Here is a 57,671-nt window from a genome sequence, read left to right as displayed (position 1 = left end):
GGCCATCGCCGCCACCATGCTGGCGCTGCTGGAGCCGGACGACGAGGTCATCGCCTTCGAGCCCTTCTACGACTCCTACGCGGCCTGCATCGCGATGGCCGGCGCGAAGCGCGTACCGCTCACCCTGCGTGCCCCGTCCTTCCGCCCGGATCTGGACGAGCTGCGCGCCAAGATCACCCCGCGCACCCGTCTGCTGCTCCTCAATACCCCGCACAACCCGACCGGGATGGTTCTCACGGCCGACGAACAGAGCGCCATCGCCGCACTCGCCATCGAGCACGACCTGCTCGTCGTCACCGACGAGGTGTACGAGCACCTGGTCTTCGAGGGCACCCACCGCCCTATCGCGGCCCTGCCCGGCATGCGCGAGCGCACGGTCACTATCGGCTCGGCCGGCAAGACGTTCTCCTTCACCGGATGGAAGGTTGGCTGGGTCACGGCGAACGGACCGCTCGTCTCCGCCGTTCGGACGGCAAAGCAGTACCTGACGTACGTCAGCGCGGGCCCGTTCCAGTACGCGATCGCCGAAGCTCTGCGGCTACCAGACTCGTACTTCGACGGCTTCCGTGCCGACCTCCGCCGCAAGCGCGACCTGCTCGGCGACGGCCTGCGGGCGGCCGGGTTCGAGGTCTACCAGCCCCAGGGCACGTACTTCATCACCACCGACATCACTCCGTTCGGCGAGAAGGATGCCTATGCCTTCTGCCGTGCGCTCCCCGAACGGTGCGGAGTCGTCGCCATCCCCAACTCCGTCTTCTACGACGACCCCGACGCCGGACGCAGCCAGGTCCGCTTCACGTTCTGCAAGAGGGACGACGTTCTCGACGAAGCTGCCAGTCGGCTGCAGCACTTGGCGTCCTGAACTAACGCCCCTTTAGGCCCAATGCCGTTGCAATAGCTCGTGGGCGTACGCTGCTGTGGAGTGCTCCCGGGGGTGGTGCGGGTGTCTGCGGACGTCGGTGAGTTATCGGGGCTGGGGCTGTTGACCTGGGTATACCGGCCTGGGTTGGTGGATCGTGTCGTGGCCGCGTGCGGTCGTGGCGAGCAGCGCAGACGCCTGCTGCCGGCCCGGCTGGTGGTGTATTTCGTGCTCGCTCTTGCCCTGTTCTCGCCGGCGCCGTATCTGGAGGTGATGCGGCATCTGGTCGAGGGTTTGCGCGGCCAGGGGCTGCTGGGTGAGTGGCACATCCCGGCGAAGTCGTCACTGTTCCGGGCCCGCCAGCGCCTGGGCTCGGAGCCGCTGCGGGTGCTGTTCGCCACGACCGCGAAACCGATGGGCACCGAGGCCATGCCGGGGTGTTTCTGGCGCGGGCTGCGGCTGCTGGCAGTGGACGGCACCTGCTGGGACGTGGCCGACAGCCCGGCGAACGAGGCCGCCTTCGGGCGTCCCGGAAACGGCCGCGGCCACGACAGGTCCTCCTTCCCCCAGGTACGGATGGCCTGTCTGATCGAGGTGGGCACCCACCTCGTCCTGGATGCCGAACTGGCCGGCTGCCGCACCGGCGAGGTCACCCTGGTGGGCCGCCTGCCCCGCTCCTGCCAGCGCGGCGAACTGGTCCTGGCGGACCGGGAGTTCCTCGGCGTGCCCTTGTGGCGGGCCTTCACCGCCAGCGGTGCCGATCTGCTGTGGCGGGTGCCCGCCAACCGCATCCTGCCCGTCGAGCGGCAGTTGCGGGACGGGTCCTGGATCTCCCGCATCCACGCCCACACCGATTCCGCGCACCGTGATCCGGTCACGGTGCGGGTGGTGGCTTACCAGCTGCACGGCACCAGCCGCGAAGACGAGAACTACCGGCTGGTGACCAGCCTGCTCGATGCCCGCCGTTACCCCGCCCGCCAGCTGGCCGCGCTCTACCAGGAACGCTGGGAGGCGGAGGCTGTTTTCGCCGAGCTCAAGACCCATCAGCGCGGCGCCCGCATCGTGCTCACCAGCAAGACCCCTGATGGAATCCTGCAGCAGATCTGGTCCCACCTGCTGGTCCACCATGCACTGCGTGAGCTGATGGTCAGAACCGCCGCCACCCGCGGCCTGGATCCCGACCGGGTCTCCTTCACCGAAACCCTGCGCTCCGCCCGGCGCAGCGTGACCGTCACGCCAGGCGGCTTTTCCCCCTGAGCTGCTGGTCAGAGCCCTCGTCGTGCTCCAGCACGACCTGCTCGAACGCCTCCTGCCACGCAGACGCCTGCGCAGCCAGCCTCGCGTCGTCAAACGCAAAATGTCCAACTACCGACTCAAACGGGCCGAACACCACACATGGCCCCAACCCACCCACACCGGCACCCAAGCCGTCCGCATCCAACGACCCCAACCCGCACACCCGTAAAGCAACAGCATTGCCTTTAGGCCGCGCCGCGCAGGGCGTGTTCTCCGGCCTGGGCGAGCCATCGGGGGCGGCACCGTCCGCTGCACGTCAGGGAGAGGCTGGATCTCGCCAACGGTGAGGACAGCCGCGATCAACGGCACTACTCTCCGTGTGGTGACAGGTGCACAGGGGATGACAGAAGACGAGACGTGCCGGGCATTGGTTATACCTGCCCTCGCTGATTCCGGGTGGGCCAGTGATCAGATTCGCCCGCAGTTCCGCATTAACGACGGGCGACTCACACCGACGCCGAAGCGGCACGTCTACGGCGACCCTCTGGTTGCCGACTATGTGCTGGAGTACGCGCCGGACGTCCCCATCGGCGTTATCGAGGCCAAGCGCTACCGCGTCGATGCCAACGACGGTGTGGAGCAGGCTCGTCGGTACGCCGCGAAGCTCGGGCTGTCCTTCGCCTACGCCACCAACGGCAGGCAGATCGTGGAGATCGACTACAGCGGTGCTGCTCCCACAATCCGGGAAATCGACCGTTTCCCCACGCCCGAGGAGCTGTGGAGCCGCTATCTGGCCGATCAGCAGGCGGACTCTAGCGTCGGGCGCGAACTCCTAGCCGCCCCCTACGATCACACGCTGCGAAATTCGGACAACACCGCCAAGCGGCCCCGCTACTACCAGCGCGTCGCGGTAGCTCGCACCCTGGCGGCCATCGCCGCAGGACAGAAGCGGATCCTTCTTGTGCTGGCCACCGGTACAGGAAAGACCATGGTGGCCCTTCAGACGGTCGCCAAGCTCTACAGGTCCCAGTGGACCTCGGGCCGCAAGCCTAGGGTTCTGTACCTGTCGGACCGCTCGATGCTTGTCGACGACCCCAAGGACAAGTACTTCCTCCCTGTCTTCGGCCAGGACGACGTCCACAAGATCAGCGGCGAGCCCGTCCGGGGCCGGAAGATCTACTTCGCCCTCTACCAGGCGCTGGAGAAGGGCGATGAGGAAGAACTTTTCCGTCGCTACGAACCCGACTACTTCGACCTGATCATCGTGGACGAGTGCCATCGGGGCAGCGCCCGGGATAATTCGCAGTGGCGCCGCGTGCTAGAGCACTTCTCTCCTGCGACCCAGCTCGGGCTGACCGCCACCCCGATCAGCAAGAAGGAGGCCGACACCTTCGACTACTTCGGCGAGCCCGTCTACACCTACTCGCTGGCCGACGGCATCGAGGACGGCTTTCTGGCCCCGTACCGGGTGCGCCGGGTCCGACTAAACGTGGACATGGAGGGTTACCAGACGGAGCCCGGGCAGCGGGACAAGTACGGCAACGAGATCCCGGAGGGCGTCTACGGTCCGAAGGACTTCGAGCGAGTCATGGTGATCCTGGAGCGCACCGAGGCAGCGGCGCAGTACGTCATCGACTACTTGCGCTCCACTGCCGAGGACGGCAAGCACGGGAAAACCATCGTGTTCTGCGAGGACAACAACCACGCTGCCCGCATGCGCACGGCCCTCTTCAACGCGGCCTCGGCGGAGGTGCAGGCTCACCACGACTACGTTGTTCGGATCACCGACGCTGACGGCCCCCACGGCCGGGCTCTGCTGGATGACTTCCGCAAGGACGACTCCGACGAACCAGTGATCGCCGTGACGTCCAAGCTGCTCAACACCGGCATCGACCTGCCAGCCGTACGCAACATCGTCCTGTTCCGGCGCATCGGCTCCATGCCCGAGTTCAAGCAGACCATCGGTCGGGGCACTCGTCTGTGCCCGGAGATCGGCAAGGGGTCCTTCGACATCATCGACTTCGTCGAGGCCACCCGGCTCTTCAACGACCCCGGGTTCGACGGACCTCCGCTCCGCGTCGTGCGCGATACAGCCGACGAGCAAGGGCATGTGGTCGGGAGCGCGCCGGAGACCCCCGAGGGCGACGGGATCGACCCGGAGAGTGTGGCCGAGCCCGAGGCCGCGTACGACCAGACGGACGGCGGCAGTTTCGACGAGCCCCATGCCGATGACAGGGTGGATGACCCCGAAGAGGTGGATCGCATCCGGTCCCGCGGCAGGCGTTACGTCGTCAACGGAGTACATGTCTACAAGTGGGGCGAGCGCCGGTACCAGCTCGACACGGACGGCCGGACGATGAGGCTGGTGACCATCCAGCAGTGGGTACACGACCGCGTACTCGAACTCGACCTCGCACCGGACAAGCTGCGCTCCCAGTGGGCCGTAGCCAAGAGCAGGCGCGAGCTCATGACCATCCTGCACACCGCCGACGTCGAGGCAGAGGAACTGCCTGCGGAGTTCGGCAGCCCTGATGTCGATCCGGTTGACCTGCTCCTCAACGTCGCCTGGGGACTGCCGCTGGTCAGTCGGGAGGAACGGCTGTACCGGTTCCTGCACGAGCACCGGGACTTCCTGGAGTCCTTCCAGCCTCAAGCCCGACAGGTGCTCGAGGAGATGCTGCTGAAGTTCGCCGAGCACGGCTCGCCCCAGCTCAAGCCGGAAACCCTCGGGGTACGCCCCTTTACCGAGATGGGCTCGGTCGTCGAGCTGGCGAACCGCTTCGGCGGCGCGAAGCCTCTGCACGAGGCCATTGACGAGCTGAGCAAGCGACTACTGGAAGCTTCGTAAGTAAAATAAAACTGTAGTTTTATGTAGATGAGTCTCGTCAAACTAAAGGCGACTGTTAGGTATTCGCCCCTGATAGGCTGGAAAGGTGCTCAGGGACCGTACGGACACCAGGGCTGCCCTCTGGCGCATCGCCGGCGGGCAGCGTGGTTACTTCACAGCAGCTCAGGCGCTTGAGGTTGGGTACACCTATCAAGCCCAGCGGTACCACGCTCAGCGTGGCAACTGGACGGCCGTCGACCGTGGCATCTACCGCTTCCGCGAGTTCGACGTCTTGCCCGGTGGTGCGGACGACCATCTGGTCCGCTGGTCCCTGTGGAGCAAGGGGCGCGCGATCGTCTCCCACACCACCGCCCTGTCTGTTCACGACCTGGGTACGGCCAACCCCTCACAGATCCATCTCACAGTCCCTCCCGGCTTTCGACAGAAAGACGATGCCGTGATCCTTCACCGGGCCGAACTCGCCCAGGACGAGATCGAGGAGCGTGACGGCTACCGCGTGACGACACCGGTACGGGCGATCATCGAGTGCGCGGCCGCGCAGGTGGACCAGGACGTAGTGGACTCCGCCGTCGCCGAGGCTCTGGAACGGGGGCTGGCCACCCGGCGACGCCTCCTGCACACGGCCCAGCGGCTGGGCGCGCGAGCTGAACTCGGTATCGAGCGGGCGCTTCAGGAGACGCAGTGACCGATCGCTATCGTGACGCCACCGCGCTCCGGCGGGCCCTTGAGGTCCGGCTCAAGCAGCAGGCAGCCGATACCGCTACAGATCTAGCTAGGCGGCGCCGTCTCGTCGTCTTCGACCGAGTCGCAGCCCGCCTCTCCGCTGACCCGGCAGCGGGCTGGGTCCTCAAGGGCGGGGCAGTGATGGAGTTCCGTCTGAGTGGCAGAGCGCGCACAACCAAGGACATGGACTTCGCTGCCCGCCCGGACTGCGAATCAGGACTTGACGGCCCAGCAGTGCGTGAACTCCTCATCGACGTAATCGCAGTGGACGAGGACAAGGATGGCTTCCTGTTCCAGGTGTCCCCTCCCATCGAGCTCAGGGCGGACACGGCAGGGCGGGGCGGCTGGCGTTTCTCCGTCGAGTCCCGACTGGCAGGCAGGATCTTCGCGACCGTACGCGCCGATGTCGTCGCACGGGGAGAGGAGATCGCCCTGACCGAGAGGCTTCCGCTGCCCAACACCCTGGGCTTCGCCGGAACTCCGCCCCGGGACATCGAGGCTGTGGATCGCCGCCAGCACTTTGCCGAGAAGCTGCACGCCTTCACCCGCGACTCCGGCGACCGACCCAACACCCGAGTCAAGGACCTGGTGGACCTGGTACTACTCATCGAGAGTGGCCTGGTCCCGGACACATCCGTAGTCGATGCCGTACGCCATGTATTCGCCGTACGGGCGACACATGAGGTGCCGGCGGTGCTTCCGGAACCACCGCCGAGCTGGGCGCAGATCTACCCCGAACTGGCCGAGAGCCTCACCGACACTCCCCCTCGACTCGACGCCGCACTCGACCTGGTGCGCGGATTCTGGTGCGAGGCATCTGACAACGGCGAAGCCGAACCGAAGCAGAAAGACTGAGATGGCGTCCACCAAAAAGAAGGCGGCTGTGGCCACCACGTCAAGGGCGCGACTCGCGTCCGTCATCAAGTCGGCACGCGACACCATGCGCAAGGACGCCGGACTTAATGGTGACCTCGACCGCCTCCCCCAGCTCTCCTGGCTGCTGTTCCTCAAGGCGTTCGACCAGCGTGTCGAGCAGGTAGGGCCGCTGCTCGACCCCGACTACCGTCCGGCGATCGAGAAACCGTACCGGTGGGAGGACTGGGCGACGAAGCCCGACTTCAGCAGCAACGAACTGAAGACCTTCGTCAACGACAAACTCATCCCGCATCTTGCCGGACTGAAGGGAGCCGACGGCGACGCCGAGGACCCGCGGAACGTTCTGTCGACCATCTTCAAGGACGTCAACAACCGCATGCAGTCCGGGACCCTCCTACGGGACCTGGTGAACTTGGTGGACGAGATCCACTTCGACTCCTCGGACGACATCCACACGATGGCGTTCCTCTACGAGTCGATCCTCAAGGAGATGCGAGACGCAGCCGGCGACTCCGGCGAGTTCTACACCCCTCGCCCCGTCAATCGCTTCATGGTGCAGCAGTCCTTCCTCAAACTCGGGGAGTCGATCCTCGACCCTGCCTGCGGTACCGGTGGCTTCCTTGTCCAGGCGTACGAGGACCTGGTGCAGCGGGTGGAGACCGACACCCAGCGCAGGCAGCTGCACGACGACATCCGCGGCATCGAGAAGAAGTCTCTCCCGTACCTCCTGGCCAGCATGAACCTGCTGCTGCACGGTATCGGCGCGCCGCGGTTGGTCCGAGAGAACGCCCTGCTTCAGATGCGGGACGCTACGGCAGCGGACCGGGTAGACGCGGTACTGACGAACCCGCCGTTCGGGGGTGAGGAAGAACGGTCGGTGGTCGAGAAGTTCCCGAAGGGCTACCAGACCCAGGAGACGTCCTGGCTCTTCCTGCACGCCATCCTTGACCAGCTGAAGAAGGGTGGACGCTGCGCGATTGTCCTGCCGAACGGCAGCCTCTTCGCCAGCGGCGAGAACAGCATCGGTGCGCGCATCAAGCAGAAGCTGATGAAGGAGTGCAACCTGCACACCATCGTCCGCCTGCCCCAGGGCGTCTTCGCGCCGTACACACAGATTCCGTCGAACCTGCTGTTCTTCGAGAAGGGCAAGCCCACGGAGGAGGTCTGGTTCTACGAGCTCCCCCTTCCGGACGGCCGCCGGAGCTATACCAAGACCAAGCCGATGCGGTTCGAGGAGTTCGAGCCGTGCGTCGAGTGGTGGGGGGGTGCGAAACGAGAGGGCCGCGAAGAGGGCGGCAACGCGTGGAAAGTAACGGCTACTGAGATCGAAAAGGCGGGCTTCAACCTCGACATCCCGAATCCCCATGGTGGGGAGGGCCTGGCGCATCGATCTCCGGAGGATCTTGTGAATGAGCTCATTAAGACGGAGAACGAGATTCTGGGGCTTCTGAAGGAGCTGCGCGACGAGGTGGGGGTCAGCTGTGGAGGTGAATGAAGTTCAGCTTGGTGACGTCCTGACGTTGGAACGCGTCCCCGTCGACGTCGATCCCGATGCGGAGTACAGGCAGATCGGCATCAAGTCTTTCGGCAACGGGATCTTCCATCGTGATCCCTGCTTGGGTTGTGATCTGAGTAAGCTCAAATATTTTGAGGTCCACCCTGGTCGGCTTATCGTCAGCAACATCATGGCCTGGGAGGGCGCCATCGGAATCTCGACGGAGAGTGAGGAGGGTTTCGTCGGGTCGGCTAGGTTTCTAAGCTACCGTCCTACTAGTGACGTCGATATTCGATACCTTAACTACTATTTCCAGAGCTCGGACGGACTCTCGTTGATCCGTTCAGCTTCGACGGGGACTGTAGCCCGTAACCAGACTCTCTCACCGAAGAACTTCGAGAAGGCTACGGTATCTCTTCCTGACCCGGACGAGCAGCGCCGGGTCTCCGACAAGCTCGATAAGCTCATGTCGAAACTTGGCACGACGTTCGCAGTCGCTCCTGGCACGGAAGATGCCCGCCAGCTTGCAGTATCTGGGCTCGATCAGGTACTCGCCCGCTGGGCAACCGGCACCGTTAGGGTGGACGATGTCTGCACACTGGTGAGCGACACTGTCCATCCTGGTGACGACCCAAGCCCGGCCAGAGAGTTCGTGGGCCTGGAACACATTGCACCACACCTCGGTACGCGAATCGGATCACGCCCGCTCGGCGATGAGAAGGGACGTAAGTTCAGGTTCGCAGCTGGGGATGTTCTCTATGGTTACCTGCGCCCGTATCTAAACAAGGTGTGGCTCTCCGACCGGGCTGGACTGTGCAGCGTGGAGCAGTATGTGCTGCGTCCTAACGGCATCATGCCTGGCGAGCTTCTTGCGGCTGGCCTGCGGAGCAAATCCACTCTGGACAAGGTACTAAACGCCACTCATAATCTCCAGCTTCCGCGCCTTCGCTCTGGTCTTCTCATGGCCATGGAGATTCCCAGCATTCCGCGCGACCGCCACAAGCAGGCGACAGCCGATGTTAATGCATTCATGCAGAAGGTTCGGGCCCTTGATAACCGCCAGCGCCACCGCGATGAACTTCTGACCGCTGTCCGCCCCTCCCTCCTCAACGCCGCGTTCTCCGGACAGCTGTAGTCGGCCCGGGGCCGACTCTCAGCCGGAGATAGCCTCCACCCGACGCCATTCCCGGTCCGTGACCACCACATGGTCTAGGAACCGGAGCCCGACAGCCTCTGCTCCCGCCACCAGGCGGGCTGTCGCGCGGCGGTCGGGCTCGCTGGGCTCCACGCGGCCTGTGGGGTGGTTGTGGGCTACGCCGAAGGCCGTGCCGCTCGTGGCCAGGACCAGGGCCAGCACATCACGGACAGGAAGAAGAGAGCGGTCAACAGCGCCCTCGGTCAGCGTCGCCTTCCGCAGTACCGCGCCAGCCGCGTCGCACACCACGACCACGACCCGCTCGTGCCTCAGGCCCCTCAGCAGCGGTGCTGCGATCCTGGCCAGGTCGGCGGATTCGCGAACGTATTGCCGACTCTGGACCTCGGTTGGTGCTGCCCGGCGCCCCAGCTGAAAGGCTGCCGCGATGCGCGCCGCCTTCGCCGGCCCCATCCCTGGTAGCCCCGCCATCAGCTCGTGTGCCGGTGTCCGGGAGAGTTCGTACAGCCCGCCGTGCCGGGCGATGAGCTGCCCTGCCAATTCCACCGCATCGCAGCCACCTGTGCCTGAGCCAATCAGTAGGGCCAGGAGTTCGCGGTCGGAGAGCGCTTCCGCTCCTCGGTCCAGCAGCCGCTCCCGGGGCCGGTCAGCAACCGGTACATCCGCCATCCGCATCCCGGCCCCACCTCATCCCTCAGTCCGCAGAATCGCGGTCGATCGGTTCGTCCAGGAGAGAGTCGGAGTCCGCTTCCTCCTCCAGCTCCTCGTCATCGGGCAACGGCCGCGCCTCACCCCTCGCGGCAGGACTCACCGGTCCCGCCGCTCCACCGATCAACTGCATCAACCGCCGGTGCAACGTCTCCGACCTCACGCGGAGAAAAGTGTCGTAGTCGTCCCTCAGCGCTGCCTGGTATGCGTCTTCCTCTACCAGGCAGGTTCTCAACCGCTCACGTAGCGGTCCCTCGCCCTCGATATCGGCCAGGTCCCGCAGATACTGCGAGGGTGGCCGGTCGGTCACCCAGATGTTGCTGTGCGAGGTCAGCATGACCAGATTGCCGCAGACATTCGCCCCGGCGCTGGTCACCCCACGCGATCGCAGAAACGCCTTGGGAAAGAAGTGATGGAACTCCTTGTCGTTCTGCCACGACAAGGCCCTGCCTACGTCGATCCGCTGCCCGGTGAGTAGGTCCAGCGGGTCCTCGTACGAAAGGAGGAGAGCGAGGAGCTTGCTCGGTGCGTTCCGTTTGGAGAAAGCACTCCGCCGCCACAAGGCGCTCCGCGGGAGTGCCGCTCCCGTCTCGATCTCTTGGGCCTCACCCTTGGCGAAGGCAGTGATCGCCTGCAGGTCGGGACCCATCTGAGCCTCGCTCCAGCCCTTGAAGTACTCACCGCTCGCGGTCAGCCAGAACCAGCGGCGCAACACGTCGTACTGCGCGGACGAAGGCTTCGGCAGCTGCCGAAACACTTCGACGAGCACCGCGAACTGGTTGTAGTAGGGAAGAGCGTCGGCCTTCGGCGTGCGAATCTGGGTGCTGAGGAAGTCCACTGCCCGCTCGGCCGCCTTCGCCGCCTCGACGACGGCCTCCCGCAACCGCTCCTTGTCGAGTTCTCTCAGACGGTTGATGTCCTTGGTGGAGAACCCGAATCCGGCGGCGACCGCGATCGTGCGGAGCATGGTCTTGGTGTCGACTCGGCCGTAGCGTTTCGCGTCGAGGACCTGGAGCAGTGATTCGATCTCCTCCTTGAGGTCGAAGTCGGGGCTCCAGGTGCCGGCCCGCGCTACGTCGACGATGTTCATCGTCGTGCCCGTGCTGTTGATCCGTACGAAGACCTCCGCGGACTCCTCAGCCGACATGTGGTCCAAGGTCACCACTGGCACGAGGTAATTGGCGAACTGCTCGTACAACTCGGTCGCGCGCTCGCGCAACTCGGGGGACAACTCGGCTACCTGCCCGAAGAGGGATCCTGCCGAGCTCACCTTCCGCATGGGGATGATGTGCGGTCCGGTCGCGCTCTCCGGGGTGCGCTGGAAGAAGCGCTCCTCTTCCAGGTCGTAGGCGATGTCCCAGGAGCCGGTGCCGCCGTGCAGCGCGCCGATGATGCTGGCGAGCCTCTGCTGGCCGTCGAGGATGTACTTGACCGGGCGGCCGGGACGCGGCGGATCCACCTCCAAGCCCGCGACGGTCTCCTCGCTGGCGAGTTGCTCTGTGGTGTCCCACAGCAGCAGGCTGCCGATGGGGTAGTTGCGCAGCACCGAATCGAGGAGGTGGAGGATCTGGTGGGGTCCCCACACGAACGCCCGCTGGTACTTCGGCAGCACGATCTCGCCGGTCAGTACACGGTCGGCGAGCCGGGAGACCGGCACGATCGTCGGTTCCGGGCTAGCGGACTGGCGCCTGCGGCCTGTTGCGCTCACTGAGCATGCCCCCCATAGGCCGTGATCTTTGGAAGATTGTTCGCTGGGGATTCTACGGAGCAGCACTGACAGACAGACGTGCTCGAGACCGGATCGGCACAGATGCGTCGACACTGTCCTGCCCATTAGAGCTCACCCTCTCGGCGACCGGGCACTGGCGGCCTTCAGGAGGACGGGAGACCTTTACGCACGGTTCTGCGGGAGCCCGGGGTGAGATCCCCCGAACACCCGACAAGGGCTGCCCCCAACACGCTTTCCAAATGTTCGTCTGGGGGTTCGGGGCGGGACGGGGGCGTTCTGAACTGCGGTGGAGCGGATGGTGGTGGAGGTGCCGGACGACACCGGACGGGGGTGAATGAGACCAAAACTGAGACCAGAGAGAGCCACGTGCCCTGATCAGCGGCGGATCCCTCCGCGTACGCACACTGCCTTTGCGTAAGCGGAGACCTCAACCGGCATGAACAGCCTCCTCTGTAGGGCTGCCGGAGGCCAGAGCAGCTACAAGATTGGCGGTGGGCGTGGCGACCTCGGTCAGTTCCGATGGGGCTACTTCGTGGTAGGCCACGAATCGGACACCTTCAGGGCGTAGGCGGTTGAAGTAGTAGCAGCCGCTGCTTGATCCGAACGCTACCGGGTGCATCAGGACTAGAGGAGCGAGTGGGAGTGCACTGCCGGCTTCGCGGGAGAGGAGGTACAGGCCGTCTTCTTCCATGGCCACGTTGGTCGGGATCTGCTCTTGTCTGAATGGTGCATTGGGGCCCATGGCCAAATCCACATCATGGTGGAACACCCTGTTTCTGATCCGAGCGGTGCCGGCGCGCACGAGGGGAAAGTCCTGCCAGCCGACGCCGATCAGGTTGCGCAGGGTGTGGACGTGACCGGTCAGGGTGTCGAGCTGTTCCTTGAGCGTGTCGGCGTTTATCGCACCTGAGTGGCCTTTCCAGGCGTTGCGTCGTTGGATCACCTCTGCGAACAGGTTCGTGATGTCGGTGCTGAGGAGGGTGTCCAGGAAGTCCGGTGGTGCGTCGGCAAAGGCTGCTCGTGCTCGCGCCTGCTCGTCCGTGTCGGTTCCGGTCAGTGCGGTGCGGTATCTCTTGTTGAGCCGCTGCAAGACGATGTGCCAGACACCAAGGGTAGCCCGCTCGGGGGTGAGTCCTGCGGAGCGGAGCTGCTCGGCAAGTGCGGGAAGTTCCTGCTCAAGCCGTGAATGATCCTGGAGTAGCGCTGATACGGCGACGATGGCGTGGAACTGAATCGTGGCTTCCCAGAAGTGGAACATCTGGTCGCGGCGGGCGTGCAGGTTGCTGTCGCCCTTGGATTCGTACGCCCACAGGGCGCTGGCCATGGGGAAGGGCAGGCTGGCCGCCCATTGCGCGAGATCTGCCGATGGAATGAGACTCCTGGCTTCGCGGTAGATGTCGGAACGCTTCTTGGGGTCGTTCCAGAGCTCGCGGTGCGAATCGACCAGGTGACGGCGAGCTGCGGCCAGTGCTCGTTCCGTGCGGGCCATGTCCCGCTGGACGGACAAGTCCGGCAGGGCGACGAGAAGATCGTCCGCCATGCGCCAGGCATGGTTGAGGTCGACGGCGCGGGGGCTGACGTAGCTGTCGCTACCGGAGCCGACCGCCGTCGAGCGCAGGCGCCGACCGGGGGGAGAATTGAGCCAACCCGCCAAATATTCGGCGTCCGCGTACGTAGTCCTGGGCCGGAGCACGAGCACGCGGTTGTCGGGAGCGACTTCGCCCGGGTCCCCGGTCACTGCGTCCAGATGCGGTTCGATGGGGACGATCAGAGCCTGCTCCCCGGTAACGGACGACAGCATGGCGGCACGTTCGGCAGCTTTGGTCGAGGGGATGTAGCAGACGTGCTCGGTGAGCTCGGTGAGGCGGGCGGTCTTCCAGCCGAGTTGCGTGAGGGGCCGCAGTGCGCGCGGAGTTCGGTCGGTTTTGAAGACGCGGTCCACGTCGAACATCGTGAGTTGTGGTTTGGCAATGTCTGTCACGGTCGGTGGCACCATGGCGTATCGAGTCTCGCGCCATGTTTCGGTGACGGAGGTTGCCGGCAGGAGCATGGTCAGCCGTGGTACGTCACCCGGCTCGCGCTTGCTGGTGACTGCGGTGGAGTGATGGGTGACGCTGACCTGACGAAAGGACAGGTCCTTCGCAGTGGCTGTTCGGCTGTAAGCGGTCGGCTTTGAATGCTTCAGGCTGCGAGACAGTTCTTCGAGAGCTGCTTCGCTGATCGTGCGGCGCTCGAGTCGATGGGGGTCCCCATCCTGAAAGGAGCCGCGGAGATCGATGAACTGCACCTTGCGTCGACGTGCTGCGGGCTTGCGGTTGGAGAAGATCAGGGCAAACAGGCGGATTCCGGTGCTGGTGCTGAGCCCTTCGGGCAGAGCGATGACGGCGTCCAAGAGGTCCTGATCGAGCAGCCAGGCACGGATCGTGCTGCCGCCCGTGTCGTGTAGCGGTGCGGTAGCGGTGAACATAACGCCCCGGCCGCCGCCGTCCGCCGGATCCCGAAGCTTACTGACCAGGATCTGGGCGAACAGGAGGGAAGCGTTGTTGGGCTGCGGAAGCCCGGCGGGGAAGCGTCCTTCCGGTCGGTCGGCTTCGGCTGCGCATGCCTTGTAGCTTCCCTGCCAGGACAGGTTGTACGGAATCTCGGCCACTGCGTAGTCGAATCGGCGATCAGGAAAGGCATCCTGTTCGAGGGAGTTTGAGTGGCTGAACGCGGAAGCGGCCCCGAGGAGAAAGGCGTGCGCCCGGGCACGCTGGACAACGGACGCGTTGATGTCCTGGCCGGCGACAGACACAGACGTTCCGGTCTGCTCAGCCAGCGCCCGCGCCGCGTCCAGCGCCAGGGTGGCGGAACCGCACGCCGGATCATAGAGATGCGTTGCCTCCGTGCGGCTGTCGCGCTCGTACGCGGTCAAGGCGGTTCTGGCAACCTCTACGAGAGAGGTGGACGTAGTGAACTCGTCACGGTGGAACGAGGGGAAGTAGGGACGGAGCAGCACCCGGACGTAGTGATGCATCTGCGTTGGTGTGTAGCTGCTCAGCACCTCCTGCTCGCCTTCCAGCGCGGAGTCCAATTCAGGGTTTCCCTGGCATGCGTTCCGTGCAACACGCTGCAGGTCGTCGAGCTCCGGTGAAGCCAGGCCCGTAGTCCGGCTTCTCCAGTCGACGGCGTTCCACAGCAGCACGTCGGCCATCTCGCTGGCATCCATGCGCCCCCGGATGGAGTCAATGAGATTCCACAGGCATTGCTCGACCGTCCGCTGCTCATTCGTCATGTGGAGCCCCCAGGGTTGTAGACGCGCGACCCCGGCCGATAGGGGTCTGCCCGTCAACTGCGATCGTTGGCACTCAGCGAGAGGGAGATCAACTTACTAGCCATTGTCTTTGCGACCAGTTCATGCGTCACGGGCGGCCTTTCCTACCTAGTCCCCTATGCCAGGCACTACGTCATGCCCATGCCCGATGGTCGGCGGTCGCACAGTTAGCCCCGTCGCCGTCACCGCCCCGAGGGATCCACTAGAGCCTCGTGAGCTCGGCCAGACCGGCTATATCTCAGGCAGCTCTACTCTGCGCACCCACATCTGCCAACTATGGTCCGCTTCCACCCGCTGCCAGCCGTCCGGATCGGGTCCGTGCTCGAAGAACCGGTCGATCCGCGACTCCGCCCACTCCGCGAAGGCTCTGCGCTCGTACGGGTCGATCCCGGGCCGCACCAAGAGCCATACGAGGAGGCTGCCGTCTCCCGAGTCTTTGATCTTCGCATAGCCGTCATGCTCCGGGCGCGCGAGGTCTGGCCACTCATCTCCGCGGATGGTGACGCCTCGCGCCGCCAGTCTTCTCTCGGCTTCGGAACGCTCATCCATAGTTCCATCTTGCGCCCTGTTGGTGCTGCCGTGGCTGCTGTGGCCGCTTGCTGATGGAGACCTGGGCTCGGCACCCGGTGGGGTGGCCTCTCGACCGAGAGCGCACCGAAGCCCGCCTGCCCGCGTGTGTGGGCGTTCGCGCCGTGCAACAACTTCGGCATCCTTATGCGCCTATCTCGACGGCCTTGTTTAGCAAGGGAATCGCCAGGCAAATCACACGATCGAGTGACCGCTGTCGAAGTGAACGAGTACAGGTGGGCACTTCGGTGGCAGAGTCCACCACGCACGTCGGTGGTCTATCACTGGCGTCCGCCTCATGCCGCCGCCGGCGGAGCAGGAAACCAGTCGAGAGATCCCCAGGCCCACGGTGTCGTTCGGGTTGATCCTTCTGCGGGCGTCGGCAGCTGGACCGTACGAAGCGGAACACGCCGAGCAACCAAGGTCGTTGGCTTGTGTCCCGCTGCCGCGAGGCTTCGCCTCGGGTGCGTGTCACGCGCCCGGCGGACGGGTGCGTGCTGTCACCCAGCTGCGGCTGGGAGAAGGATGACTCCCATGGCAACCAAGCGGCCTGACGGCATCTACCCCTACATCGGCACCGATACATGGGGAGAGCGACTCGCGGACGCCGTCGAGAACACCTGTGAGCAGGCGGGCGTGATCCCACCCCCACGTTCCGCGATCACCGAGGGCATCGCCACCGCCCTCGGCGACACCGAGATCAAGAAGATCGTCGTCACCTCTCGTGGCAAGAAGGTCCTCACCCCCTCCGCTTGGCGCGAGGTCAACTCGGGCGACGACAAGGTCCTCCTGCTCATCTGCGACGTCCACGGTGCTGCCGTGGTCCCCTGGGACCTCAATGACCGCACTGTCAGCTCCTGGGCTCCGCCCAGCCCGGAAGCCACCCAGCGCGTCGTTGAACTCGTGGCTGCTGAAGCCGACTTGGAGAACGCGGAAAAGGCCAAGAAGCTCGCCGAGAAGGAGTGTGATGCGCGGCGACGCGCACCCGGCGATGATCCGCACGCGGCTGCGGCCCTCGCCGCGGCGCAGGAGAAGTACGTGCAGGCCACCAAGCGGGTGCGGGAGGCTGAGCGCACGAAAGCCGCCTTGCTTGCCGCACTTGGCCAGCGCCGGCCACGCCCAGTGGTTCACGCGGCGGAGGAGGACGGCGAGCCCAAAACCGCCCTCGTCCTGGCCGAGCAGCCGTACGAGGTGGCCGTTCACGTTCACCGCTATGCCGTGGAGAACCTGCGGCGCTCCGGCAAGACGCGCGGCTACGACCTCGCCGAGTCCCTGGTCACCGCCGGTCAGCTGACGCGCGGCATGAGCGTTCTCCAGCAGTGGCAAGTCGCCAACGCCGATGGCAGTACCTCCCGGCTGTGGCGGATGGCCGCGGTTACTGCCAACAACCGTGCCCTGGCCCGACTCGATGTCTTCGGTCTGCGCTCGGAGTACCTGGTGACCGGGATGCCTCAATCCGCTGTGCCGCTTTCGAAAGGACCGAACGACCCCACCGTGCTGTTGCTCAGCCAGCGGGAGATCCTCAACCGCGTCTCGCATGGCTTCAACGAGGACAGTGCCGCAGAGGCTACGGAGCCGGACCACAAGGCACTGCGCGCAATGAAGATCGCTACCGTGCCGGCGGAGATTGTCATCGGCTGCAGCAACCCTGCCGCGCTGGAGCACGTGCTGCGGGCATTGAACGTCAACGATCATCTGCGCGGAATCCAGCCGTACGACGAGGACGCGCGCCTGATCGCCTTGTTCGCCACACTCGTGGACACCTACGCCAAGGAGGGCAAGCTCGGGCCGATCCTTGCCGACGCCTTCCCCACCGCCCAGGGGGCTGATCTGCTGGACCTGGGCGGCGTGCGCGACGCCCTCACCGCAAACGGTTCCCTTGACCCGCTGGCTCCCCTTTTGCCTGCCGACGAGAAGGTCTCGCCGGTCACCCTGCGGGACATCGCCATCCGGGCTATCACCACCCTCGTCTTCCCCGACGTACCCCCCGCCGGTCCTGAGACGGGGAAGCGCCAGATTCGGGACACCGGACCTTACTGGCCCATCGTGAAGGCCGCTCTCCAGGAAGCTCCGTGGAGCCAGATCCGGGCCAAGACCGCAGAGGCCCGTACCAGGCTCTGGTCCGCCGCCATTGCGCAGATGTTCCTGCACCGCGCCAACATTCTCTCCGCGCTCGGCTTGTTCGGCGTGCCCGAAGTCAAGGACGGCTCCGGACAGGACCCGAGGCCGCTCAAGGAACTGCTTCTCGGGGCCGAGGCTGGAGACGCCACCGCGTGGGCGGCACTGGTGCGGCGGATGGCACCCGCGCTGATCCACGCACCGGAACCGCTGATCACCCCCGGCCAGGGCAGTGAGGCGGGAGCGGGGCGCAAGGGCGTTCGCCGTACCCCGACGAATGCCCTGGCGGCCTTGACGTTGGCTTACACCGAGAACGCGCCGGGCGTCAGCAGGGAGCTTCTGCTCGCGTTCGCCCGGTCCGTGCTGGAGCACCCTGACGCGACCCAGGTGCCTGCGGCGCCCGGCGGCGGACGGCTTGTCTGCTACGGCGAGAGCCTCTGGAGTGAGGAGGAGCAGACCCCGATCGTGCCCGGGATGGTGCTCGCTCCTGACCTCAATGGCGAAGCAACCTCTTTCGTGGCCGACAAGGCGTGGTTCGATCACCTCTTCCCGGCGGAACTGGGCCGTGCCACACGGACCGGTGCCTCTGGCAGCGACGCCGGCGACGGGGGGAGCAACTCCGAGAGCACCAACCAGTCGGACGGCGCCACGACCGTCCATGGGCAGGTGCCACCGTCCGACCCGCGTGACCGGCTGGCTGAACTCCGACGGGAGCTGCCGGCCCGGATCGAGCTGGCTGAAGGCATTTACCAGCGTGCCGTCGAGGCGGCCAACGCCCTCCTGGTCGACTTCGATGAAGCGAGCCGCCTGCGCTCCCAGTTGGGCGAGGATCCTCTGCCTGCCGACCAGAGGATTCAGTGGATGGAACGCCTGGCGTCTGCCCGTAAGACGGCTCAGGACAGTGCGACGGTGCTGGGCCAGGTGGAGGCCCTCATCCTGCAGGTGTAGCGCCTGCTCGATCCTGGAGATCGAACTTTCGTGGTGAGGGTGTCGCCGGTCAACAGGTCGGCTTGATGTGGTGCTCAACTGACGACCGAGCACCAGCTGGCTCGTGCACGTAGCCCAAGGCGTCACCGTCCATCGTGGTCCGCCCAGGTTCAGCCAGGACAACTGAGACCATGGCACGACGAAGGCTCCGACCGAAATCCGGTCGGAGCCTTCATCTGAGTGGCCATGCGGGTTTCGCCTACTGCTACCAGAGCTCCGTGATGCCCCCCCAGTCGTCCTGGTCGAGCGACGACGCCCACTTGGTAGCCACACGCGTGCCATCAGCGAAGTGGCCTGCAGGGCTTTCCCACTCCGTGAATGGCCCGAGCAGCTCGATCACGTCGTCACGAAGGCCCCGAAGCCGACCTCGTTGGGCTTCGCGGACGCGCGCAGCAACCGACCGCAGCAGGGACATTTGCAGTCCATAGGGGCCGAAGGACGCGGTGAGGTAGTTACCCTCGGCGTCTTCCACTGGCTCACCTGCTTCGAGTGCTGCGAGGAACGGGGCGTAGTAGGCGACGATAAGGGAGTCAGGGTTGTCCACGCGCAGGTCAACGGCCTCGGGTTCGTCCTCCTGCGGATCTACTGCGTACAGACACAAACGTTCCACGCCGGCCTCTGTCTCCTCGAAGTAGGCGGCGCAACCGTACGTGATCTCGGGAATCTCTCCGCCGATGGAGCGTACGGTCCTCTTCTGGGCCCGCATGCTGCGCTTGAGGCTGCTGTCGATGCGGTTCGAGCGGCCCTTGGCCTCCGCGACTACCCATCCACCGCTGTGCCGTTGTCCGAAGAAGTCGGCGCGGCGTTTGGTCCGGGGGTCAACCACGATTCCGTGCGATCCGCCGTAACGGTCGATGTGCATCAGGAAGCGCACGGAGAGAACGTGTGTGGAGAAGATGCCTGTCAGGCCCTGGCCCAGGGTGTAGGAGAGCGCGACTTTTTCCGATCGGTCGAGTTCGCGGGCGAGGTCGGACCGCATCACCCAGCCGTTCGGGTGGCGTCGTAAATACGCTGGGATCAGGGAGACGCGGTGTAGCCACTCGAAGGAAGAGGTCAGACCGTGTCGTGCGGTGTCGCCGGGTGCGCGGCCAGTGATGAAGAGAGCATGGGCGAGTGCGTCGATGCTGAAGACGAGGCGTTTTGTGACCTTGCCTCCCAACACGGGGAAATCGACTGCCCTGTACCAGACTTCGAGCTCATTATCTCGCACACTGTGCCCCCGATTCCGACCGTGAACAGTTGCTGTTGGGCGCGCGGGCCCCGCTTCGGGTTCGCCCCTCAGGGACCCGGGCCCTTGCCTCGGTTCTCTGCGGTCGTCCGCAGCGAGCGGACGAGAGGGGACTGTCAGTGCCGCCTGGTATCTGCTGTCGTATCAGATAGGCCGCGCCATACGCCGGATCGCGAGGAGAAGCGATTCATGCCCTTCACCGCATTACACCCCGATGCCGGACGACTCGACGCCACCCAGCTCGACCTTGGGTGCGCGATGGACTGGACTCAGATCCACAAGTCGCGTCCCCGCGCCCCGCTCACCTGCCCGGAATGCTCCTGGGGCGTCCATGCCAAGGTCTCCCGATACGGTGTGCGGTTCTTCTGCCATGACCCGGGACGGCCGCCATCATGCGAGCTGTCGAACGAGTCGTGGGAACACCACATGCTCAAGCTGGAGTTGGCAGGCGCGATCCGTGCGGCCGGATGGTATGCCGAGTTGGAGGTCCCGGCCGAGGACGGCTCATGGCGGGCGGATGTCATGGCGTCCTCGCCGGACGGCGCGCAGCGCATGGCCTGGGAGGCGCAGCTGTCCCCGATAACGGTGGAGGACATACGGGCCCGCACCGCCCGCTATCGGGCAGAGAAGATCGCGGTGTGCTGGGTCAGCCCGCATAAGAAGCCGCCGCAGTGGATGGGTGCGGTGCCGGGCGTGCGGGTGCGGGCCCCAGAGACTGAGGGTGTCTGGGTGGTGGACGACGGGGTCGCAGGGTTCGACTACACCGCCGGCGGTTGGACGTTCCGAGAGGAGGAACTGCAGACATTCGTCCGGTGGGTATTGCATGGGCAGCTCTCACCCTGCCGAAGTCTGCCGCGCTACCGACGGGTGACCCGTGTGGTCGACGATAGGCGCTGGGTGTACCTGCGGGATTTGTGGTGGACCTCCCGGCAGTCGGCGCGCGCCCAGACCGAACATGAGGAGATGCGCCAGGGCCAGGGGAAGGCGAAGGAAGCGCGCGAAGCCCGGAAGAAGCAGCAGGAGGCGGAGGCCGAGCAACGCCGCAGAGAGCTGGAGGAAGCGGATCGGATCCGCCGCGCCGAAGAGGCCGCACTCCGACGGAAGGAACAGGAGGGGCCGGACCGCGTTCTCCTGGAACTGATGCGTGACCGGTGGGCCGAGAGGGACGCACTCCGCGCCCGCGAACAGGCCGAGCAGGAGGAGAAGGAGAGACAGGCCCTGGAAACAGCGAGGGCATGGTGGGGTCGGCTGTCTCGACAGCAGGCCGAGGAGTTGTTCGCAGCCGTAGCCGAACTGGCCTGGCGAGAAGAGAAGTTGCGCGTGGAGATCCCAGAGAACCCGAATATGGCGGCGCACTTCGCCTACGGAGTGCCGGTGTACTCCCGGGGGCGGCACCACGCCCTGTACGGCATCGTGCGCCCGTGCCCCGCCCTCGTCTCGCTCTCACCCCAACTGTCGTACCACCGAGCCTTCGTCCGCAACGCCCAGGAGGTACAGGAGTTTGGTGAGACGCTGGCCGGCCGCATCACACACTTAGACCTGCCTGGTCACGAGCAGCTGACCATGTACTGAAGGTCGGTGGTGCTTCATCGCGGTCCGACGTGTCGGTGGCCAGGGGTAGCTGTCGCCTATGACAAGGGCCGCAAGATCATGTCGACCGATGAATCAACAGTGTGCCGTGGAGCGCAGCCACTCACGTATTTCATCGGGAGCCGATGCGCGGCCGCAGCTGGAATGGGACACGGGTCACGCCGTCCTGTTCGCTCCACAGCCGCATACCTGATCGCATGAGCGCCCAGCCGGTCTTCTCGTAGGGCATGAGTTCACCGACGCCGAGTTGTCCTATGAGGTGTGTCAGTTCGTCGGCCATTCGCAGATCATGTTCCCGCTGGCGCTCGTCCGCGTTGACGAACCCGTCGGCGCGAGCGGTGAACTCCTCGTAGGTCAATTCCCCGAGGGCGCGCCGATGGGCTAGCAGTGCTTCATTGTCGACGTAGGCATCGGAGTACTCCTTGCCGAACAGTCGCCCATACTCGCGAACCCTTACGCGCTCCTGTTCCAGCGCTTCGGGATCGATCCTCTTCTGGCGGGCAGTGGCGACTTCATCAGCGCGGGACAGAAGCCAGGACAGAGGTGATGGGCACAAGAAGATCCCGAGTCTCCCGTATCCCTGCCAGTCGCAATGGGCATAACCAACCGCCTGGGTTACCCATCCGTAGCGGTGTCCGGTGCTGGTGTTCGGTGTGGGATTCTTGAACTCAACACCGAACGCAGGGGCGTCGTCGTGCCACCCTTTCGGATCTCTGGGCCTGAGTACTGCGTCTATGCGCGTCTCTTCGCCGGTCCAGTAGCGCCCTGGTACCTGCTCCTCGATGTGGAACCACCGGTCGAGCTTGCCTAGGACAACAGCAGAGAGCGCCTTCTCATCAGGGAACGCTCCAGGACGCGGCATCAATGGCCTTTGGTCGTAGCGCACTTGGGGACTGTACGTTGTCGGCGCGCCGGGCGAGAAGTAGCAGCGGTCGTCTCCAGCCGTACACCGAACCGCAGCTACGAGAGCGGGTGCACGGGTGACGAGCCTGACTCCGGCTGGGCCAACACCCCTCTCCAAGAGGTAACTTGCGATGGGGCTCGCCCCCACGCAGTTTCGGAGGGGGAGAACGTGTCGAAAGCCGAGCTTGGTGCGGTCATCTTCACCGCCTGGACCATGTCGATATGGGCCCTGACCATGACGGCAACGTCGCAGCGCCGAGGTACCAGAACACTCTTGGAACGGATCTGCTGGGCTCACGCGCGGGCACATGCGAGACGGCGCCGCGCTCACCTGGTGCGACAGGTCCGCGACAGCTCCTTGGCGACCCGTCCAGACCGTCCAACTCTGGACTACTTGCAGCGCGAGGACGTCCTCTATCAGGTGTCCAGAAGGGCACTCGCCATCAAGATGATCGTCCCCGTCGCGACATCCGTCTCCGCGGGCTACGCCCTTGCAACAGCCATCGAGCGCACAACCTGGCACGTTTGGCGCGACGCGCTCGCCATAGGGGCCCTGATGGCACCCATGTTGATCACTGCCGCGATCGCCTCACTGGTCACGAACCAAGGCATGCAACGGTGGACAACCGAGGCTGTGACGGTTACGGCACGGAGGGCTTACGAGGCACTTCTCCACCCTCTGGAGGCCACGGGGAAGGAGCCTCCGACGACAACACCCTTCAACTCCACACATGTTGCAGCTGTCCGGGCCTTGGAGGACTTCGCCGTCGCACTGGAGCGGTATGCCGTGCAACGCGCGCTTCCCGACGGCCGCAACCCCATGCCGCGGGTCATCGCCCGATTCTCGGCAGCTGCTGCCCTTGTGCGTGAGCTTCGAGACGGGGTCGAACTCGATCGGATCGACGGTGCTAAGCGGGCTCTGCTCGAAGTAGAGCGAATCCTGAAAGTCCTCTCCAGCGGCCGGCTCCAAGATCTTGCCCCCGGGGGCGAATCCGGCGACGAGCTGTTGCACAGTTACCGGGAGCGCAGAGCGTGGCGGCAGCAGGTGCTGCGAGGCGGCGCGTTCACCCTCTGTCTCGCTGGCATTGTGTTTGCCCTGGCTTCATCTGCCGTGGGCGTCGCCCTTGCCACGGTCGTCGCTGCGGGGCTAGTGGCTACTTGGGACAAGATCCTTCGTCTATCCACCAGCTCGGAGGCGAACAGAGCAGCGAGCAGCTGACGGGCGAGAAGGAGGGGGTCTGGTGCCGCGTCCCAGCCGATGACCAGTTCGCCCTGATGCTCCCGGCTCCTGGTTCCTGCTGGTTCAGTTCGCCAGCCACCGCCGATGCCGTCGAGAGCCTGGAACGACCCGGAGGGGAGGGAACGGTTCGCCGAGAAGGTAGCCGCCGCCCGGCAAGGGCACGGTCTACCGGAAGACTTCCGGCCTTCGAAAGTCGTCTTCGCAATCCTGCTGAAGGACGGAACCGACCTCACCGCCGACACCCTGTTCCCGTTCTCGCAGGTCACTTTGGTGCAGACGGCCAGGACGCTCGAAGCATGGGGTGTCCAAGTCGAGGTCGTCGGCATCGCCTCCACTCCGTCGGCCGCCACCTCGACTGGGACTCGGCGGTTCGCGGCGTAGCCGCCGCGCACCGTAACGACGTACGCCGACGTGGCTGGCGAGCCGTTCCGGATCTCGGGGCCACAGCGATGCCAGCTGTTACGCCAGCGACTTTCGCACCGCGTCGACCAGTGACGTCGCGCGCAGGTCGTCGAGACCCCCGACGATGTTGTTCATTGCATAGCCGAAGGCGATGCCCTGCACCGGGTCGGCGAAACCAAGTGAGCCGCCTCTGCCTGTGTGACCGAAGGAGTTTGACCCGATCATGGGGTTGGTCTCGGTAGGCAGCATGTACCCGGAGCTGAACCGGCTCGGGATCAGCATCACCTGGTCTTTCCCGCTGGCCTGTTCCTTGGTCGCCGAGGCCAGGGTCTCCGAGGTCAGCAGGCGCACGCCGTCCACCTCGCCGATCAGCGCGGCGTACATGCGCGCCAGCCCGTGTGCGGTACCGATGCCGTTGGAGGCCGGGAGTTCCGCGGCCTGCACCTCGGGCGAGTCAAAGTCGATCGCGGCGGGGTCTGTGACCGCGTACGCCCTGTTGCTGAATGACTCCGGATCCCGCCACGCGGCAACCTGCTCGCGGAGTTCCTCGGGAACCAACTCGGCGGGCACGGTGGTGAGGTCGACGGCCGGTCGCTGGTACACCATGCGGCTGACCCGGTCGCGTTGTTCCACCGGCAATCCGATGAAGAAGTCCAGTCCGAGGGGGGTGGCGATCTCGTCGGCGAAGAAGCGGCCCGGTGTCCGGCCGGACACCCGGCGGATCACTTCGCCGACGAGCCAGCCCCAGGTCCGACCGTGGTATCCGTGCGCCGTGCCCGGAGTCCACTGGGGACGCTGAGCGGCCAGTGCGGCCGCCATCGGGTGCCAGCCCAACGCCTCGGTCAGCGGGACGGGTTGGTCAAGTGTGATCAGACCGGCCAGGTGGGACAGCAGCCAGCGCACCGGGATGTCCGCCTTGCCGTTCGCGGCGAACTCCGGCCAGTACTTCGCCACCGGCGCGTCCAGGTCCAGCGCACCGCGCTCGGCCAGCATGTGTGCCGCGGTTGCGGTCGCCCCCTTGGTCGCTGAGTAGACGAGCTGCAGCGTGTCCCGTGTCCACGGACGACCGGTCTTGGGGTCGGCGACGCCGCCCCACAGGTCCACCACCGGTCGGCCGTACTGGTAGACGCACACCGCAGCGCCGATGTCCCCGTGCTGGGCGAAGTTCGCTGCGAACGCCTCACGTACCGGTTCGAACCCAGCCGCGACCTCACCATGGATCGTCGTCATGCTGTCCATCCTGGCATTGCGGCAGCCTGCTCTGAGGGGGCCCGGCCTAGCAATCCGAGAGGGGGCGGTCACGCCGCGACCGGCACGGCCTGAAGGCGCTCGCGGAACTCGCGGACAGCGGGGACGGACTTGCGCGGTTCGAGGTGTGCGGAGAACTCCTTCAAGCGGTCCAGGGCCCGTACGGAACTGACACTGCTCTCCAGGAGTTCGGTGCCGTAGTTCGCGGCGTCGAGCGCCCCGTCCAGGTCGCCGCCGGCGAGCCGGGCCTCGGCCAAGCGGCTGGAGCGCACGGCCTTGTCCCGAGGAGCCGCGCTCTTCACGGAGGTCTCCAGGGAGCCTGTGGCGCGCTCCACTTGCCCGGACCGCAGCAGGACCTTGCCCTCGGTCGACTTCAACTGCGCCTCGCCGAACCAGTTGAGCCAGTCCGGGTTTTCCTCCGTCGTGTGGCGCTCCCAGTGGGACACGGCGCGGTTGAGCGCTGTTCCGGCGTTCCGGTGGTCGCCGTCGCGGGACAGTGCCTCGGCCTTGTGCAGGTAGAGGAAGGACTGGGTGTACGGAGACAGCGTGCGAGGGGCGTTGTCGATTGCGGTTGAGATGAGGTCGACGCGTTCGGCGGTTCGTCCGGCTTCGGAGACGTGGACGCCCATCTCCGCGAGGATGAAGGCGCCGAACGCGTCGTCGCCGGCGGTACGGGCGCTGCGCAGGGCGCCGACGTAGTAGCGCTGGCCGACGGATCGCAGTCCCGCGTCGTATGCCATCCAGCCGGTCAGGTGCGATACCCGGGCTGCCAGGGCGTAGAGGCGGAGTCGGATGTTCTCCGTGTACCTGCCCGTGCTCAGGAGGCCGGTGACGAGGGCGAGATCGCCGCGTGCCTGCTCCAGGAGTGTGGCGCCGCCGAGTTGGTCGTCGAGGGTGCGGAGCGTGCTGATGCGCTGCTCGATCGTCGAGACCATCGTGTCCGTGACCTGATCCCCGCCCAGGGCCGAAGCGAAGGCGGACGGTGCGTCCACCCAGCTTGTCGCGAGGCCCGTCAGAGCGGCGCCGGTGATGGTGAGAAAGCCCCGGCGGTCCATGCGGCCACTCCCCACGAGTTCGGACAACGCCTCAACGGTACCGGCCTCGGTCCACGGGGCGGTGAGTCCCGTGACCTCCCAGACCGGCAGCCATCGGGGCCAACCTTCCTTCCGTGCCTGCTCGTACGGGACACGTAGGAGGTCGGCGAGTACGCGCTGGGCGTCCGCGTCTGGCTCTTGGCCCTGCTCCCACTTCCACACGGTGGTCCGGTTGGTCGCGAGCGGGATTCCGAGCAACCGCCCATGGGCCTGCATGAGTCGGGCGAACTCGGCCTTCCCCCATCCGCGCGTCTGGCGAAGGAAGCTCAGCGGGTGGACCGCCAACGGCTCACCAGGCATGTCATCACTCCCGTCATCCCCCTCGCGGCGTAGTGGGGAGGCTACTTCGCGTGGCCGCGTACGGGGAGGGCGTCCCCAGGAGGAACCCCCTAGAAACGTTCCGCCTTGCTGGCTGGGGCCGTTGACTGAATATCAGCCGTCCACGGAGCCCGCGCATCGCGACCACTCCCGGAACGGTTCTCAGATCGGCGGGTCCGCCCCTGTTTCCCCGTCGGGTACGGAGCCGCTCTCCAACTCCTCGGAGGCGTCCGCCATGCCCACGCTCGTCCATCGGTTCGTCCTCGCGGGTGAGGAAAGGGAAGTCTCCCTCGCCCGGTGCACGGTCGTCGACAAGGTGCGTGCGTGGGGTGTGCCGTTGGACGACGAGACGGCTGACGCCATCCGCCTCGTCGCCTCCGAGCTCATCAGCAACGCCGTGGTCCATGGGGAAGGGCCCGTCACCGTCACACTGCACCACCGGCCCGGCCGTGTGGTGATCGACGTCCTCGATGCCAATCCCGGTGCCCCACAGACGAGTTGTGCCCAGGCCGACGACGAGAGCGGGCGCGGCCTGGCACTGGTCGAGTCTCTCGCTTCTCGGTGCGCCTGGGAGCCGGCCGGCCAAGGGAAGCGCGTATGGGCGGAGATCGCGCTTCCCAAGGCGGCGCCCGCAATCCGATCAGCCGTTCTGCGCAGGTTATTCGCGCTACGGCCGAAGCACGGGGTGGAAGCCGAGCCTGAGTCGCTCACTCTGGTGGTCGTGTGATGGGGCGGCACGCTTTACGAGCGAATCCGCTTCCCGATCCCGACGTGGTCTTCCGGCCCACCCGCCGGGACATCGACCCCGTCACCAGGGAGCCCACTGATTACGCGCTATGGGACCGCCACGAGTGGCAGGCGCGAGGCGAGTGCTGGCTGTGGTGCGGACGTGACGACGTCGAGGTGACGTGGATCGGGCCCGTCCGGTCGAGCGGGATGCACGCGGCCCTCTACGCCTGCCGTGCCTGTCTGTACGAACTGGACCAGCGCGTTCTGGAGATCAATATGCGCGAGGACGTCGGCGGCCTGCCGATTCACCGCTGACCCGCCCTGCCCCTGGCGCCGGACTGCAGCTCATCGCGCGCCCAATGACCGCCGCCCCACGGCACCCCCTCCTCGCACGGCCGTGGGGCGGCCATCGACCTCCCGTCGGATTCCCAGCGGGAGAACCGAAAAGGAAGGAGCACGAGGTGACAGAGCCCACGACACCGCCTCCGGCCCGGAGCGGCCTCCTGGTGGCGGTGACAGAGCTGACCGCCGTCCACGACCGCTACGACAGCCTCCGGTCGGACAACCAGGGCAGTTCTGGCGACGCGCCGTGGCCGGGTGGCGACGGCAACCTGCACGACAGCGAGTAGGCACCAAGCGGTGGGGGCCGGCGCGGTCGGCCGCGCCAGCCCCCGCTGTGTCCGCATCAGTGGCCGAACCCATGGAGGACACACGATGGAACACCGGTTGATCAGCGCTATCGAGGCAGCACTCGGCTGGAGCGGGGCCGAGCAGCTGGGCAAGGACTTCGTCCGCGGGAGCATGGACGACCCCACCCTCGTCTCCCGGATCATGACCCCGAACCGCCTGCTCGACATCGCGATGCGCAGGAGCCTGAACCGCCCGCAGTTCCGGTGCTTCCAGAAGGGCGAGGAGGTCCACCCGGCCATTTACTACACCGACAGCGTCAGCCCCCGCGGCCAGAGCATCTCCATGGTCAACATGCGCAGCCTGGGCAGGCTCCTGGGCGAAGGAGCGACGGTGATCATGGATCAGGCCAACGTCTTCGATCCGACGATGGAGGTCGCCTGCCGGGCCCTGCAGTGGTGGTCCCGTGAGCGAGTCCAGGTCAACGCGTATCTGACCACGAACGACGCCTCCGGCTTCCCCCTGCACTGGGACGACCACGATGTCGTCATCGTCCAGCTCGCGGGTGAGAAGGAGTGGGAGGTCCGCGCGACCTCCCGCGCGGTCCCGATGTACCGAGACGCCGACCCCAACAGCACGCCGAGCGACGAGATCATCTGGTCCGGTCTGATGCGGACCGGCGACGTCATGCACATTCCGCGGGGCCACTGGCACCAGGCGACACGGACCGGCAGCGGCTCCGGCAAGAGCCTTCACGTCACGTTCGGCATCACCAAGCGCACCGGGGCGAGTTGGCTCGCATGGCTGGCCGACTGGTGCCGCGAACACGAGATCTTCCGCCACGACCTCGACCGCCGGCACGGAACCGGCACCGACGCCCTGACCGAGGCCGCCGCCCAGCTGGTCAGCGAGCGCCCGCCGGCCGACTTCCTGGACGCGTACGAGCAGGCGACGACTCTGCCTCGGCACGTGCCGTTCCTCGACATACTCGGGCCGCTCGACGCCGTGGTGTGCACCACCCATTTCCCGCCCCAGATTCAGGAGCACGGAGAAACCGTCGACATCGTGGCCTCGGGGAAGAGGCTCACCCTCGCGGCCAAGGCTCTGCCAGCTCTGCGTCTGCTGCTGAGCGGCAGGCCGGTCGAGCTGGAACAGGCCGCGGCCGTCGCCGGAGCCGAAGTAGCGGAGGTCGCCGAGATCCTGGTGAAGGAGGAGCTGTGCGCGGTGCTAACCCCCGAGTTGTCCTCGGGCTACACCGGTCTCGTCACGAACGCCGGCTCCTGACCGGGGCGCTCGACCTCGGCGTCACAGCACTCGACACCAGCACCAACTACCTCGGCTTCCGCTCGCATCAGGTCCTGGCGCAGTCGGCCGGAGACCTGCTGCCGAAGTTCACCGTCTCCACGAAGGTGGGCTACTTCCAGGGACCGCGCGGGGCGCAGCACTCCCTGGACCCCGTACGGCTGCACGCGGCCGTGGAACAGGCGGCTGGTGACCTGGGGCAGGAGCCGGATCTGGTGTTCCTGCACAACCCGGAACGCTCGCTCCGCGAGGCCGGCGGACATGGCCAGGAGGTGCTGGCAGGAGCGTGCGCTGCCCTTGATGACGCTACGAGCAAGGGTCTGTGTGCCGCCTGGGGCATCGCGTCCTGGGAACCGTCATCCCTGGTGGGACTGATCGGCCCGACCGTACCGAGACCGGCGACCCTCATGGTCCGCGCCGGCCTACTCGTCGGAGTCAGAACGCTGGACGCCGCGGACGCCCTCATCAAGGCGTGGGACCTGGACGCCAGCGAGGCATGGGGCATGAGCCCCTTCGGCGGCAGCACCAGCGACTCGGTGTGGGCCAAGGTCGACCCCCGTGTCTTCCTCGGTGACAGCCGCCAACTCTCGCGTGTGCAGGCGGCGTTCATAGCCGCCTATCACCTGCCGAGGGTCGGCACTGTGGCTGTGGGCACTGATGAGCCCGCCCATCTGGGCGAACTCGTCGGTGCCCTTGTCGGCGAGGTCAAGGAACGAACAGTCCAGGAGTACCGGAGTCTCCTGCGAGACCGTTCACACGATCAGCCAGCCTGAAGCTCCTTGATGACCTGCTCGGCGATGCGCCGGGCGGGTTCCAGCCGAGGGTCTTCCGGGTGCGCGTACGGCCCGAGGATCTTCGAGCAGGCGAACAGTGTCATCAGCTTGCCGTCCCGGCTCTCAAAGTCCGACCGGCGTTCGTGCCATACGCGATCAGCCAGAGCCGGGACAGCAAGGGAACTCGCCCACAGCGAGGCCGAGTCCAGCCCCAGCGGCGCGTTACCCCAGTCCTCCCAGTCGAAAAGACTGAACGCCGGAGCCGTCATGTTGGCCCAGTTCAAGTCCGCGTGGGCCGGCACCCACTGCTCGATGGTCGTATCGAAATCGCCGGAGAAAACACCGCGGACGGACTCGGTGACGAGGGCCTGGGTGACGGTCACGGTGTCCGGCGTGGCGACCCGCCTCGTGCTCTGGGCCGCCAGCGCGTCCAACGACGCGTTCAGTGCCCCCCACCAGTCGTCCGGCAGCTCCGGGGCTTCACTCAGGATGGCGTTTCCGACAGGAGCCCCTGGCAGAAGCTCGGTTTCGTCGGCTCGCCACATCACCGGCCCGTCCGGGGCCGCCCAGACCACACATCCGTGCCATTCGGGCTGGGCAATGCCCTTCAGACGAGCGGCACTCTCAGTCCCGTTCCACCCCTGGTCGGAGATCTTGTCGAGCAGGCGCCGCTCGATCCGAACCCAGGTGTCGCGGTCTGTTCTGGCCCCCACGGATCGGCGCTTACGCACCATCGTCTCTGGGAGCAGCCCCACTTGGAGAGACCGCTCAACGCGGTCAAGAACCTCGTCAACCGGCTGTACACGTAGGTCGACAGCCTGACCCGTGGAGACCGAGAGCGTCATGGACGCGACCGTAGCAGTGGCGCGGTGAGAGGCGCCTGTTTGCCGAAGTACGGGCGGTAGCCACCAGCCACTTCATAGTCCGACTGCAGGGTCCCCACCGCCGTCCTGCCGTTTCTGAACTCTGCGCAGGCTGCCCACCCCGTTACGGCCTGAGTTTGGAGCGGCTGCACGAGATGGGCGTCCTGATCGGTTCGTCCGAGCCCCACCGCCCGAAGGCCGGGGCGGGGCGGACCGGCCAGCTGAGAGGAGGCGCTGGAAACTGCTCAAGCCCAGATTGTCCGTGCGGCTGGCTACGGAGTGAGCCGGTTCGGCCCGCGGAAGAGGAAGCTGGCTTGGCGGATGGAGTCCAGCCCGAGCATCACCATCAGCACTCGCCCCAGACCCATACCGAGGCCGCCGTGGGGCGGGCATCCGTACCGGAACGCGTTCAAATAGTCCTGCATCGGCTCGGGGCTCATGCCCTTCTCGGCGGCCTGCTTCAGCAGCACGTCGTACCGGTGTTCGCGCTGCGCGCCGGTGGTGACCTCCAGGCCCTTCCACAGCAGGTCGAAGCTCAAGGTCACGCTCGAGTCATCGGCAGCCCGCATGTGGTAGAAGGGCCGGATGCCGACCGGGTAGTGCGTAATGAACACGAACTCGTGCCCGGTGGCCTCCTTGATGTGGGCCGAGATGCTCCGCTCGCCTTCCGGGTCCAAGTCTTCCTTCTCCCCTGCCGGGTCCCAGCCACCCTTACGCAGGATCTCCTGTGCGTCGGCCATGGCGATGCGGGGGAAGGGCGTCGTGGGCACAGTGACCTCGACCCCGAAGTGCTCGGCGATCGCCTCGCCGTGCGCGTCGGCGACCTTGGCAATCGCATGGGCGAGCATCTGCTCCTCGAACGCCATCACGTCCTCGACGCCGTCGATCCACGCCAACTCCACGTCGACGCCGGTGAACTCGGTGGCGTGCCTGGAGGTGAACGACGGCTCCGCGCGGAAGACCGGCCCGATCTCGAAGACCTTGTCGATGCCGGCCGCGATCGCCATCTGCTTGTAGAACTGCGGCGACTGCGCCAGGTAGGCGCTACGGCCGAAGTAGCCCACCTCGAAGACCTCAGCGCCGGACTCCGAGGCGGTGCCCATGAGCTTGGGGGTGTGCATCTCGGTGGCGCCCTGGGCGTAGGCGTACTCGCGCATGCCCTGTTCCAGTGTGGTCTGCACGGCGAACAGGAGCTGAGTGGCAGGACGGCGGCGCACGTCCAGGAAGCGCCAGTCCATCCTCTGCTCCAGCCCTGTGTGCTCGTCGATGGGCAGCGGCGTCGCGGCCGGGTTCAGAACCTCGACAGCCTCGGGGACGATTTCGAGGCCACCGAGCTTGACCTGGGCTGCGTCGACGACGCGTCCTGTGATCTTGACTGCGGACTCGGGGGTGAGAGCTTCGAGTTGGGCCTCCAGCGGCCCGTTGTCGCGCTTGTGGGTCACCTGCACCATGCCGGTGTGGTCGCGCACGATGACGAACTGCATGTGGCGCTGCAGGCGGAGTGTGTTCACCCATCCGCAGACGGAAACGGTACGGCCAACGTGTTCTCGCAGGTCGGAGACGGGTACGCGGCTGTGGATCATTCGGTCCTCCGAAGGACGTCGTCATGATCCCTTGGGAGTGCGGGCGAGAAGGGCAACTCGCGGTACCACCGCACTTTCGCCGCCACCAGGTGGCGGCCTCGTTCAGGCCCAGTGACGGGGGCCAGCCGGCGGGGCATTGAACCGCCAAACGGGGTCGTTCCTCCCCGCGCTCAGGAGGGTCTTCACCACAGGACGCGAGACCGCCTTCCCAGCTTCCGGCGGCTCTCTCTGCTCGCGTGATCTGTGGGTACTTGTCTCCGTCAACGCGTTGCCCAGCAGGATACGGAGCGGGCAGTGACAGCAGCAATCAAAAAGACGGGCGTGCAGCCAGAGACGCATGAAGGAATGCGGTTTACTCGCTCGTCGTCATGCCGTCTGCCCCTTCTGTACTCAGGCAGGACGAGGGGGCTGGCCCCTACATGCGACGGCAAATTTGTCCGCCTTCTTTCCAGTTCGCCACTGGCAGACAGGAAATCCCCGGAAATGACTGGTGCCCGGCCGCAAGCCATGTCAACGTACACACCCCGCCAGAGCACCCACCCCCGAACCCACGGAGGCGCCCCTGTACCCGCACCACCCCAGTGACCCCCTCCGCCCTGACTCGCAGGAGCCGTTGTACTGGGTCACCCCTCGGCACCTGGCTGGTGACGACGGCGTATTCGCCGAGCAGGTCGGGTCCGCCCTGACCGGTCTCGGCTGGCGCATGTGGCCCACCTCCCGTGACACCCTGTTGTACGTGAGCCCGGACGGGCTGTGCGGTGCCGAGTGGGTCCTCGCGGCCTACCCGTTCGAACTGGGCGGGCTGCCCGTGGCCTGGCAACTGAGTGCCCGCCCGGACGCCGACTCCGTGATGACATCGTGGAACGCGTACTTCACCGCCGGTATCCCGTATGAGGCACTCGCCGACCTCCTCGTTGCGGTCGACACCCGCGAGGCGCCCGACATCGGCTACGAGGGGCCCGAGACGGTCCTGAACGCGCTTGGCGCCCAAGGCTGGGTCCGTGACCTGGACAGCCCCCACACCACCGCCATGGACCCCGGGTTCTCCGCCACCTTCTCCCTGGTGCTGCAGCCGCCGCTCGTCCAGGACGCCGATCCGCGCCCTGGCTTGCTGGGCTGGCAGGCGTGGACGGAACCCGTTCTCGGCGCCCCGTATCTATGGTGCGCCACTTTCAGCGCCGGTGTCCCCCATGATCTGGTCGCCGCCTTCGCCTCCTCGCTGGCCTCGCCGGCCGTGGTGTCCCGCCGCACGTTGCCCAAGGACGCCGAGGGCCGGCTCATGGTCGTCCGCCGCAGCTGACGGCCCGCGCCCTGCGGGTGGCTGGCGTGCGGCTCCTCGCCGAGCGCCGATGTCCTTGAGAGGGCTGTTCCCCGGATTGGCCGGATGACAATGAAGGAAACCTGTATGTTCCGAATATTCCGGCGCCGTGCTCGCGCCGACCGTGCGTTCCGTGACGCTCAGCGTGCGGGCCAGGCGCTGCTGCAGATGCACACCGACATGCCCTGGCCCGATGCGCCCGGCTCGGTCGCCGCGACCGCCCAGGACGCCGCAGACACGGCGCTGGACCCAGACTTCCTGCCGCCGGAGTTTCGGGCGCCGTCCCGCCAGGACGTCGCCGGGTTCATGATGCGCTGGGACCAGCCGCTCGTCATCGACGGCGAGGTACGCGAGTGTCCCGCGTGCGGCGCGTACCGGAACTGGGTTGTCCTCTGCCTGCGCGACGACTCGGTGTGGCTGCGCTGCCGTGCCGGTCATACGGCGAGGGAGCCGGAGCTGGACGCGGCCTGGTACAACCGCCACTCCGGTCCGGCCGACCACTGGCACCCCACCCTTGAGGACGGGCTGCGCCATCTCGGCCACTGACTCCTCCGAAACCCCCTCTCCCCCTCCCCTCCACATCGCCGGCCCCGGAGAGCCGGGTTGGTCAGACCGTTCGCTCCGCACCAACATGGGGGTTCCACATGCGTTTTCCCACCACGACCGCGCTCTGCCTGGGCACTGTGTCCGTCCTGGTCCTGACGGCCTGCTCCGATGACAGCGCCCGCGCCACGGACCCGATGTCTTCCGCCTCCGCCTCCGTTTCGGGACGCCAGGAGGGCGGGAACGCCCCGGCTGCGGGGCCGTTGTCCTCGGCCGCGCTGACAAAGAGGCTTCTGGACGAGGGTGACCTGGGCGAGGGCTACGCCCGCAAGGCGGAGCAGCCCGGTCGGCACGATGACGTCACGTTGACCGGCTGCCCCGCGGTGAGCGAACTCGGCGGTGACGCTGCGGCTGGCGGCAGCCTCGGCTTCCCGCGCAGGGCGAAGGTCTCCTTCACCTACGCAAGCAGTACCGGCTCGGAGGTCTCTGAGGAGTTGTACAGCGGGACCGCGGCCGAGCTCTCCAGTGGCGTGGGCCGGATCTTCGAGGCGATGACCTCCTGCTCCAGCTACCGGGTCCTCGCCGGCAGCACGGCCGTCACGGTCACCGCCCACGAGGTGCCCGCCCCGAGGTTGGGTGAGGAGCAGTGGGGCCAGCTGCTTACCTTCACGGCAGGAGGACGTAGCCAGGTCGTTAAGCAGACGGCTGTTCGTGTGGGGATGGTGGTTGCGGTGGTCTCGGGTTCGCCCGCGCTGGTCGATGCCCATGTGGAGGAGGCGGTGGCGAAAGCCCGAGTGACCACGTGAGTTCGTGTGCATGCCGAAGGCCCGGCCGGTGTTTCTGGTCGGGCCTTCGACATGTGTGGGGCCAGGGGCCACGTTGATGGGTGCGTGGCGCTGAGGGCGCTGACTGGTGGGCGTGGTCCTGAATCGCCGCCCGCTGGTGTGTCGTCGGTCAGTCTTCTTCGAGTTCGGCGTGTTCTTCGCGTGCGTACAGGGCCATTTGGAGGTCAGTCAGACGCTCGAACTCGGCGTAGTCCTCGTCGGTCATGAGGTCGTAGACGCTGTCCAGGGAGTCGTCGGGCAGCTGGTACGCGTACTTCATGTACAGGTTGACGAGGGCCTTCGCGACCAGGTCGGCTTCGCTCATCCAGTCGGCCTCATCAGGCAGCCCGTGCGCGACGGCCATGGCTATCTCGTCCGAGGTGCTGGTGGCGAACAGGTCGTGCTCGGCACCGGTGAGGGGGCGGCCGTCGCGGCGGTACAGGCGACCGGGTTCGTCGCGGCGGGAGGGGTCTACGTCGGCGAGGAGGATGACAACGCGGGGGCGGATGTCGGTCTGGGCCATGCAGGGGGTTCCTTCCGGGAAGTGGGAGTCGGGGGTGGGGCACAAATGCTCCGGACGATCCCCGGTTTCGGTAACCGGGGATCGTCGGCTACAGTCCGCGCGCCGTGGGTCAGCGCCGCCGTGCGGGAGGCTGCTGCTGGAGCTGAACACCTGCCGTGGGGTGGGCTGCGGGGATACCGGGGCGTTGTGCGGTGTTGCCGGCCATGGCCGCTTGGGCGCGGGGGCCGGGGGCATGACGCTCGCCGAGGCGCCGTATGCGCCAGGTCAGCGCGCGGGCCGGGCTGTGGGCGTCGTCGAGCGTGCGCTGTCCGAGTGCTTGGTCCAGGACGGTGACCGCGTTGTGCCCGGCGGCTTCCGCCTCGGCGAGCACGGTGGCGAGCGCGTCCCAGGAGGCGTCGTTGAGGATGCGTTCGGCGTGCTCCGGGACCGCCTCCTGGAGGTGATGGGCGAAGCGGCGCTTGGTCTGGTCACTGGAGGTGCGTTGGGCGAGGCCCGTCAGGACCGGCTCGGCGACCTGCCCGTACGCGATCTGCAGGTGGACGAGTGCCTGTGCGGCGGCGGCTTCCTGTTGGGCGTGCTGGTGGGTGCGGTGCCAGTGCACGGCGAACGCCACGGCGGTGAGGACGGCGTCGAGGAGCATCGCCAGCCCCGTGCCGTCACGCTCCTGTGGGCGGTCGCGCCAGATCACCTGGACGCTGCGGTGTAGGGCGCGGGTGCTGGCGAGATCGGCGGTGATGCGGGAGCGGGTGGCGCGCTCGAAGGCGGCTGCGGCCCGTTCGAGTTCGGCCCTCAGCGCGGCCGGAGCGGTGACCGGCAGCAGGTCCAGCGTCGCGCCCAGGGCAACGAGCTGGCCCTGGGCGGCGGGGTCGTCGTCGTGGGCGAGGTGGTGGGGGATGCGTTCGGCGGCGGCGGTGGCCTGGTGCCACGGGTTGCCCGGCCGGGCGGTGGCCGGTTCGGAGGCGGTGGTGGCGAGGCTCTTGCGGATCTTGGGCAGGGACAGGTCGGGAGCAAGGGTGGAGCCCGCGTAGAACACCGGCTCGCCCTTGTCGTTGGTGTCTGCGGGCAGGGCGAAGTTGCAGCCGAGCGCGTCGCCGGAGGGGCCGAGCTTGAGGCGCACGATCACGTCCGTCGCTTCCAGCAGGGCGAAGAACTCGGTCTCGTCGGCCGCGGCGGCGACCGCGCGGCGGACCCGCAGACGCAGCACGTCACGGGTGGCGGCGTCCTGGCCCAGACGCCTGGCCTTGAAGTGTTCCTTGCTGGTGGGCCGCTTCGCGCCGGTGCCGTCTCCCTGCTTCAACTGCCTGAGCCCGTAGTCGATTTCGATCTTGCGGGCCTCGCGCTGGACGGCACGCTGGTCGTAGCCGCGCTCAGGGCGGCGGCCGTCCTGGCGTACGAGGGTGGCGGCGATGTGGATGTGGTCGTCGGCGTGGCGGACGGTCACCCAGCGGCAGGCGTGTTCGTCCCCGTCGGGGGCGATGCCGGCGGCGGCCACGATCCGGCGGGCGATGTCGGCCCACTGGGCGTCGGTGAGGATCGGGTCCTCGGGGGCGGCGCGGACGGGGCAGTGCCACACGGTGTCCTTGGGTGCCTTGTCCCCCAGCATCTTCACGGGCTGGTCGAGTTGGGCGACGAGCTGGGCCATCGCGTCCTTCGGATCGCGGTGGGGGCTGCGGCCGGGGTCGGGGGCGAAGCCGTTCCAGGAGGCCACCAGGTGGGGGTCGACGTGTTCGTTGGCCCGGCCCTTGCCGAAGAGGTAGCCGATCGTGCGGCGCGTGGCATACGGGCCCGCGCTCAGGATGATCTTGGGTATCACCCGCTCACCGCCCTTCAGTGACCTGGGCGATGGCGGTGTCCAGTTCGGCGATGGATGCCTCGACGCGCTCCAGGAGCCGCTGGACGGCGTCGGGGTGGGGCCAGGCACCGTCCTTGTTGAGGTGCCAGGTGAGCTGGTTGAGGTTGTTGCCGATCATGCCGAGCTGCCCGTTGGCGGCCATCATCGCTTTGACCATGGCGCGGTAGTCGGCGACCGCTGCGGTGGGGTCGTCGGTGCGGGCGGCGGCGAGCGAGCACTCGGCCACGTAGCCGCCAAGGGCCATGCCGCTCAGGGCAGCGGCATTCACGATCAGGGCGAACTCGTCGTCGTTGTAGCGAGGGTGGACGCGGCGCTCGCGCAGCTGCTTGTCACGCAGACGGCGACGCGGCGCAGACTGCTGCTGCGGCACGCTCGACGACGACTCGGCTCCCCCTGTCCCGGTTGGCCCCCCTGGGCCGGCCGACTCCGGTGCCGCCTCGGCACCGGACGCCTCCGCCCCCTCCAGGGCGAGGGCCGGATAAGGACTCCTTATCCGACAACTTGCTGCGCGTGTAACGGGAGTGGTGACCATCTCCCCCTGGAGAGTGGGGAGTTCGTGGTGCGGGTCGTGCATTGAGCGGTTCTCCTCCGGTGCTGGGTGGAGCAGGTCAGTGGGACTGGCTGGCACGAGCAGGCTTCAGCTCGGCCTTGACTGTGCGGACGACTTCTCCGGCGGTGTCGCTGGCGACCCTGTAGCCGTCCTCGCGCACGGCTTCCTCCAGCAGGTCGCGGGAGAGGCGTCCGGTTTCACGGAAGATGCGATGGGCGTACTCGGTGAGGAGACCGGGTGTCGCCCGCGGCTTGCGGCCCGGGTGATTCGGCTTCGCCCGCGCGGCTTCGCCCGGATTGGCGTCCGGCGGTTCCTCGCTCGGTTTCGGGTCCGGGCTCGTGGATGTGAGGGCGGGCCGGTACGGCCGGGCTACGGGCTCCGGGTGGGCAGCCCGGTGGGCGGCGTCATCGCCCGCATCGGTCTCGGGCGGGCAGCCCGGATACTCTGCCCGCTTTGTCGCTGCGGCCCGCGGGCGGGTGGTCGTGGAGGTGCCCGTCGTGTCCGTGGTGAGGGCGGGCCATCGCCGGGGCAGCGGAACGGAGGCCAGGGCGAGCGCCTGTTGGCGGGTGGCGAGCTTGCGCAGCAGCAGCTGGTCCTGGCGCTCGTCGTGGTCGACGTCGGCCTGTTCCAGGGCCTGGTGCAGGCGGCGGGTGAGGCGTCGGCCGCGCCGATTGGCGCGTTTCGCCGGCGTCATGGCCTCGGCCCGGAGGATCAGGGTGACGGCCCGGTCGAGGGCGCGCTCGCGGATGATCCGGGCGGCGTCCGCGTCTCGGTCGGCGACTCCCAGGCGGGCCAGCAGCCGTTCGCGTGCCTGCCGGGTGAGGACGGCGGTCAGGCTGCGGGAGTCGGCGTGCGGGCTGCGGTTGCGTAGTTCGATGCCCATGGCCAGGTGCCACAGCACCGCCGCCAGGACCGGGCCGACGAAGGCCCGCACGGTTCCGCCGACCAGCCCGGACTCGGCGTAGGCGGGCACGATCTGCACGCCGGTGATCACCCAGGTGAGCGTGCCGGGCACCCCTGGCGCCTGCTTCGGGCCGTTGAGGTTCATCCGGGCCATCAGCGCGGCGGCGAACAGGGCAAGCTCAGCGACGGCGAACATCGCGGCGCGCTCGACGGTGCCGCCCATGTCGAGGTAGTCGGAGGCGAAGCGCCAGCTGGTGTCCGCGCTGTAGGCGGTACAGCCGATCGCCGCGACAGCCGCGACTGGGATGGCGGCGCTGCCACGTCGCTGCCCGGCACCGGGCTTTTGGGGGCGTCGGCGCAGCAGCTGTCCAACGAGCAGGACGGCGACGAGAACCAGGACGGCGCCAACCGCCGACAGGGTGGCCCAGTGAGGCAGGGGCGGAGTGATGCCGCCGTCGGCGCTTGTGTGTGCGGTGTTGCCGAGGGTCATGCAGACGGTCTCCACGGGGAGGAAGGCGAGGGGAGTGAGGTCCTACACGAAGGGGGCGTACACGCGGACCCCTTCTGTGAGGGGCCCCACGCGTGATAGCTGCCGCGTGTGATCAGCGTGTCCACGGCGGGGAGCCAGTGCGGGTCACGCCGCTTCTTGCCGAGCGCGCTCCGCCACGGCGAAGTCCACGCGGGTCGGGTGGGGCGTCGCCCGGGGCACGTTGCTCCGGGCGCGACCGTCGAGACCGACGCGCCGGTTACGGCAGGGCTCGCCTTGGGCGGCGCGGCACCACTGGCACGGAACGCTGAGGGCGTCGGGCTGTCCCGCAGCGACGGCTGCCTCGCGTGCGGCGCGGGCCGGCCGGTAGGGGGCCAGCTCGGCACGGACTGCCGACGGGATGCACGTTCCGATGGCGGCGAGACGGGACTCGATGTCCGGGTGCGGGGCACCGCTAGTGATCTGCCGGTGCGTCGAGGGCGCGGCCGTTCCGGCGGCGACAGCGTGCCGCGTGCGGAGCAACTCGGCACGCCAGGACGCCGAGTCGTCCGGATCGGCGGACGGGGTGGGGTCGGTGTGCCGGTCGAGGCGGTCGCGCCGGTACGCGCGCCACTTGCGGGCGACGTCCACGGGCAGGATCGGGTACGGGGAGTCCAGGACGTATGCCCGTACCGCCTCCCGGACGTCCCAGCCGTGTTCCGTCGCGAGGGGCACATCGCCGAGCAGCTCGTGCCATTGGACGAGTTGGTCACGAACCTCGTTCGTGCCGGTGCGGATGGCGCGGGGGTCGAGGCGGCCGATGTAGGCGAGGACGGCGGCAACTTCGCGTCGTTGCAGGGTGGTCACTCCGTTTCGTTCGGTTCGTCGAGGGCGGCGAGCAGAGCGGCCATGTGCGCCTCGGAGCGGCTCATGCCGGTGGCTGGGGCAGGGGCGTTACCACCGGGCAGGGCGCGCAGATGCGGGCGTCCGGGGGTCGGGGTGTGCTCGCGGGTGATCCATGCGCGCCAGTCGGCGGCCCATGCGGAGGCGGTGCGGGGCGCGCATGCAGTCCGGTAGGCGCGCCACTTCTCGTCGGCGGCGTGGAGGGCGTGCTCGCCGAGTCGGTCGAGGTGGCCGTGGTGTTGCAGCCAGGCCCCGGCGTCGTCGTCGATCTGCCAGTCGGCGGCGGAGATGAGCGGGGCAGAGCTGCTGCTGTTACTACCGTTCACCTTCGGTTCTCTTCTGTTCTGGGGGTCGGAATCCGCACCCGCAGAGGGTCTGAATCCGAACCCCCCAGGGGTCGGAATCCGCACCGGGGGATCAGATTCCGAACCCCCTTCGAAGGCGTCGACAGGGTCGAATTCCGGTCCCCCCGGGGTCGGAACCCGATCCCCCAGGAGGGTCAGATCCTGATCCCCCTCGGCGGCCTGTTCGGCGAGGAACCGGGCCGCGTCCGGCAGGTGGTAGTACGTCTCTCCGCGCGGCCCTTTGCGGCCAGCGAGCGGGACCAGCTCACCGTCGGCGATCAGCTTGGCCAGGGCGTCACGCACTGCCGTACGGGAGGCGTTGGCGCGTTTCATGAGGGTGGGCACGGACGCGTACGCGATGCAGCGCCGGTCGGGGCACCGGTCGGCGATCAAGGCGAGGACCATGCGGGCGGTGCCTTTGCTGCGGCTGTGGTCCCACACCCATTCGCGGGCGTCAAGGCTCATCTGGAGGCGGCTCCTACGTCGAGGCTGAAGGCTGCGCGCGGGTCCGCTTCAGGCGGCGTGCAGGAAGGGGGCGCGGCTTGGAGTTTCCTGGCGCGTCTGCGGCGGTCGGCACCGCTGCGCGCAGGCGTACGCAAGGGGCACCTTGGCCCCCGCGATGGCGTGTCGGGGATTCGCAACTCCGGAACCAGCGTCCGGCGCGCACGACCAACACAGCCACACCCACCAGGCACAAGTCCAGCACTACGCCGAGAAATCGAACAGCTCAGGGCGAACGCGTCCTGTACCGCATTTCCTGAACGGGAGAGCCGAATTCCTGGTTGCCGAAGCGGGCGTGATCAGGCCGCCTGGACATAGCTCGTGGCAGAGAGCAGGTCCGCGAGCCGAGCCGCGCTCCGCGGGCTGATCGTCGCAGTGAACCCGTCGCACACGCGCCGGAGAGCGGCCTCCCTGGCCTCATCCGGTTTCTGGCGGCGGTCGGAATCGTACTCGGGGGCGATGTCGCGGTCAGGCTGGGTCTCGGTGAGCTGTGGCTGTCGTCGGGGCATAGACGTCCTTGGGGCATATCGGTCGGCGATCCACCTGCCACGACGCGGAGCGAGCGGGCAGGCGGTGGCGACGTCAATGATCCGGAGAATCCCCGGTTTTGCTAACCGGCGATCATCGGCTATGTTGCCTGGCCGCGCGCCAGCTCAGCACCCGGAACCGGCCTCGATCCCGGGCACCAACTACAGCTCCCCCACTCATACTTGGGCAGGACAGAGAAGCGGGCGAACGCTGCACCAAGCCGACGGCGCTGCGCCTGAGGACGTCGTACGACCCACGCCCCCACCTCCCCGCCCCCCGGCGGGACTTCGCGAGGACCGGGCCGCCGACGCGCTACAACGGGTTCTGCTCGATGCCGATCCGGTCCCAGTCCATGTACCGCCCGAACTTCTTCGGCTCATCGATGACCACCCCGGAGAACAGGAACCGCAGCACCGCGTTGCGTCGCTCGTCCGTCATGTCCTCGGCGTTCCAGGCAGCCCGCGCGCCCGCGCCCGTGAGGCCGTCGAGGAGCACCATCGGCCGGACGACGACCTTGCGCTGCGCCTTGGCGATCCGGTCGGTGATCTCCTTGCGCATCTTGCGGTACTCCGCCGTGGAGATCTCCTTCGCGGTCCACATCTGGTTCAACTCCCCGAGCTGCCGCTGGTCGTCTTCCAGCTCCTCGGTCACGCTCTCGGAGAGGTTGCTGCTGGCGAGCCGACCATCCACCCGCAGCTTGCCGAGCAGTTCGACCGCGGCGTCGACGACAAAGTCCTCCAGCGTCAGGGCCGTGATCGACCGGGTGCACTTCTTCTCGTCGTTCCGGCCCCGACGGTTGCACTGGTAGACCGGCCCCGTGCCCTTGGCCGTACCAGACATCAGCGTCCCGCACCGCCCACACATCACCAGGCCGCGCAGCAGGTAGTAGCGCTGCGCCGGCTTGCTGAGCGCCTCCCGGTACACCGCCGACCGATACTCGCGCCGCGTCCGCGCCTCCGCCCACACGCCCGCGTCGATGATCGCGGGCCAGGATCCAGGGCCGACCTCCTCGCCCTGATGCATCCGGATTCCGGCGACGTGACGAGAGTCGAGCAGCGCACGGACGGTGCCGCTGGTCCACGCCTTACCGCCAGCCGTCCGGATGCCCCGGCTGTGCAGGTCCTTCGCGATGGGTGCCGCCCCCTCGCCCTTGAGATAGCGGTCGAACACCTCCCGGACGATCTCCGCCTCCTCCTCGACGATCGTCATCCCGTCCTTGGTGTAGCCGAACCGCCTCACCCCACCCTGCGGCTTCCCCTCCCGCGCCCGGTCCTGCATCGCGGACTTCAACCGCCGCGAGGTGTCGTCCGAGGACCGGCAAGCGTGCGCGACCTCGATGCGGAGGATGAAGCGGTCGTCGGGGTCGGAGAGGTCCCGCCGGTTCGCCTCACCGTGGAGCGTGATGGCGTGGTCGTCGGAGACCTGGAGCAGTTCCTCCAGGTCCCGGGGCTGCCTCATGAGCCGGTCGGGGTGGTAGGCGATGATGTGCCGGAAGCTGCGATTCCGGGCGTCTTCCAGCAGGCGGTCCCAGCCGGGTCGCTTCCGCTTGCGGCTCCAGGCCGAGCGGCTGTTGTCCACGAAGACGTGGGCGGGATCAATGACGAAGCCGCGCCGTTCGGCGATCTCGCGGCAGATGCGCTCCTGGCGGTCGACGCCGGTCTGGTCGTCATCGTCTGCCTGGGATATGCGGCAGTAGATCGCCGCCGGCTCACCGGGGATGGCGGTGCTGGTATTGCCCCTGGTGGGCCTGTTGCGCGACATGTGAATGAGTATACGAACGAGGTGTCGCCTGGGTGACGGGCACTCCCGCCCTGGTCAGCGCGGTCCGCTCGGCGAAGCAGTACCTGACCTTCGTCTCGGCGGGCCCCTTCCAGTACGCCGTCGCCGAAGCCCTGTCGCTGCCCGACTCCTACTTCGAGGACTTCCGCCGCGACATGCTCGCCCGGCGCGACATCCTCACCGAGGGACTGACCGAGGCGGGCTTCGGGGTCTTCCGCCCCGCGGGCACCTACTTCGTCACCACCGACATCCGCCCGCTGGGCGAGAAGGACGGCTTCGCCTTCTGCCGCGCCCTGCCCGAGCGCGCGGGCGTCGTCGCCATCCCGAACGCCGTCTTCTACGACGACCGGGAGGCGGGCGCCCCGTTCGTGCGGTTCGCGTTCTGCAAGAAGCCGGAGGTCCTGCGCGAGGCCACCGACCGCCTCCGCCGCCTCGCCTGAGGCGACACGGCGTGACACCAGACGGCCGAGGGCCGGGGCGGCGGATGCGCGCCCCGGCCCTCGGCCGTCACTGGTGGGGAGTGACTACTCCACGTCCCCGCCCGAGTCCTCGGCGTCGTCGATCTCCTGCTCGAGGCCGAGCTGCTCGGCGAGCCACTTGTCGAACTCGATGGCCGCGCGGACCCAGCTGACCGTCGAGGAGACGAAGTGGTTGAGGTCGACGCCCGTGCCGATCAGCATCTGGGCCTCACCGATGAGGCGGACCGTGCCGTCGTCGTGCGTGTGGGTGTAGACCTTGGGCCACAGGGTGCGCCGGTTCCAGTCGTCGATCGACTCCAGCAGGCGCGCCTTCTCCTCGATCTGGTGCGGGCGGTCGTAGAAGGTCCGCACGGAGAAGACGGACTGCTCGGCCTCCCCACGGAACATGAAGTACGTGCGGAACTGCTCCCAGGGCGCCGCGAGGTCACCCTCCTCGTCCACGACGTACTTCAGCTCCATCTGGTCCAGGAGCTGCTTCACGAGGTCCTGATCCGGGCGGACGGGGCCCGCCGGTCCCTGCGGCTGCTGCTCGGGCTGGCCCCCGAAGTTCGGAATCGAGGACGGGTCGATGCTCACCGTGGTTTTCCCTTCGTACGGAATTCCGCCATCCTCCCCCAGAGGGGGAGGTCCGTGGCAAGCCCCGGCGCGGCCTGTCAGCCACGGGCGGACACGCGGTCCGCGCCCGGGTGCCGCGCGTCGTACGGACGAGTGACACCCAGGCCGCCGGGGCAAACGTGCGGGCCGCCCCCCTACAAGGACTTGCCCGTGGCCGGAGCCACCTTCAGGCCGTCCTCGGCGCGGTCCACCCGGACCGTGTCGCCGTCCTTGACCTCGCCGGAGAGGATCTCCCTGGCGAGCCGGTCGCCGATGGCCGTCTGGACCAGCCGGCGCAGCGGCCGGGCGCCGTAGGCCGGGTCGTTGCCCTCCTCCGCGAGCCACGCCAGGGCCTCGGGCGTGACGTCCAGGGTGAGGCGCCGCTCCGCCAGGCGCCGGCCGAGCCGGTCGATCTGGAGGCGGGCGATCCGGGCCAGCTCCGCCTCGCTGAGCGCGGAGAACACCACCAGGTCGTCCAGCCGGTTCAGGAACTCCGGCTTGAAGGAGGCCCGCACCGTGTCCAGCACCCGCTGCCGCTTCTCCGCCTCGGTGAGCGCCGGGTCGACCAGGTACTGGCTGCCCAGGTTGGAGGTGAGGACGAGGATGGTGTTGCGGAAGTCGACGGTCCGACCCTGGCCGTCCGTCAGGCGGCCGTCGTCCAGCACCTGGAGCAGGATGTCGAAGACCTCGGGGTGCGCCTTCTCCACCTCGTCCAGCAGCACCGCGCTGTACGGGCGCCGCCGCACGGCCTCGGTGAGCTGGCCGCCCTCCTCGTACCCGATGTAACCGGGAGGCGCGCCGACCAGCCGGGCCACGCTGTGCTTCTCGCCGTACTCCGACATGTCGATGCGGATCATCGCCCGCTCGTCGTCGAAGAGGAAGTCCGCGAGCGCCTTGGCCAGTTCGGTCTTGCCGACGCCGGTCGGGCCGAGGAACAGGAAGGAGCCGGTGGGCCGGTCCGGGTCGGCGACCCCGGCGCGCGAGCGGCGCACCGCGTCGGAGACGGCCTGCACGGCCTCGCCCTGGCCGATGAGCCGCTTGCCCAGCTCGTCCTCCATGCGCAGCAGCTTCTGCGTCTCGCCCTCCAGCAGGCGCCCGGCCGGGATGCCTGTCCAGGCGGCGACGACGTCCGCGATGTCGTCGGAGCCGACCTCCTCCTTGACCATGGTGTCCCGCGCGGCCTCCTCCTCGGCGGCGGAGGCGGCCTCCAGCTCCTTCTCCAGCTCCGGGATACGCCCGTACAGCAGCTTGGAGGCGGTGTCGAAGTCGCCGTCGCGCTGGGCGCGTTCGGCCTGGCCGCGCAGGTCGTCCAGGCGCTCCTTCAGCTCACCGACGCGGTTGAGGGACTGCTTCTCCTTCTCCCAGCGGGCGGTGAGCCCGCGCAGCTCCTCCTCCTTGTCGGCGAGGTCGCGGCGCAGCCGCTCCAGGCGCTCGCGGGAGGCCGGGTCGGTCTCCTTGCCGATCGCCAGCTCCTCCATGCGCAACCGGTCGACACCGCGCTGGAGTTCGTCGATCTCCACCGGGGAGGAGTCGATCTCCATGCGCAGCCGGGAGGCGGCCTCGTCCACGAGGTCGATCGCCTTGTCGGGCAGGAAGCGGGAGGTGATGTACCGGTCGGACAGGGTCGCGGCGGCCACCAGCGCGCTGTCCGCGATCTGCACCTTGTGGTGCGCCTCGTACCGCCCCTTGAGACCGCGCAGGATGGCGATGGTGTCCTCGACGCTCGGCTCGGCCACCAGCACCTGCTGGAACCGGCGCTCCAGCGCGGGGTCCTTCTCGATCCGCTCGCGGTACTCGTCCAGCGTGGTCGCGCCGACCATGCGCAGCTCGCCGCGGGCCAGCATCGGCTTGAGCATGTTGCCCGCGTCCATCGCGGAGTCGCCCCCGGCGCCCGCGCCGACGACGGTGTGCAGCTCGTCGATGAAGGTGATGATCTGCCCGTCGGAGTCCTTGATCTCCGAGAGCACGGCCTTGAGCCGCTCCTCGAACTCACCGCGGTACTTGGCGCCCGCGACCATCGCGCCGAGGTCCAGCGAGACCAGCCGCTTGTCCTTCAGGGACTCCGGCACGTCGCCCTTGACGATGCGCTGGGCCAGCCCCTCGACCACGGCGGTCTTGCCGACGCCCGGCTCGCCGATGAGGACGGGGTTGTTCTTGGTGCGGCGGCTCAGCACCTGCACGACCCGGCGGATCTCCTGGTCCCGGCCGATGACCGGGTCGAGGCGGCCCTCCCGGGCGGCGGCGGTGAAGTCGGTGCCGAACTTCTCCAGGGCCTTGTACTGACCCTCGGGGTCGGCGGTGGTCACGCGGCGTCCTCCTCTGGCCTTCTGAAAGGCCTCCTGCAGCTTCCTGGCGGTGGCTCCCTGCTCCCGGAGCACGTCCCCGGCGGCGCCGCCCTTCGCGGCGAGGCCGGTGAGCAGGTGTTCGGTGGAGAGGTAGTCGTCCCCGAGTTCCCCGGCGCGCTCGTCCGCGTCGGCGAGGACGGCGAGCAGTTCCCGGCTGGGCTGCGGGGGCGCGACGGTGGAGCCGGTCACGCTGGGCAGCGAGGCGAGGACGCGCTCGGCGCCGGTGCGCACGGCGGCCGGGTCGGCACCGGTGGCGGCGAGCAGGTCGGTGATGTTCTGGTTGTCCTGGCCCGCGAGCAGCGCCAGCAGCAGGTGAGCGGGCGTCAGGTCGGGGTGCCCGTCCGTCACGGCCCGCTGGCTCGCGGCGTTGATCGCGTCCCGGCTCCTGTTGGTCAGCTCTGCGTCCACGTGCGTGTTCTCCCCTTCCGCAACCACTCCACTGATGACTTGACCAGTGTACACAAACTTGAGTCGAGTGCGCTCAATTAAGCGGCGCGAGCCTCGGATTGGCTAGGTTTCGGTCATGGCCACACATTCCGTAGACCTGGACGCTCCGGACGAGTCGTACGTCGGCTTCTGGCGGGAGCGGCACCTGAGCACGCTCACCACCCTGCGCCGGGACGGCAGCCCGCACGTGGTGCCGGTCTGCGTGACCTGGGACCCGGAGGCGGGGATCGCCCGCGTCATCACCAGCGGCACCAGCGCGAAAGCGGCGCACGTGCGCGCGGCCGGGGCCGAGGGCGCCCGGGTGGCGGTCTGCCAGGTGGACGGCCGGCGCTGGGCCACGCTGGAGGGGCGGGCGCGGGTGCGCGAGGACCGGGAGGCGGTCGCGGAGGCGGAGCGGCGCTTCACCGAGCGGTACGGCCGGGAACCCCGGGAGAACCCGCTGCGGGTCGCCATCGAGATCGAGGTGGAACGCGCGCTCGGCAACGGCTGAACAGTTCCGGCCACGTGGCCGGAGGCCGCATACCCCGAAATATGCGCAGAAACTGCAGCGGCGTCACCGTGTTCAGGTCACGGTGACGCCGCTGCGGGGGGAAGTACCTGAGGCGATCTTTTACGACGGGGGAATCGCGTCAGGCACTGCGGGGGGTGGCAGTTGTGGTCCTGAGGTCGGCGACCTCGGGCTCCGCGAGACAGTGGTCCCGCTGGTCGAGATTGACGAAGATCATGCCGTACCGGACGGCACACCGCACCGGCTGCGGCGCGCCGCGGGGCTTGCGCAGGCAGCGGTACGCCCGTACGTCCTCGTCCTCGTCCCGGGTGACCACGACCGGCTCGCCGAACACCGTCACCATCAACGAGTCGCCGCTGTGGGGGATGGCGGTGACCAGGTCGATGAAGTGCCAGCCGGAGCGGTAGGCCGTGGCCATCTCACGACGGAAGGAGCGGTCGTCGGGTGGCGTGGTCATGGTGATCAGTCCCACCGGGTGTCGAGCGGGGCGACGTCCCACCTCGTGTCCGCCGGCGTGGTGTCCCACCTGGTGTCCTGCTGGACGGTGTCCCACCGGGTGTCCTGGACGCCCGCGGCTGTCACGGTCCCCCCGGCGCCCGACTCGTGCGCGCTCGTCGCACCGGAGAGGCCGGCCAGGGTTCCGACGGCCACAACGGCGGAGAAGGCGGCAACAAGCACCGAGCGAAGCATTCTGTTACGCATGGTCGGCTTCGTCCTCACTTGAAAGTCCCCTCTTCCCCCGTCGAGTTAGACGATGGCTCATTCAGGCACATCATCGCCACACGATCGGTGCATCATGTTCCTGCATGTTCAGGACCCTGGGGGGTGGAGATTTGGCAACAAACGGGACAGAGGCGACACATCCCCACGCGGTGACAGAGATGTGCGCGGAAGGAAGCCGCCTCTACGCGAGCGCCCTGCGCACGGGCCGTATCCCGCGCGCGGACGCGGAGTCGGCTCCCTGCCTGATGGAGTTCGCCCTGCTCCACCCCGATCCGGACGACCCCGGCTGGCTGCGGCCCGTGGCGCCGGCCGTCGCGCTGGCCCAGCGGCTCACCCCCATCGAGCGGGAGATCGCCGAGCGGCGGCGCCGGTCCATCGTGCTGTCCGAGATATTCGAACCCTTCATGACGCTGAGCGCCCGCGAGGACGCCCCGACCCACGCCATCACCGTCCTGGAGGGCCTGGACCGCATCAACGCCGCCCTGGACCTGGCCACCGGCCAGTGCCGCACCGAGGTGCTCACCGTGCAGCCCGGCGGCCGCCGCAGCCCCGAGAACCGCCTCCTGGAGGCGCTGGAGCGCGACCGCCCGCTGATCGAGCGCGGGGTGCGCATCCGCACCCTGTACCAGCACACCGCCCGCTACAGCGCCGACCGGCTCGCCTACGTGGACCGCTTCACCGACGGCAAGGCGGAGTACCGCACCATCGACGAACTGGTCGAGCGGCTCATCATCTGCGACGAGACGGTGGCCTTCATCCCGGTCCGCGAGGACCGCCAGGTCGCCCTGGAACTGCGCCACCCCGGCCTGGTGCGCTACCTCGTCAAGGTCTTCGAGTTCATGTGGAGCCGCGCGGTCCCGCTGAGCGCCGGCACCCCCTACGAGACCGCCCCGGACGGCATCACCGACATCCAGCACTCCATCGCCAAGCTGCTGGTGGAGGGGCACGTCGACGAGGCCATCGCGCGCCGCCTCGGCATGAACGTCCGCACCTGCCGGGCCCACATCGCCAAGCTGGCCACCGCCCTCGGCAGCGGCAGCCGGGCCCAGCTCGGGTATCTGATCGCCCGCTCGGGGATGCTCAACGAGGGCGAATAGAGCGGGAGTTCAGGGTGCGTGTTCAGGGTGCGCGCACTCCGCCCGCGGGCGCTGGCGCGGGGCCGTGCGAGGGCCCGTCCAGGCCCACCTGGGCTATACGCACGCCCAGTTGGGTACGGCTGGTCGCGCCCAGGGTCTCCGACAGCCGGGCTATGTGCGCGCGGCAGGTGCGCACGCTGATGCCGAGCCGCTCGGCGATCACCGCGTCCTGGTGGCCCTCGGCGAGCAGCGCGGCGATCGAGCGCTCCCGGTGCGAGATGCCCTCGATGCCGGTGTCGGGCAGCGGGGCGGTGAGCGGGATCGCCAGCCGCCACAGCCGCTCGAACACCGTCACCAGGTACTCCACCAGCGCCGGGTGCCGCAGCTCCAGGGCCATCGTGCGGTCGGTGTTGGCGGGGATGAAGGCGACCGTGCGGTCGAAGAGGATGAGCCGGTCGATGACCTCGTCCAGCGAGCGGGCCTCCACCGCGTCGCCCATCAGCTCCAGGTAGTTGAGCAGGCCCTGCCCGTGCCGGGCCACATGCGTGTAAAGGTCCCGCATCCGCACCCCGCGGCCGCGCAGTTCCAGCGCCCGGTGCAGCCCCTCGGTCAGCTCGGCCTCGCGCCGGATGCCGCCCGGCTGCACGGTGAGCACCTCGGTCGCGCACCGCTCGGTCGCCTCGTCCATCGCGGCCTGGATACGGGTCAGTCCGTCCAGCACCCGGATCGCGGCACCTTCACCCTGCGGGGCGAGGACGGGGAGCTGGCGGCCCAGCCCGGCGTACCAGTCGAACGCGGCGACCGCCGTGCCCATCCGGCGCTGACTGCGGGCGACCTCGTCGTAGACCCCGCGCAGCAGCCGGGTCATCACCTCCTGCGGGGAGGTGGGCAGCAGCCAGTCCATGTCGTCGGGATCGGGGTGCAGCAGGGCCAGTTCCAGCAGACAGGGCACCGGTTCCGCCTCCGCCCGCGGCACCCGGCCCCGGCGCACGGCGCGGGAGTACACGCGGTCCCCCTGCCCGCACAGCCGGTCGGCACCGTGGGGATGCTCCTGCGTCGCGTGCCCGGCCATCGCCCATTCCACCCCCGGTCGCCGCCACTTCGCAGCGCAACTATGCGCGGCCCCGCCCGCCTCCGCAACACGGCTCCCCGCGCCCGGCGGGGCGCGGAACACCGGTATGCCCGGATCGCCGGGGGTCGCCCAGGGCGCGGAAAAGGAGGTGGCCCCGCCGTCACCGGGGCCACCTCCCTCACCTGCCTCGGGGCCCTGCCCCGGCCGTGCCGTCCCGCGTCAGCGCAGGCCGATGGCGGCACAGGCCGACTTGTAGGCGGCGGTGCAGATCTGGGCGGAGGTGTAGATGCCGTCCGCGACGACCGTGTCCTTGATCTTGCTCTTGGTCAGCGCGCTCACCTGCACCAGCTTGGCCGGGATCTGCTTGTTCGTGGGGCTGTCGACGCGGTCCTGGGTGAGGGCGTCGAACTGGATGTCCTTGCCCTGCACCTTGGCCACGGCCATCTGGGCCGCCGCCTCGGCCTCGTCCGGGTAGGACTTGTAGACGCTCATGTACTGCTCGCCCGCCAGGATGCGCTGCACGGCGTCGAGTTCGGCGTCCTGGCCGGTGATCGGGGGCATCGTGGCGACACCGGCGTTCTTCAGGGCCTTGATGACCCCGGCCGCCATACCGTCGTTGGCGGAGTAGACGGCGGCGATGTTGGCCTTGCCCAGCTTGCCGATCGCCTGGGCCATGTTGGACTCGGCGTTCTCCGGCTTCCAGTCCTTGGTGTCGAAGCTGTCCGCGATCGTCACCTTGCCGGTCAGCTCGGAGAGCGCGCCCTCCTTGAACTGCTTGGCGTTGGGGTCGGTGGGCGAGCCGTTCATCATGACGATCTTGTCGGAGAGACCGGCGCTCGAACCCAGGCGCTCCAGCAGCGACCGGCCCTGCACCTGGCCGACCAGCTCGTTGTCGAAGGAGATGTACGCGTCGATCGGGCCCTCGGCCAGGCGGTCGTAGGCGATCACGGGGATGCCGGCGTCCTTGGCCTTCTTCACCGCGGGCGCGATCGCGTGCGCGTCGACCGCGTCCAGCAGGATGACGTTGACCTTCTGGTCGATCATCCGCTGCAGCTGATCGGCCTGCGTGCTGGCGCTCGCGTCGGCGTTGGAGTACTCGACCTTGCCCTTCTTGTGGGTCAGCTCGGCCACCTTGCTCTTGATGATGGGGTAGTCGAACTTGTCGTAGCGGGTGTTCGCCTTCTCCGGCAGCAGCAGGCCGACGGTGACCTCGTCGCCCATGGTCGGGCTCGCGCTCGCGTCGTCTCCCGCCCCGTTCAGGACGCCGCAGCCGGCGAGCGGGAGGACCATCGTGGAGACGGCCACGGACATGGCGATACGACGCATTCGAGGGCTCACTTCAGGTGCGTTCCGACGGGGTGCAGCGTGCGACCCAGGTGTCTGAAAAGACAACGCGGAGGCGCCCCATGGCGTCAAGCAAAACAACTTAACGAGATGGCAACACCACGTTCCGTTTATCCGGTGAAGACCTGGCGGAGCATTGCGCAACGCTCTGTAAACACGCTTCACACCCTCCCCGCCCGAACCGCTTGTTACGTACACACTGCCGAATGAAGTCGGCCAGGGTGTGAACAGCCCGGCGAACGGGTCGGTGAACGGGTCGGTGAACGACGAAGGGGCCGGGAGGCGTTGTGCCTCCCGGCCCCTTCACGAAGGATGCCCGCCGCGATCGGCTCAGTCCGCGGACTGCTGCCGCTTGGGCCGCCACACCACCAACGCGCTGGTCTGCTGGACCTCCTGGTACGGGACCAGGTCGCGCCGGTAGGAGGCGTGCACGGCGGCCTCGCGCTGACGCATCGTCGCCGCCGCGCCGTCCAGGGCCGACTCCAGCTCCGCGACCCGGGACTGGAGAGCCGCGACGTGGTTCTCCAGTTCGATGATGCGCTTGATGCCGGCCAGGTTGATGCCCTCGTCCTGCGACAACTGCTGCACCTGGCGGAGCAGTTCGATGTCACGGGCCGAGTAGCGGCGCCCACGCCCCGCCGTGCGGTCCGGGGAGACCAGACCGAGGCGGTCGTACTGCCGGAGCGTCTGCGGATGGAGTCCGGAGAGCTGTGCGGCCACCGAGATGACGTAGACCGGGGTCTCCTCGGTCAGCTCGTACGGGTTGCGCCGACGACCTGGTGTGTCCATCGGGCTCAGTCTCCCTTCGCGGCCTCGAACAGCTCCGCCCGCGGGTCCTCGTCCGCGGTCGCCTCGCGATACGCCTCCAGCGCGTCACGAGCCTTCCCCGAGAGGTCCTTCGGGACACTCACTTCCACGGTGATCAGCAGATCGCCGTGGCTGCCGTCCTTGCGCGCCGCGCCCTTGCCCCGCGCCCGCATGGTGCGGCCGTTGGGCGTGCCGGGCGGCAGCTTCAGGGTGACCGGGGACCCGCCGAGGGTGGGCACCCGCACCTCACCGCCGAGCGCGGCCTCGGTGAACGTCACCGGGACGGTGACGGTGAGGTTGTCGCCCTTGCGCCCAAACACCTTGTGCTCGCCCACGTGGACGGTGACGTACAGGTCGCCGGCCGGGCCGCCCCGCTCGCCGGGGGCGCCCTTGCCGCGCAGCCGGATGCGCTGGCTGTCGGTGACGCCCGCCGGGATGCGGACCTGCATGGTGCGCGAGGACTTGGCCCGGCCGCTGCCGCTGCACTCCATGCAGGGGTGCTCGGCGATCAGGCCGCGGCCCTTGCAGTCGGGGCACGGGTCGGTGAGCGAGAACCCGCCACCCGAGCCCCGCGCGACCTGCCCGGTACCGACGCAGGTCGGGCACACACGCGGCGTGCCGTTCTTGTCGCCGGTACCCGAACACGCCTTGCAGGGAGCCTGCGAGGTCATCCGGAGCGGAACGGTGGCGCCCTCGATCGCCTCGGTGAAGCTGAGCGTCACCTCGGTGTCGACGTCCTGCCCCCGGCGCGGCTGGGTACGCGTGGTACCCGCGCCGCCCCGGTTGAACAGACCGCCGAAGACGTCGCCGATCCCGCCGCCGAAGCTGCCGCTCTGCGCGCCGCCGGCCCCGCCGGCACCGCCGAAGAGGTCGCCGAGGTCGAAGTTGAACTGTCCGCCGCCCGCGCCCGGCCCCGGCCGGAAACCGCCGTTGCCGAACAGGGCGCGCGCGTCGTCGTACTCCTTGCGCTTCTTCGGGTCGCCGAGGACGTCGTTCGCCTCGGAGATCTCCTTGAAGCGCTCCTCGGCGCGGGTGTTGCCCTTGTTGGCGTCCGGGTGGAACTCGCGGGCGAGCTTCCGGTACGCCTTCTTGATCTCCGCCTCGGTGGCGTCCTTGGGGACGCCGAGGACCTTGTAGAAGTCCTTCTCGATGAAGTCCTTGGTGCTCATCCCCGACGTCCCTCCTTCCGGCCCTGCTTGATCTGCGTGATTACGTCAGCCCTCCTCCGGGCCACCGTTCTCCTTGTCGTCGGCCGCGCTCTCCTCGGCCTCCTCCGCCTTGACCGTCTGCGCGCCGGGCTGCGGTTCGGCGACGGCCACCCGCGCGGGGCGGATGGTGCGCTCGCCGAAGCGGTAGCCGGGCTGGAGGATCGCCACGCACGTCGTCTCGGTGACGTCGGGCGCGTAGGAGTGCATCAGGGCTTCGTGGATCGTCGGGTCGAAGGGCTCACCCTCCTTGCCGAACTGCATGAGGCCCATCTTGGCCGCGACGGTCTCCAGCGACTCGGCCACCGACTTGAAGCCGCCGACCAGTTCGCCGTGCTCGCGGGCGCGGCCGATGTCGTCCAGTACGGGCAGCAGCTCGGTCAGGAGGTTCGCCACGGCGATCTCCTTGACCGCCACCCGGTCGCGCTCGACGCGGCGACGGTAGTTCTGGAACTCGGCCTGGAGGCGCTGGAGGTCCGCCGTGCGCTCACCGAGCGCCGTGCGTGCCTGGTCCAGCTGGGCCACCAGGGCCACATCTGCGCTTGCGTCCCCAGCCGGGGCCGCCCCCTCCTCGGAGGCGGCCTTCGGCTCGGCGTCGTCGGGGTCCGCGCCGGAGGGGACGTCGGGCTTCTCCTCGAAGCCCGGGGTCTCCTCCGTCACGCGGCACCGTCCTTGCGCTCGTCGTCGACGATCTCGGCGTCCACGACGTCGTCGTCCCTGGCGTCAGTGGCGTCGGCGGACGGACCGCCGGCGGCCTGGGCGCCCTGGGCGTCGGCGTACATGGCCTGGCCGAGCTTCTGCGAGACGGCCGCGACCTTCTCGGTGGCGGTGCGGATCTCGGCGCTGTCCTCGCCCTTGAGCTTCTCCTTCAGCTCGGCGACAGCCTCCTCGACCTCGGTCTTGATCTCGCCCGGGACCTTGTCCTCGTTGTCCTTGAGGAACTTCTCGGTCTGGTAGACGAGCTGCTCGCCCTGGTTGCGGGTCTCGGCGGCCTCGCGGCGGGCGTGGTCCTCCTCCGCGTACTTCTCGGCCTCCTGGCGCATGCGGTCGACCTCGTCCTTCGGCAGCGAGGAGCCGCCGGTGACGGTCATCTTCTGCTCCTTGCCCGTGCCCAGGTCCTTCGCGGTCACGTGCATGATGCCGTTGGCGTCGATGTCGAAGGCGACCTCGATCTGCGGGACACCGCGCGGGGCCGGCGGCAGACCGGTCAGCTCGAACATGCCGAGCTTCTTGTTGTACGCCGCGATCTCGCGCTCGCCCTGGTAGACCTGGATCTGCACGGAGGGCTGGTTGTCCTCGGCGGTGGTGAAGATCTCGGACCGCTTGGTCGGGATCGTCGTGTTCCGCTCGATGAGCTTGGTCATGATGCCGCCCTTGGTCTCGATACCGAGGGACAGCGGGGTGACGTCGAGGAGCAGGACGTCCTTGACCTCACCCTTGAGGACACCGGCCTGGAGGGCGGCGCCGATGGCGACGACCTCGTCCGGGTTGACGCCCTTGTTGGCCTCGTTGCCGCCGGTCAGCTCCTTGACGAGCTCGGCGACGGCCGGCATACGGGTGGAGCCACCGACGAGAACGACGTGGTCGATCTCGGACAGCTGGATGCCCGCGTCCTTGATGACGTTGTGGAACGGCGTCTTGCAGCGCTCCAGGAGGTCGGCGGTCAGCTGCTGGAACTGGGCGCGGGTGAGCTTCTCGTCCAGGTGCAGCGGGCCCTCGGCGGACGCCGTGATGTAGGGCAGGTTGATCGAGGTCTCCGTGGAGGAGGACAGCTCGATCTTGGCCTTCTCGGCGGCCTCGCGCAGGCGCTGGAGCGCCATCTTGTCCTTGGCGAGGTCCACGCCGTGGCCGGCCTTGAACTGCTGGACCAGGTAGTCGACGACGCGCTGGTCCCAGTCGTCACCACCGAGGTGGTTGTCACCGTTGGTGGCCTTCACCTCGACGACGCCGTCGCCGATCTCCAGCAGCGAGACGTCGAAGGTGCCGCCACCGAGGTCGAAGACCAGGATGGTCTGGTCGTCCTTGTCGAGGCCGTACGCGAGAGCGGCGGCGGTCGGCTCGTTGACGATGCGCAGGACGTTCAGACCCGCGATCTCACCGGCCTCCTTGGTCGCCTGACGCTCGGAGTCGTTGAAGTACGCCGGGACGGTGATGACCGCGTCGGCCACCTTCTCGCCCAGGTACGCCTCGGCGTCGCGCTTCAGCTTCTGCAGGATGAAGGCGCTCATCTGCTGCGGGTTGAAGCTCTTGCCGTCGAGCTCGATCGACCAGTCCGTGCCCATGTGGCGCTTCACGGAGCGGATGGTCCGGTCCACGTTCGTGACCGCCTGGCGCTTGGCGACCTCGCCGACCAGCACCTCACCGTTCTTCGCGAAGGCGACGACGGACGGCGTGGTCCGGGCACCCTCGGCGTTGGTGATGACGGTGGGCTCGCCGCCCTCCAGAACGCTGACGACGGAGTTAGTCGTGCCCAGGTCGATGCCGACCGCACGTGCCATGGTTGATTCCTCCAGAGGACTTGAGTGGGACTGGCTCAAGTGTGCCACTCCGGTCGCACCGGGTCAACAGACATGAGCGGGGCCGACTCAACTCTTATATGGCGCTTATATGCAAGGCGGCGACGGGTGGCCGCCGCAAGCCGCCCGAAGGTGCGCCGGAGGTGTCCCGTAGTCGTCCAGGACCCGTTCCTCCGTCCCGGCGAAGGTAACCCTCAGCGACTCACATCACCCCGCGCCCGGCTGCATCCCGCAGGAAGATGGGGGTAGTCTCAGACGGACTGGATAAGTTACCGCTTAGTAATTTCGAGGCCGCTTCAGGAGCCCCTCATGCAACTCGCCGCGATCATCGTGTCGCTGGTCCTGACCGTGGTCGGCGTCGCGCTGCTCGCCCGGGCCATCGGACAGTTCGTCCGGTACTTCAAGCTGGGCCAGCCCGTCCCCGCCGGTACCCGGACCGACAACCCGTACCAGCGCAGCGTGACCCTGGTGCGGGAGTTCCTCGGCCACACCAGGATGAACCGGTGGGGAATCGTCGGTGTAGCCCACTGGTTCGTCGCCGTGGGCTTCCTGACGCTGCCGCCGACCCTGGCCCAGGCGTTCGGCCAGCTCTTCAAGGCCGACTGGACCCTGCCGCTCATCGGCGGCTTCCTGCCCTTCGAGCTGTACATCGAGTTCATCGGTGTGATGACGATCCTCGGCATCGCCGTGCTGATGGTCATCCGACTGCTGAGCCTGCCCAGCCGACCGGGCCGCAAGTCCCGCTTCGCCGGTTCCAAGTCCGGCCAGGCGTACTTCGTCGAGTACGTCATCCTCACCATCGGCCTCGCCATCTACACCCTGCGCGGCCTCGAGGGCGCCCTGCACGGCGTGGACCACTACGAGGCGGCCTACTTCGCCTCGTACCCGCTGGTCCTCGCCTTCAAGGCGCTGAGCGTCACCACCCTGCAGAACCTGGTCTACCTGGTCGCCATGATCAAGATCGGGACCTCGTTCATCTGGATGATCGTGGTCTCGCTCAACACCAACA

At 67.8% G+C, this 57,671-nt stretch carries 49 protein-coding genes and 2 pseudogenes (2 of these 51 cut by a window edge); 24 read left to right on the top strand and 27 right to left on the bottom strand.

The window, feature by feature from the left end; all coding sequences use genetic code 11:
• The 7 genes from ABZ898_RS23695 to ABZ898_RS23665 form a co-directional block, all read left to right on the top strand.
• Positions 1–862 carry the 3' portion of a pyridoxal phosphate-dependent aminotransferase gene (locus ABZ898_RS23695; protein WP_361662279.1) on the top strand. 305 nt of this gene lie to the left of the window's left edge, so only the last 862 of its 1,167 coding nucleotides appear in the window; its start codon lies off the left edge, out of view; its stop codon occupies positions 860–862.
• Between the two features lie 81 nt (positions 863–943).
• Complete coding sequence (locus ABZ898_RS23690) at positions 944–2,116, top strand: IS4 family transposase (RefSeq protein ID WP_361662276.1); 1,173 nt, start codon at positions 944–946, stop codon at positions 2,114–2,116.
• 379 nt (positions 2,117–2,495) lie between these two features.
• On the top strand, positions 2,496–4,943 hold the full coding sequence (gene hsdR / locus ABZ898_RS23685) for an EcoAI/FtnUII family type I restriction enzme subunit R (RefSeq protein ID WP_361662273.1): 2,448 nt from the start codon (positions 2,496–2,498) through the stop codon (positions 4,941–4,943).
• A gap of 85 nt (positions 4,944–5,028) precedes the next feature.
• The gene (locus ABZ898_RS23680) at positions 5,029–5,628 is read left to right on the top strand and encodes a hypothetical protein (RefSeq protein ID WP_361662270.1); all 600 of its coding nucleotides are present in this window, start codon (positions 5,029–5,031) and stop codon (positions 5,626–5,628) included.
• The gene (locus ABZ898_RS23675) at positions 5,625–6,521 is read left to right on the top strand and encodes a nucleotidyl transferase AbiEii/AbiGii toxin family protein (protein WP_361662267.1); all 897 of its coding nucleotides are present in this window, start codon (positions 5,625–5,627) and stop codon (positions 6,519–6,521) included. The genes ABZ898_RS23680 and ABZ898_RS23675 overlap by 4 nt, the downstream gene beginning before the upstream one ends.
• Position 6,522: 1 nt before the next feature.
• Positions 6,523–8,037 carry an N-6 DNA methylase gene (locus ABZ898_RS23670; RefSeq protein ID WP_361662264.1) on the top strand — a complete coding sequence of 505 codons (1,515 nt, stop codon included), beginning with the start codon at positions 6,523–6,525 and terminating at the stop codon, positions 8,035–8,037.
• Complete coding sequence (locus tag ABZ898_RS23665; protein ID WP_361662261.1) at positions 8,024–9,172, top strand: hypothetical protein; 1,149 nt, start codon at positions 8,024–8,026, stop codon at positions 9,170–9,172. The genes ABZ898_RS23670 and ABZ898_RS23665 overlap by 14 nt, the downstream gene beginning before the upstream one ends.
• An 18-nt stretch (positions 9,173–9,190) precedes the next feature.
• Here the strand turns inward: ABZ898_RS23665 and radC are convergent, their stop codons facing one another.
• The 4 genes from radC to ABZ898_RS23645 form a co-directional block, all read right to left on the bottom strand.
• The gene (radC, locus tag ABZ898_RS23660; protein ID WP_361662258.1) at positions 9,191–9,865 is read right to left on the bottom strand and encodes a DNA repair protein RadC; all 675 of its coding nucleotides are present in this window, start codon (positions 9,863–9,865) and stop codon (positions 9,191–9,193) included.
• Positions 9,866–9,884: 19 nt separating this feature from the next.
• Positions 9,885–11,606, bottom strand: coding sequence for a DUF262 domain-containing protein (locus ABZ898_RS23655; protein ID WP_361662255.1), 1,722 nt, complete (start codon positions 11,604–11,606; stop codon positions 9,885–9,887).
• Between the two features lie 448 nt (positions 11,607–12,054).
• Positions 12,055–14,901: an N-6 DNA methylase gene (locus ABZ898_RS23650; RefSeq protein ID WP_361662252.1), complete on the bottom strand. Its 2,847-nt coding sequence runs from the start codon at positions 14,899–14,901 to the stop codon at positions 12,055–12,057.
• A 270-nt stretch (positions 14,902–15,171) separates the two neighbouring features.
• Complete coding sequence (locus ABZ898_RS23645; protein WP_361662249.1) at positions 15,172–15,489, bottom strand: hypothetical protein; 318 nt, start codon at positions 15,487–15,489, stop codon at positions 15,172–15,174.
• A 552-nt stretch (positions 15,490–16,041) separates the two neighbouring features.
• Here ABZ898_RS23645 and ABZ898_RS23640 point away from each other — a divergent pair.
• The gene (locus ABZ898_RS23640; RefSeq protein WP_361662246.1) at positions 16,042–18,573 is read left to right on the top strand and encodes a hypothetical protein; all 2,532 of its coding nucleotides are present in this window, start codon (positions 16,042–16,044) and stop codon (positions 18,571–18,573) included.
• Positions 18,574–18,817: 244 nt separating this feature from the next.
• Here ABZ898_RS23640 and ABZ898_RS23635 read toward each other — a convergent pair whose 3' ends face one another.
• Entirely contained in the window at positions 18,818–19,774 is a 957-nt protein-coding gene (locus ABZ898_RS23635; protein WP_361662243.1) for a hypothetical protein, read from the bottom strand.
• A gap of 255 nt (positions 19,775–20,029) precedes the next feature.
• Between ABZ898_RS23635 and ABZ898_RS23630 the strand changes: the two genes are divergently transcribed.
• Positions 20,030–21,412 carry a competence protein CoiA family protein gene (locus ABZ898_RS23630; protein WP_361662241.1) on the top strand — a complete coding sequence of 461 codons (1,383 nt, stop codon included), beginning with the start codon at positions 20,030–20,032 and terminating at the stop codon, positions 21,410–21,412.
• A 130-nt stretch (positions 21,413–21,542) separates the two neighbouring features.
• Here ABZ898_RS23630 and ABZ898_RS23625 read toward each other — a convergent pair whose 3' ends face one another.
• Positions 21,543–22,316: a hypothetical protein gene (locus ABZ898_RS23625; RefSeq protein WP_361662238.1), complete on the bottom strand. Its 774-nt coding sequence runs from the start codon at positions 22,314–22,316 to the stop codon at positions 21,543–21,545.
• A 411-nt stretch (positions 22,317–22,727) separates the two neighbouring features.
• On the opposite strand from ABZ898_RS23625, the gene ABZ898_RS23620 reads away from it, so the two are divergent.
• Positions 22,728–23,552, top strand: a complete 825-nt coding sequence (locus ABZ898_RS23620) for a hypothetical protein (RefSeq protein WP_361662235.1) — start codon at positions 22,728–22,730, stop codon at positions 23,550–23,552.
• 105 nt (positions 23,553–23,657) lie between these two features.
• Complete coding sequence (locus ABZ898_RS23615; protein ID WP_361662232.1) at positions 23,658–23,954, top strand: DUF6119 family protein; 297 nt, start codon at positions 23,658–23,660, stop codon at positions 23,952–23,954.
• A 78-nt stretch (positions 23,955–24,032) separates the two neighbouring features.
• Here the strand turns inward: ABZ898_RS23615 and ABZ898_RS23610 are convergent, their stop codons facing one another.
• Both ABZ898_RS23610 and ABZ898_RS23605 read right to left on the bottom strand, forming a co-directional pair.
• Positions 24,033–25,205 (bottom strand): serine hydrolase domain-containing protein, encoded by a 1,173-nt coding sequence (locus ABZ898_RS23610; RefSeq protein ID WP_361662230.1) that lies wholly within the window; start codon positions 25,203–25,205, stop codon positions 24,033–24,035.
• 68 nt (positions 25,206–25,273) lie between these two features.
• Entirely contained in the window at positions 25,274–26,617 is a 1,344-nt protein-coding gene (locus tag ABZ898_RS23605; RefSeq protein WP_361662227.1) for a transcriptional regulator, read from the bottom strand.
• Positions 26,618–26,870: 253 nt separating this feature from the next.
• On the opposite strand from ABZ898_RS23605, the gene ABZ898_RS23600 reads away from it, so the two are divergent.
• The 5 genes from ABZ898_RS23600 (at position 26,871) to ABZ898_RS23580 (ending at position 30,066) form a co-directional block, all read left to right on the top strand.
• Positions 26,871–27,362: an ATP-binding protein gene (locus ABZ898_RS23600; protein ID WP_361662224.1), complete on the top strand. Its 492-nt coding sequence runs from the start codon at positions 26,871–26,873 to the stop codon at positions 27,360–27,362.
• Positions 27,362–27,679 (top strand): hypothetical protein, encoded by a 318-nt coding sequence (locus tag ABZ898_RS23595; RefSeq protein WP_361662221.1) that lies wholly within the window; start codon positions 27,362–27,364, stop codon positions 27,677–27,679. Before ABZ898_RS23600 ends, ABZ898_RS23595 begins: the two co-directional genes overlap by 1 nt.
• A gap of 146 nt (positions 27,680–27,825) precedes the next feature.
• Positions 27,826–27,993, top strand: a complete 168-nt coding sequence (locus ABZ898_RS23590; RefSeq protein WP_173985599.1) for a hypothetical protein — start codon at positions 27,826–27,828, stop codon at positions 27,991–27,993.
• A gap of 85 nt (positions 27,994–28,078) precedes the next feature.
• On the top strand, positions 28,079–29,275 hold the full coding sequence (locus ABZ898_RS23585; protein ID WP_361662218.1) for a cupin domain-containing protein: 1,197 nt from the start codon (positions 28,079–28,081) through the stop codon (positions 29,273–29,275).
• The gene (locus ABZ898_RS23580; protein ID WP_361662215.1) at positions 29,209–30,066 is read left to right on the top strand and encodes an aldo/keto reductase; all 858 of its coding nucleotides are present in this window, start codon (positions 29,209–29,211) and stop codon (positions 30,064–30,066) included. The genes ABZ898_RS23585 and ABZ898_RS23580 overlap by 67 nt, the downstream gene beginning before the upstream one ends.
• On the opposite strand, the gene ABZ898_RS23575 is transcribed toward ABZ898_RS23580, so the two are convergent.
• Positions 30,054–30,911 (bottom strand): hypothetical protein, encoded by an 858-nt coding sequence (locus tag ABZ898_RS23575; protein WP_361662212.1) that lies wholly within the window; start codon positions 30,909–30,911, stop codon positions 30,054–30,056. The genes ABZ898_RS23580 and ABZ898_RS23575 overlap by 13 nt on opposite strands.
• 90 nt (positions 30,912–31,001) lie before the next feature.
• On the opposite strand from ABZ898_RS23575, the pseudogene ABZ898_RS23570 reads away from it, so the two are divergent.
• A pseudogene (locus ABZ898_RS23570) lies at positions 31,002–31,212 on the top strand (flavoprotein); the annotation flags it as partial.
• Here ABZ898_RS23570 and aspS read toward each other — a convergent pair.
• Complete coding sequence (gene aspS, locus ABZ898_RS23565; protein WP_361662209.1) at positions 31,202–32,512, bottom strand: aspartate--tRNA(Asn) ligase; 1,311 nt, start codon at positions 32,510–32,512, stop codon at positions 31,202–31,204. The pseudogene ABZ898_RS23570 and the gene aspS sit on opposite strands and share 11 nt — an antisense overlap.
• A 613-nt stretch (positions 32,513–33,125) precedes the next feature.
• Here aspS and ABZ898_RS23560 point away from each other — a divergent pair.
• The 3 genes from ABZ898_RS23560 (at position 33,126) to ABZ898_RS23550 (ending at position 35,179) form a co-directional block, all read left to right on the top strand.
• Positions 33,126–33,812: a DUF317 domain-containing protein gene (locus tag ABZ898_RS23560; RefSeq protein ID WP_361662206.1), complete on the top strand. Its 687-nt coding sequence runs from the start codon at positions 33,126–33,128 to the stop codon at positions 33,810–33,812.
• A 105-nt stretch (positions 33,813–33,917) separates the two neighbouring features.
• Entirely contained in the window at positions 33,918–34,376 is a 459-nt protein-coding gene (locus ABZ898_RS23555) for a hypothetical protein (RefSeq protein ID WP_361662203.1), read from the top strand.
• Between the two features lie 98 nt (positions 34,377–34,474).
• Positions 34,475–35,179 (top strand): hypothetical protein, encoded by a 705-nt coding sequence (locus tag ABZ898_RS23550; protein ID WP_361662200.1) that lies wholly within the window; start codon positions 34,475–34,477, stop codon positions 35,177–35,179.
• A 148-nt stretch (positions 35,180–35,327) separates the two neighbouring features.
• Here the strand turns inward: ABZ898_RS23550 and ABZ898_RS23545 are convergent, their stop codons facing one another.
• The 7 genes from ABZ898_RS23545 to ABZ898_RS23515 all read right to left on the bottom strand — a co-directional run bounded on the left by ABZ898_RS23545 (position 35,328) and on the right by ABZ898_RS23515 (position 43,528).
• Entirely contained in the window at positions 35,328–35,720 is a 393-nt protein-coding gene (locus ABZ898_RS23545; protein ID WP_361662197.1) for a hypothetical protein, read from the bottom strand.
• Positions 35,721–35,829: 109 nt separating this feature from the next.
• Positions 35,830–37,533 carry a mobilization protein gene (locus tag ABZ898_RS23540; RefSeq protein WP_361662194.1) on the bottom strand — a complete coding sequence of 568 codons (1,704 nt, stop codon included), beginning with the start codon at positions 37,531–37,533 and terminating at the stop codon, positions 35,830–35,832.
• 4 nt (positions 37,534–37,537) lie between these two features.
• Positions 37,538–37,942, bottom strand: a complete 405-nt coding sequence (gene mobC, locus ABZ898_RS23535) for a plasmid mobilization relaxosome protein MobC (protein WP_361662191.1) — start codon at positions 37,940–37,942, stop codon at positions 37,538–37,540.
• A 238-nt stretch (positions 37,943–38,180) separates the two neighbouring features.
• Positions 38,181–39,515 carry a hypothetical protein gene (locus ABZ898_RS23530; RefSeq protein WP_361662189.1) on the bottom strand — a complete coding sequence of 445 codons (1,335 nt, stop codon included), beginning with the start codon at positions 39,513–39,515 and terminating at the stop codon, positions 38,181–38,183.
• A gap of 144 nt (positions 39,516–39,659) precedes the next feature.
• Positions 39,660–40,349 (bottom strand): hypothetical protein, encoded by a 690-nt coding sequence (locus ABZ898_RS23525; RefSeq protein ID WP_361662331.1) that lies wholly within the window; start codon positions 40,347–40,349, stop codon positions 39,660–39,662.
• A gap of 5 nt (positions 40,350–40,354) precedes the next feature.
• A complete protein-coding gene (locus ABZ898_RS23520) occupies positions 40,355–41,203 on the bottom strand; it encodes a helix-turn-helix domain-containing protein (protein ID WP_361662186.1) in 849 nt (282 codons plus the stop codon).
• An 876-nt stretch (positions 41,204–42,079) separates the two neighbouring features.
• Positions 42,080–43,528: a recombinase family protein gene (locus ABZ898_RS23515; RefSeq protein WP_361662183.1), complete on the bottom strand. Its 1,449-nt coding sequence runs from the start codon at positions 43,526–43,528 to the stop codon at positions 42,080–42,082.
• 29 nt (positions 43,529–43,557) lie between these two features.
• On the opposite strand from ABZ898_RS23515, the pseudogene ABZ898_RS23510 reads away from it, so the two are divergent.
• A pseudogene (locus ABZ898_RS23510) lies at positions 43,558–43,986 on the top strand (aminotransferase class I/II-fold pyridoxal phosphate-dependent enzyme); the annotation flags it as partial.
• Between the two features lie 84 nt (positions 43,987–44,070).
• Here the strand turns inward: ABZ898_RS23510 and ABZ898_RS23505 are convergent.
• Together ABZ898_RS23505 and clpB are read right to left on the bottom strand one after the other, a co-directional pair.
• Positions 44,071–44,601 carry a YbjN domain-containing protein gene (locus ABZ898_RS23505; RefSeq protein WP_361662181.1) on the bottom strand — a complete coding sequence of 177 codons (531 nt, stop codon included), beginning with the start codon at positions 44,599–44,601 and terminating at the stop codon, positions 44,071–44,073.
• Between the two features lie 173 nt (positions 44,602–44,774).
• Complete coding sequence (gene clpB / locus ABZ898_RS23500; protein ID WP_361662179.1) at positions 44,775–47,372, bottom strand: ATP-dependent chaperone ClpB; 2,598 nt, start codon at positions 47,370–47,372, stop codon at positions 44,775–44,777.
• Positions 47,373–47,487: 115 nt separating this feature from the next.
• Between clpB and ABZ898_RS23495 the strand changes: the two genes are divergently transcribed.
• Positions 47,488–47,901, top strand: coding sequence for a TIGR03618 family F420-dependent PPOX class oxidoreductase (locus tag ABZ898_RS23495; RefSeq protein ID WP_361662176.1), 414 nt, complete (start codon positions 47,488–47,490; stop codon positions 47,899–47,901).
• Between the two features lie 139 nt (positions 47,902–48,040).
• Here ABZ898_RS23495 and ABZ898_RS23490 read toward each other — a convergent pair whose 3' ends face one another.
• Positions 48,041–48,376, bottom strand: a complete 336-nt coding sequence (locus ABZ898_RS23490) for a hypothetical protein (protein WP_361662173.1) — start codon at positions 48,374–48,376, stop codon at positions 48,041–48,043.
• 5 nt (positions 48,377–48,381) lie between these two features.
• Positions 48,382–48,570 carry a hypothetical protein gene (locus tag ABZ898_RS23485; RefSeq protein WP_361662170.1) on the bottom strand — a complete coding sequence of 63 codons (189 nt, stop codon included), beginning with the start codon at positions 48,568–48,570 and terminating at the stop codon, positions 48,382–48,384.
• 155 nt (positions 48,571–48,725) lie between these two features.
• Between ABZ898_RS23485 and ABZ898_RS23480 the strand changes: the two genes are divergently transcribed.
• On the top strand, positions 48,726–49,739 hold the full coding sequence (locus ABZ898_RS23480; protein WP_361662167.1) for a helix-turn-helix transcriptional regulator: 1,014 nt from the start codon (positions 48,726–48,728) through the stop codon (positions 49,737–49,739).
• 22 nt (positions 49,740–49,761) lie between these two features.
• On the opposite strand, the gene ABZ898_RS23475 is transcribed toward ABZ898_RS23480, so the two are convergent.
• The 6 genes from ABZ898_RS23475 to dnaK all read right to left on the bottom strand — a co-directional run bounded on the left by ABZ898_RS23475 (position 49,762) and on the right by dnaK (position 56,644).
• On the bottom strand, positions 49,762–50,790 hold the full coding sequence (locus ABZ898_RS23475; RefSeq protein WP_361662164.1) for a LuxR C-terminal-related transcriptional regulator: 1,029 nt from the start codon (positions 50,788–50,790) through the stop codon (positions 49,762–49,764).
• Positions 50,791–51,009: 219 nt separating this feature from the next.
• Complete coding sequence (locus tag ABZ898_RS23470; protein WP_361662162.1) at positions 51,010–52,116, bottom strand: substrate-binding domain-containing protein; 1,107 nt, start codon at positions 52,114–52,116, stop codon at positions 51,010–51,012.
• 348 nt (positions 52,117–52,464) lie between these two features.
• Positions 52,465–52,923 (bottom strand): helix-turn-helix domain-containing protein, encoded by a 459-nt coding sequence (locus tag ABZ898_RS23465; protein ID WP_030816557.1) that lies wholly within the window; start codon positions 52,921–52,923, stop codon positions 52,465–52,467.
• Positions 52,924–52,928: 5 nt separating this feature from the next.
• The gene (dnaJ, locus tag ABZ898_RS23460) at positions 52,929–54,110 is read right to left on the bottom strand and encodes a molecular chaperone DnaJ (RefSeq protein WP_361662158.1); all 1,182 of its coding nucleotides are present in this window, start codon (positions 54,108–54,110) and stop codon (positions 52,929–52,931) included.
• A 45-nt stretch (positions 54,111–54,155) separates the two neighbouring features.
• Positions 54,156–54,806 carry a nucleotide exchange factor GrpE gene (grpE, locus tag ABZ898_RS23455; protein WP_361662155.1) on the bottom strand — a complete coding sequence of 217 codons (651 nt, stop codon included), beginning with the start codon at positions 54,804–54,806 and terminating at the stop codon, positions 54,156–54,158.
• The gene (dnaK, locus tag ABZ898_RS23450; RefSeq protein WP_361662152.1) at positions 54,803–56,644 is read right to left on the bottom strand and encodes a molecular chaperone DnaK; all 1,842 of its coding nucleotides are present in this window, start codon (positions 56,642–56,644) and stop codon (positions 54,803–54,805) included. Before dnaK ends, grpE begins: the two co-directional genes overlap by 4 nt.
• Positions 56,645–56,971: 327 nt before the next feature.
• On the opposite strand from dnaK, the gene ABZ898_RS23445 reads away from it, so the two are divergent.
• On the top strand, positions 56,972–57,671 hold the 5' portion of the coding sequence (locus ABZ898_RS23445; RefSeq protein ID WP_361662149.1) for a (Fe-S)-binding protein. Its footprint extends 1,607 nt past the window's final position; 700 of the gene's 2,307 nt are visible here — the first part of the coding sequence; its start codon is at positions 56,972–56,974; its stop codon lies beyond the right edge, outside the window.

Source organism: Streptomyces sp. NPDC046860, assembly GCF_040645115.1.
GTDB lineage: Bacteria > Actinomycetota > Actinomycetes > Streptomycetales > Streptomycetaceae > Streptomyces.
The sequence above is the reverse complement of the archived record's forward strand: the minus strand, read 5'-3'. Positions and strand labels throughout refer to the sequence as shown.

Bases quoted from the DNA above. Each gene is read 5' to 3' on its own strand.
- hsdR (WP_361662273.1), top strand. From the start codon at position 2,496: ATGACAGAAGACGAGACGTGCCGGGCATTGGTTATACCTGCCCTCGCT.
- ABZ898_RS23615 (WP_361662232.1), top strand. From the start codon at position 23,658: ATGCCGTCGAGAGCCTGGAACGACCCGGAGGGGAGGGAACGGTTCGCC.
- aspS (WP_361662209.1), bottom strand. From the start codon at position 32,512: ATGATCCACAGCCGCGTACCCGTCTCCGACCTGCGAGAACACGTTGGC.
- ABZ898_RS23545 (WP_361662197.1), bottom strand. From the start codon at position 35,720: ATGGCCCAGACCGACATCCGCCCCCGCGTTGTCATCCTCCTCGCCGAC.
- dnaJ (WP_361662158.1), bottom strand. From the start codon at position 54,110: ATGAGCACCAAGGACTTCATCGAGAAGGACTTCTACAAGGTCCTCGGC.
- ABZ898_RS23520 (WP_361662186.1), bottom strand. From the start codon at position 41,203: ATGAGCCTTGACGCCCGCGAATGGGTGTGGGACCACAGCCGCAGCAAA.
- ABZ898_RS23550 (WP_361662200.1), top strand. From the start codon at position 34,475: ATGCGTTTTCCCACCACGACCGCGCTCTGCCTGGGCACTGTGTCCGTC.
- ABZ898_RS23640 (WP_361662246.1), top strand. From the start codon at position 16,042: ATGGCAACCAAGCGGCCTGACGGCATCTACCCCTACATCGGCACCGAT.
- ABZ898_RS23475 (WP_361662164.1), bottom strand. From the start codon at position 50,790: ATGGCCGGGCACGCGACGCAGGAGCATCCCCACGGTGCCGACCGGCTG.
- ABZ898_RS23470 (WP_361662162.1), bottom strand. From the start codon at position 52,116: ATGCGTCGTATCGCCATGTCCGTGGCCGTCTCCACGATGGTCCTCCCG.
- ABZ898_RS23650 (WP_361662252.1), bottom strand. From the start codon at position 14,901: ATGACGAATGAGCAGCGGACGGTCGAGCAATGCCTGTGGAATCTCATT.
- ABZ898_RS23555 (WP_361662203.1), top strand. From the start codon at position 33,918: ATGTTCCGAATATTCCGGCGCCGTGCTCGCGCCGACCGTGCGTTCCGT.
- ABZ898_RS23530 (WP_361662189.1), bottom strand. From the start codon at position 39,515: ATGACCCTCGGCAACACCGCACACACAAGCGCCGACGGCGGCATCACT.
- ABZ898_RS23495 (WP_361662176.1), top strand. From the start codon at position 47,488: ATGGCCACACATTCCGTAGACCTGGACGCTCCGGACGAGTCGTACGTC.
- radC (WP_361662258.1), bottom strand. From the start codon at position 9,865: ATGCGGATGGCGGATGTACCGGTTGCTGACCGGCCCCGGGAGCGGCTG.
- ABZ898_RS23480 (WP_361662167.1), top strand. From the start codon at position 48,726: ATGTTCAGGACCCTGGGGGGTGGAGATTTGGCAACAAACGGGACAGAG.
- ABZ898_RS23645 (WP_361662249.1), bottom strand. From the start codon at position 15,489: ATGGATGAGCGTTCCGAAGCCGAGAGAAGACTGGCGGCGCGAGGCGTC.
- ABZ898_RS23605 (WP_361662227.1), bottom strand. From the start codon at position 26,617: ATGCCTGGTGAGCCGTTGGCGGTCCACCCGCTGAGCTTCCTTCGCCAG.
- ABZ898_RS23670 (WP_361662264.1), top strand. From the start codon at position 6,523: ATGGCGTCCACCAAAAAGAAGGCGGCTGTGGCCACCACGTCAAGGGCG.
- ABZ898_RS23610 (WP_361662230.1), bottom strand. From the start codon at position 25,205: ATGACGACGATCCATGGTGAGGTCGCGGCTGGGTTCGAACCGGTACGT.
- ABZ898_RS23490 (WP_361662173.1), bottom strand. From the start codon at position 48,376: ATGACCACGCCACCCGACGACCGCTCCTTCCGTCGTGAGATGGCCACG.
- ABZ898_RS23585 (WP_361662218.1), top strand. From the start codon at position 28,079: ATGGAACACCGGTTGATCAGCGCTATCGAGGCAGCACTCGGCTGGAGC.
- ABZ898_RS23600 (WP_361662224.1), top strand. From the start codon at position 26,871: ATGCCCACGCTCGTCCATCGGTTCGTCCTCGCGGGTGAGGAAAGGGAA.
- ABZ898_RS23575 (WP_361662212.1), bottom strand. From the start codon at position 30,911: ATGACGCTCTCGGTCTCCACGGGTCAGGCTGTCGACCTACGTGTACAG.
- ABZ898_RS23595 (WP_361662221.1), top strand. From the start codon at position 27,362: ATGGGGCGGCACGCTTTACGAGCGAATCCGCTTCCCGATCCCGACGTG.
- ABZ898_RS23465 (WP_030816557.1), bottom strand. From the start codon at position 52,923: ATGGACACACCAGGTCGTCGGCGCAACCCGTACGAGCTGACCGAGGAG.
- ABZ898_RS23630 (WP_361662241.1), top strand. From the start codon at position 20,030: ATGCCCTTCACCGCATTACACCCCGATGCCGGACGACTCGACGCCACC.
- dnaK (WP_361662152.1), bottom strand. From the start codon at position 56,644: ATGGCACGTGCGGTCGGCATCGACCTGGGCACGACTAACTCCGTCGTC.
- ABZ898_RS23515 (WP_361662183.1), bottom strand. From the start codon at position 43,528: ATGTCGCGCAACAGGCCCACCAGGGGCAATACCAGCACCGCCATCCCC.